The sequence below is a fragment of the Pseudoxanthomonas sp. UC19_8 genome (assembly GCF_042700505.1).
GTDB lineage: Bacteria > Pseudomonadota > Gammaproteobacteria > Xanthomonadales > Xanthomonadaceae > Pseudoxanthomonas_A > Pseudoxanthomonas_A winnipegensis.
Genome location: NZ_CP170559.1, coordinates 1,095,296 through 1,152,067, shown reverse-complemented (window position 1 = coordinate 1,152,067; position 56,772 = coordinate 1,095,296). Strand labels below are relative to the sequence as shown.

Here is a 56,772-nt window from a genome sequence, read left to right as displayed (position 1 = left end):
GCATGTCCGTTGTCCTGACCGCCGCCCAGAACCGTTTCCTGCGCGGGCAGGCGCATGGGCTGAAGGCCTTGCTGCAGACCGGCGGAAAGGGGCTGACCGAGGCGTTCTACGCCGAGCTGGACGAGGTGCTCGAGCGCCACGAGCTGGTCAAGGTGAAGATCGCCGCCGCGGACCGCGAGGTGCGCGATGCGATGATCGACAGCGTCGTCCAGCGCACCGGCGCCGCCCTGGTCCAGCGCATCGGCCACGTGGCCGTGCTGTACCGCCCCAGCCGCGACAAGCGCACGATCGTCCTGCCGCGGGCCTGAAGACCCCCTTTCGGCGCGCGGTTCCCCGCCGGTCCCGCGCCCAGCCCAGACGGGAGCCGCCATGCAACTGAGCCACGAACGTCCCGATTACGCCTACAGCCTGCGCGCGGCCGACGGCGCCAGCGCCACGGTCAACGACCAGGTGCTGCGGGCCAGCTTCATCCTCACCCCGGACTCCCTGCAGACCGATTGGCCGGTGGCCGACGCCGCCGCGCTGGAGGTGGCCGCGCTGCAGCCGCTGCTGGCGCTGAACCCGGAGATCGTCCTGCTGGGCACCGGCAGCCGGCAGATCTTCCCCTCGGCCGAGGTCATGGCCGCGTGCCTGACCCGCGGCATCGGCCTGGAAGTCATGGCCAACGCCGCCGCGGCGCGCACCTACCACATCCTGGCCGGCGAAGGCCGGCGCGTGGCGGCCGGGTTCATCCTCGGCGGTTGAGGCGCGCTCCCGTGGCGGACATGAAGAAGGCCGGCAATGCCGGCCTTTTCTTTTGGCTTTCCGACGCAGTGCGGAGCCGGAGCGCGGACGTCGCCGACCACGCCCGACCCGACCGGGCGCAGCCGTCTGTAGAGCGGAGCTTGCTCCGCTGGGGCCTTCCCCAAGAACCGAACGAAGAGCAGCGGAGCAAGCTCCGCTCTACAGGCAGGCCGCGAGGTTTGAGGAGACAGGCCGACATGGAGCCTCACCGGCAAAGAGTCTCAACTGCCCCGGTGTGGTCCCGCGCGACTATTTGGGCGGCAGATAGCCCAGCGGGTCGACCGGCTTGCCGTTGTAGCGGATCTCGAAGTGCAGCATGTCGCGCGAGGCGCCGCTGCGGCCCATTTCGGCGATCTGCTGGCCGGACTTCACCCGCTGCCCCTCGTTGACCAGGCGCTTGCGGTTGTGGCCATAGGCCGACAGCCAGGCCTCGGAGTGCTTGACGATGATCAGCTCGCCGTAACCGACCAGGCCGGCGCCGGAGTACACGACCACGCCATCGGCGGTGGCCCGCACCGCATCGCCCGCGTTGCCGGCGATGTCCACGCCCTGGTTGGAGGCATCGCCGGGCACGAAGCGCCCGACGATCTGGCCATCGGCCGGCCAGCGCCAGGCGATATCGCTCTTGACCGGCGGCGGCGCGGCGACCGGCGTGGGCGTGGCACCGGCGGGCGCGGACGTGGCGGGACGCCCGGTGGCCACCGTGGTGCCCGGACGCGCGCCATTGGAGGGGAACAGCCGCAGCGACTGGCCCGGATAGATGGTGTAAGGCGCGGACAGGCCGTTCCACGCGGCCAGATCGGCCGGGGCGATGCCGTTGTCGGTGGCGATGCGGTACAGCGTCTGGCCGCGCTGCACGGTGACGCTCTTGCCGTACTGCGGCTTGGAGACGACCGCGCGCGGCGCGCTGGTCCCGCCGCCGACGCCAGGGCGCGAAGCAGGGCCGGAGGTGCGGGTGACGGTGCTGCTGCACGCGGCCAGCGCCAGCGCCGTGCCCATCAGCAGCGCCAGCGGCGCCACGCGTCGTGTCGGGCCAAGCCCCAGGTCCATGCCGAATCTCATCCGTTCTTTGCCCTCCACGCCAGCCAAGCCAAGACACCGAGCAGCAGCACGCTGGCGATCCAGCCGACCGGTTCGATCCAGCGGCGCAGGGCCGCTTCGGCCCGTGCCCCGCCCAGACGCAATGCCAAGGCGATGAGGAACACGCGCTTGCCGCGTCCGACCACCATGCTGGCAATGAACGGTAGCAGCGGCACTCCGACGATGCCTGAGGCCCACGTAAATATCTTCAGCGGGATCGGCGTGAACCCGGCCAGCACCAGCAGCCAGAACGCGCGCCACGGCGACTGCGCCACCAGTTCGCGCAGATGCGCGACCTGGCCATCGACCGCCGCGCGCCAGCCCAGCGCATCGATCAGCGGCTGCACCGCCGCGTAGGCGAAATGCCCCAGCGCGTAGCCCACCAGCGCGCCCAGCAGCGAGCCGCCCAGGCTGACGCCGGCGAAGGAGAACGCACGCTTGGGCTGGGCCAGCGCCATCGGCGCCAGCATCACTTCCGGCGGCACCGGGAAGAAGATCGCCTCGATGAAGCTCAGGCCGAACAGCAGCCGCGGCGCGTGCCGGTTCCGCGACCAGGCGATGGCGCGGGCGTAGAGCGGACCGAACAGCTGCATCAGTCGAGGGTTCCAGACAGCAGGGGGACGAACATCACCGGCGCCAGCGTGGCCTGCCGCAGCTGGCCGTCCGCATCGCGGGTGACCTGCACCAGCGACTGCGAGGCGCTGCCGCCCACCGGGGCCACCAGCACGCCGCCGGGCGCGAGCTGATCGATCAGCGCGTCCACCAGCGCCGGGCCGGCGGCGGTGACGATGATGGCATCGAAGGGACCCTGCTCGGGCCAGCCGACGCGGCCATCGTCGTGCTTGCTGCGCACGTTCATGCCGAGCTGGCGCAGGCGCTTGCGCGCCAGGCGCAGCAGATCGCCGATGCGCTCGACGGTGTAGACCTCCAGCCCCAGCGCCGCCAGCACCGCGGCCTGGTAGCCCGAGCCGGTGCCTACTTCGAGCACGGTCCTGGGGCTACGCCCGGTCAGCAGCAGCTCGGTCATGCGCGCCACCACCCAGGGCTGGGAGATGGTCTGGCTGTGGCCGATCGGCAGCGCGGTGTCCTCGTAGGCGCGCGTAGCCAACGCCTCGTCGACGAACAGGTGGCGCGGCACGGTCCCGATCGCGTTGAGCACGCGCTCGTCGACGATGCCGCCCTCGCGCAGGCGCTGGACCAGGCGGTCGCGCACGCGCTGCGAGGTCATGCCGGAGCCGGCCGCCTCGGCCGCCGGCACGCGCAGGCGTGGGGTCATGCCGCCGGCTCCAGGCCCGCGCTGAGCCCGCTGACCCAGCCGGACACGGTCTCCAGGGCCTGGTAGCGGGTCAGATCGACGTGGATCGGCGTGATCGAGATGGCGCCGCTGCGCACGGCGTGGAAGTCGGTGCCTACGCCGGCGTCCTGTTCCGGACCGGCCGGGCCGATCCAGTAGACCGTGCCGCCGCGCGGGTCGTTCTGCGGCAGGCAGGCCTCCGAGCGGTGGCGGTTGCCCAGGCGCGTGACCTCGTAGCCGCGGACGCGCTCCCAGGGCAGGTCCGGCACGTTGACGTTGAGGATGGTGTTGGCCGGCAGCGGATCGGCCGCCAGCCGCGCCACGATGTCCACCGCGGCGCGCGCGGCGGTCTCGAAGTGGCGAGCCTGATGATCCTGCGTGACCAGCGAGACGGCGACCGCCGGTAGGCCGAGGAAGCGCCCTTCCATCGCCGCCGACACGGTGCCCGAATAGATCACATCGTCGCCCAGGTTGGCGGCGTTGTTGATACCCGACACGACGATGTCCGGATCGAAGTCCAGCATGCCGGTCAGCGCCAGATGCACGCAGTCGGTGGGCGTGCCGTTGACACGGATGGTGTGCGCGTCCAGCTGGCGCACGCGGATGGGCAGGTCCAGCGTCAGCGAGTTGCTGGCGCCGGAACGGTCGCGATCGGGCGCCACCACCCAGACTTCATGACCGGCGTCACGCAGGCCCTCGGCGAGAATGCGGATTCCGGGGGCGTCGACACCGTCGTCGTTTGAGACCAATACGCGCATGGGGTTCCTTCTTGATGCGCATCGGATGATACCGGATCGATCCGCGCGCTTCGCCCTTGCGCGACGCGCCCGGCCACGTACCCTGCCTGCATGAGCGACGCGCGCGACGACGACGACAGCGACCTGTTCCGCACGGCCATCGGCCCGGTGCGGCGCCTGGACGACGCGCCGACGCCGCCGCGCGGGCCGCGCCCACGCCCGGCCGCGCGCATGGCCCAGGCCGACGAGCGCGCGGCGATGAGCGAATTCCGCCAGGCGCTGGAGGCCATGCCCATCGGCGCGGGCGATGTGCTGGCGCATCGCGTCGAGGCGCTGCCGGTGACCGTGTTCAACCGGCTCAAGCGCGGCCAGTTCTCCGTCCAGGACGAGCTGGATCTGCATGGCGCCACCGCCGGCCAGGCCGAGACGGCGCTGCGCCTGTTCCTGCGCAACGCCCAGCGCAGCGGCAGCGCCTGCGTGCGCATCATCCACGGCAAGGGCCTGGGCTCGGACGCGGAGATCCCGGTGCTGAAGAACGTGGTGGACCGCGTGCTGCGCCAGCGCAGCGACGTGCTGGCCTTCCACTCCGCGCCGCCCGCGCAGGGCGGCACCGGCGCGGTGCTGGTGCTGCTGGCGGCGCGCTGAAGCGCCAAACGCAAGCCTGACGTGTCGATCTGCCGCCCGCCCGCACGTCGTGCGGGATGGACCGGCAACACAGACCGACGCCGCGAGGAATCGCCCCACCCCAAAGCGGCAAAGCGAAGCGCGTCGTGCCCGCGAAGGCAGAAACCCGCGGTCTTCGACTTGCCACGCACGAGTCGCCGGGTCCGCGCTTTGGCGGGAACGACCGATGGGGGCGCCAGCCACTTCACATCGAGGATTTCCCATGCTTCCGACGATCACCGCCTTCGAACGCTCGCCCGACCGCGGGCGCGGCCTGGCCCGCGACATGCGCGTGCGCTGGGCGCTGGAGGAAGTCGGCCAGCCCTACGCGGTGCGCCTGCTGTCCTTCGAGGCCATGCAGCAGCCGGCCCACCGGGCGCGCCATCCCTTCGGCCAGATCCCCACCTATGAACAGGACGGGCTGGTGCTGTTCGAATCCGGCGCGATCGTGCTGCACATCGCCCAGACCCATCCCGGCCTGCTGCCCGAGGCTCCCGACGCCAGGCTGCGCGCGGTGTCGTGGATGTTCGCTGCGCTCAACACGATCGAGCCGCCGGTGTTCGAGCGCGCGCTGTGCGTGGTCCTGGAGCGGCAGACGCCGTGGTTCGCCGAACGTCTGGAGACGCTGGACAAGCGCGTGCGCCAGCGCCTGGGCGAGCTGTCCCTCCATCTTGGCCAAAGCCCGTGGCTCGACGGCGAGTTCAGCGCCGGCGATCTGCTGATGCTCAGCGTGCTGCTGCGACTGCAGGGCTCGACGTTGCTGGAGGAACATCCCAACCTGCTCGACTACCTGGCGCGCGGCATCGCGCGGCCGGCGTTCCAGCGCGCCTTCCAGGCGCAGGCGGAGGTCTTCCTGCAGGCGCAGCAGGCCGATGCGCAGGCCAGCCCGGGACCGCCGGGCGACGCGTGATGCGCCGCACGGCCGCTTCGCTCAGACGATGCGGTTCGCCTCGCGCACGGCGCCCAGCTCGTGCAGCAGCGCGGTGGCGTAGCTGCCGGGCGCCAGGGCGAAGCGCAGTTCGAGCGTGTCGGCGTCGTGCCAACGCCACTGCAGCGCATCGGCGCGTTGGCGCAGAGCGCGGCGCTCCTGCTTCAGGCGCGCGTCCTCCAGGCCGGCGCGCAGCGCGGGGCCGTCGCCTTCGCCGAGCGCCTGCGCCTCCAGCGCGGCGCAGGCGCCTTCCACGCGCGGCGCGCCCTCGCCCCACAGCGGGCCGCTGGGATGGATGTCGAACGCCGCCAGGCGCTCGGCCAGCACCGCGCTCCACGGCTCCGGCCCGAACACGCTGCGGCTGCCGGCCAGCATCCAGACCTCGCCGTCCAGGCCGCGCTCCCAGCTGCCATCGAGCACACGCGCGGTCAGCACGCGGTTGAACAGCTCCGAGCGCGCCGCCGACAGCAGCAGCGAGCGCTGCTCGCGCCTGATGGGCCTCCTCGCAGCGCGCGCGCCGGCAGCGGCGAATTCGGGCGAGGAGCGGGCATGCCCGAACATTTCCAAGGCCTGGGCGACATTGCCGCCGCCACGGCCGAAGCGCTGCTCGCCGAACCAGTTGGGCAGCCCACGCGCGGCGATCTCGCCCAGGCGTTGCTCGATCGCCTCGCGCTCGCCGCGCACCTGGCGCAGCACCAGCGTGAAGCGATTGCCCTCCAGCGCGCCGCGCGGCAGCTTGCGGTTGTGCCAGGCCGAGGCGACGACCTCCAGGTTGGGCGTGGCCAGCGTGGCCAGATCGGGCGCCACGCGCTTGGGCAGGTGCACGCTGAAGCGCTGGGTGGTGACGGCGTGGCGGTCCTTCAGCCCGGCGTAGCCGATGCCAACCTCGCCGATGCCGGCCCAGCGCGCCAGCGTGCGCGCCACCTCGGCCGTGTTGAGGCCGCGCTTGCGCAGCGTCAGCAGCAGGTGCTCGCCCTCGCCGTGCGGCGCGAAGGCGTCGCATTCGTCGACCTGGAAATCCTCCGGCTGGGTGCGGAAGACCGCCTCCAGCACCGGCGGCCCGAAGGCAAGGGGAAGCGAAGATGTCTCGGTCATGGGGCCTTGCATTCTCGTAGCGCCGAGCTTGCTCGGCTGGGGCTCGCTCGCCCGATTCCGTAGAGCCGAGCTTGCTCGGCTGAGGCCTTCCCGGGAAAGCTTCAGCCGAGCAAGCTCGGCTCTACAACCCGTCGGTCGAATTAGGACTGCACCAGCAGCACCACGGCCTGCGCGGCGATGCCTTCGCCGCGCCCGGTGAAGCCCAGCTTCTCGGTCGTGGTGGCCTTGACGCTGACCGCGTCGGCGGCCACGCCCAGCACCTGCGCCAGATGCGTGCACATGGCCAGCGCGTGCGGGCCGACCTTGGGCCGCTCGCACATCACGGTCACATCGGCGTTGCCCACCTGCCAGCCGCGCGCGCGCGCCAGGCCGGCGCAGTGCTCGAGGAACTGCGTGCTGTCGGCGCCTTCCCAGCGCGGATCGGTCGGCGGGAAGTGGCGGCCGATGTCGCCCAGCGCCAGCGCGCCGAGGATGGCGTCGCACAGCGCATGGATCACCACATCGCCATCGCTGTGCGCGAGCACGCCGCGACTGTGCTCCACGCGCACGCCGCCCAGCATCACGTGATCGCCATCGGGCGCGAAGGCGTGGACGTCGAAGCCCTGGCCGATGCGGATGGGGAAGGCGGGACCGGGGACCGGGGACCGGGGACCGGGGGAAGCAGAAGCCTGCTCCGTTCGATGATCCTGCTGTTGCTGTTGCTGTGGCATCTGCACCCGCTCCTCCCGGGTCACCGGTCCCCGGTCTCCCGTCCCGGCTCCCACGATGTAGGCGAACCGGTCCAGATCCCCCGGCGTGGTGATCTTGAAGTTGGTGTCGTTGCCCTCGACCAGCAGCGGGCGCAGGCCCTGGCGCTCCATGGCCATCGATTCGTCGGTGACCTCGATGCCGGCGCCAGCGGCCTCGTCCAGGGCGCGGGTCAGCTGCAGGCGGCGGAACATCTGCGGGGTCAGCGCGCGCCACAGGCGCTCGCGCGGCTCGGTGGCGTCCACGCCACCGTCATCGCCCGCGCGCTTGAGCGTATCGCGCACCGGCGCGGCCAGCAGCGCGCCGACCGGGTCCTCGCGACCGCGTTCGATCAGCCGCTCCAGATCGGCATCGGCCAGATTGGGCCTTGCCGCGTCGTGGACCAGCACGAAGTCGTCGGCGCGCACGTGTTCAGGCAGCGCCTGCAGCGCGGCCAGCACCGAGGCCGCGCGCGTGCCGCCGCCGACGCAGGCCAGCACCGGCTTGCCGCCGAAGGCGGTCCAGCCCGGCCACCATGGGTCATCGGCCGACACGGCCACCACCGCACCCTCGACCAGCGGATGGCCCAGCAGCGCGGCCAGGGTCCAGGCCAGCACCGACTGCCCGCCGACTTCCAGATACTGCTTGGGCACTTCGCCGCCGAAGCGCGTGCCGCGGCCGGCCGCGGGAATCACCACCCAGATCCCACGCATCAATTGCCCTCTGCCTGCACGGCGTCTTCTTCGGAGATCGGCGCCGGCTCGCTGGCGGCAGGCGCCGACGGCGGCGCGGGCAACGTATCGCCCTGCGCCGGCGCGGTGTCGACCACGCGGTAGAACTTCTCGCCAGGCTTGATCATGCCCAGCTCGCTGCGCGCGCGTTCCTCGACCGCGGCCTCGCCGGACTTGAGATCCTCGACCTCGGCGGCCAGCGCCGCGTTGCGCTCGCGCAGGCCCTCGTTCTCGCGGGTCTGGCTGGCCACCTGCGCCTTCATGGCGATCACCTCGCCCGAACTGCCGCGCCCGAACCACAGGTGATACTGCAGGAAGGCCAGCAGTCCCACCAGCACCAGCAGCAGCCAGCGCCACTTGGCCATGTCAGCCCCCGCGGACGGGGTGGAAGCGGCGCCGGCCCATCACGCGCACCCTCAGCGCTTGAGCGACACGAACGCGTTGCGACCGGCGTAGCGCGCGGCCGAACCCAGCGCCTCTTCGATGCGCAGCAGCTGGTTGTACTTGGCCACGCGGTCCGAGCGGGACAGCGAGCCGGTCTTGATCTGCGTGGCGGTGGTGGCCACGGCGATGTCGGCGATGGTGGTGTCCTCGGTCTCGCCCGAGCGGTGCGAGACGATCGCCGCATAGCCGGCGTGGTGGGCCATGGCGATGGCTTCCAGCGTCTCGGTCAGCGTGCCGATCTGGTTGACCTTGATCAGGATGGCGTTGGCCGTGTGCGACTCGATGCCTTCCTTGAAGATCTTCGGATTGGTGACGAACAGATCGTCGCCGACCAGTTGGACCGTCTTGCCCAGGCGCTCGGTCAGCTGCTTCCAGCCGGTCCAGTCGTCCTCGGCCATGCCGTCCTCGATGGTGATGATCGGGTATTGGGCGACCCAGTCGGCGAGGAAATCGACGAACTGCTCGGAAGTCAGGCGCTTGTTCTCGCCCACCAGGTTGTACTTGCCGTTGTCGTGGAACTCGCTGGAGGCCACGTCCAGACCCAGCAGGATGTCCTCGCCAGCCGTGTAGCCGGCCTTGCCGATGGCCTCCAGGATGGTGTCCAGCGCCTCGACGTTGCTGCGGAAGTCCGGGGCGAAGCCGCCCTCGTCGCCCACCGCGGTGCTCAGGCCGTGGCCCTTGAGCACGCTCTTGAGGGCGTGGAAGATCTCGGTGCCGGCGCGCAGCGACTCGGAGAACGAGGCGAAGCCGACGGGCAGGACCATGAACTCCTGGAAGTCCACGTTGTTGTCGGCATGGGCGCCGCCGTTGATGATGTTCATCATCGGCAGCGGCAGGGTCGGCTGCCAGTCGGCCGGATGCTCGCTGGTGTCGGCCAGGTAGCGCCACAGCGGCTTGCCTTCGGAGGCGGCCACGGCATGGGCGTTGGCCAGCGACACGCCCAACAGCGCGTTGGCGCCCAGGCGGCCCTTGTTCTCGGTACCGTCCAGATCGATCAGGCGGCGGTCCAGGCCTTCCTGGTCGACCGCATCGAAGCCGGTCAGCGCATTGGCGATGGCGGTGTTGACGTGCTCGACCGCCTTGCGCACGCCCTTGCCCAGGTAGCGGGTCTTGTCGCCATCGCGCAGTTCCACCGCCTCCCTGGCGCCGGTCGAGGCGCCGGAGGGCACGGCCGCACGGCCAAAGGAACCATCGGTGAGCGTGACTTCCGCCTCCAGCGTGGGGTTGCCACGGGAGTCGAGGATTTCGCGGGCGTGGATCTTGGCGATGTTGGTCATGGGATCTGGTTGGGCTCTATCGATCGGATGAGGGACGAGGGGAGTGGCCTGGGGCCTAGGGCCGCAGACCCGGCATGGCCACGCACGTCGGCCAGGCGGCGACGCGCGCGTTCGAGCTAGGGGCGATTGTAGAAGCTGCCGCCGCGCGGCGGTGGATCGGCCGACGCGCCTCGGCGGCGAGCGTTCGACTGACGCTGCGGTGGCGGGTGACGGCGGCGGCACGCGCGCCGCAGGCCAGGCGGCTCAGGCCGGCGAACTCGCGCGACGGGGGCGCACCGGGCGGCATCAGGCCTTGACGCCGTCTTCCAGGAAGCCGTTCTTCTTGGTGATCGAATCCAGCGCCAGCAGGGTCTCCAGCAGCGCTTCCATCTTGTCCAGCGGCCAGGCGTTGGGGCCGTCGGACAGCGCGTGGGCCGGGTCGGGATGAGTCTCGGCGAACAGGCCGGACACGCCCACGGCCACTGCCGCGCGCGCTAGCACCGGCACGAACTCGCGCTGGCCGCCCGAACTGGTGCCCTGCCCGCCCGGCAGCTGCACCGAATGGGTCGCATCGAACACCACCGGACAGCCGGTATCGCGCATCACCGACAGCGAGCGCATGTCGCTGACCAGGTTGTTGTAGCCGAAGGACGCGCCGCGCTCGCACACCAGGATGTCCTGGTTGCCGGTCGACTTGGCCTTCTCCACCACCGGCTTCATGTCCCAGGGCGAGAGGAACTGGCCCTTCTTGATGTTCACCGGACGGCCGGCGGCGCAGACGTTGCGGATGAAGTCGGTCTGGCGCACCAGGAAGGCCGGGGTCTGCAGCACGTCGACGACCGCGGCGACCTCGTTCATCGGCGTGTACTCGTGCACGTCGGTCAGCACCGGCACGCCGATCTGCCGCTTCACGGCCTCGAGCACCTTGAGGCCCTCTTCCAGACCGGGGCCGCGGAAGGACGTGCCCGAGGTGCGGTTGGCCTTGTCGAAGCTGGACTTGAAGATGAAGTTCATCCCCAGCTTGCCGGTGATCTCCTTCAGCTTGCCGGCCACGTCCAGCTGCAGCTGCATCGACTCGATCACGCAGGGGCCGGCGATCAGGAACAGCGGCTGGTCCAGGCCAACCTCGAATCCACAGAGTTTCATTGGGTGCCTCGTTGGGAGGAGTGAGCGCAGAGGTGCGAGACGTGAGCGAGAGGCGGAAGCGAGCAAGGCGACGGCCTTGGCTCACTCCTCACTGCTCCGCGCTCACTTCTTGCCTTCACGCCCTGGCTTCTTTGAGCAGCTTGCCGCCGGCCTTGCGCTCGCGCGCGGCGCGGATGAAGCCGACGAACAGCGGATGGCCATCGCGCGGAGTGGACAGGAACTCCGGGTGCGCCTGGCAGGCCAGGTACCACGGGTGCTTGTCGCGCGGCAGCTCGACCATTTCCACCAGCGTGTCGTCCATCGACTTGGCGCTGATCACCAGGCCAGCGTCCTCGAGCTGGGTGCGATAGCGGTTGTTGAACTCGTAGCGGTGGCGATGACGCTCGGCGACCACGTCGCTGCCGTACAACTCGCGGGCGAGCGTGCCGGGCTTGAGTCGCTGCTCCTGCAGCCCCAGGCGCATGGTGCCGCCCAGGTCGGAGCGCTCGTCGCGCTTTTCCACATCGCCCGAGGCGGTGCGCCACTCGGTGATCAGGCCGATCACCGGATGCGGGGACTGCTTGTCGTTCTCGGTGCTGTTGGCGCCGGCCAGGCCGCAGACATGGCGCGCGTAGTCCACCACCGCCGCCTGCATGCCGTAGCAGATGCCGAAATACGGCACGCCGTGTTCGCGCGCGTACTGCGCGGTCAGCACCTTGCCCTCGAAGCCACGATCGCCGAAGCCGCCCGGCACCAGGATGCCGTCCACGCCGTCCAGGTCGGCGGTGCCGGCCTCGATGTCCTGCGATTCGAGCCACTTGAGGTTCACGCGCGTGCGCTGGCGCAGGCCGCCGTGCTTGAGCGCCTCGCCGACCGACTTGTAGGCGTCCTTGTGGTCCACGTACTTGCCGACCACCGCGATGGTGACCTCGTCCAACGGATTGACCGTCGCATCGACCGCGGCCTCCCACTCGCGCAGGTCGGCCTCCTGCTTGGCCGGCAGCTTCAGGCGGTCGACCACGAACTGGTCCAGCCCCTGCTCCTTCAGCCCCAGCGGGATCTTGTAGAGCACATCGACGTCGCGCAGGCTGATCACCGCGCGCTCGGAGACGTTGGTGAACAGCGCGATCTTGCGGCGCTCGCCGTCCGGGATCTCCTGCTCGGAGCGGCACAGCAGCACGTCGGGCTGGATGCCGATCGAGCGCAGCTCCTTGACAGAGTGCTGGGTCGGCTTGGTCTTCAGCTCGCCGGCGGCGGCGATGTAGGGCACCAGGGTCAGGTGCATGAAGACGGCCTTCTCCTGGCCGCGCTCGGTGCGGATCTGGCGGATGGCCTCTAGGAACGGCAGCGACTCGATGTCGCCCACCGTGCCGCCGATCTCGATCAGGCCCACGTCGAAGCCGGCCACGGCCTCGTCGATGCTGCGCTTGATCTCGTCGGTGATGTGCGGGATGACCTGCACGGTCGCGCCCAGGTAGTCGCCGCGGCGCTCCTTGCGGATGACGTTCTCGTAGATGCGCCCGGTGGTGACCGAGTTCTTGCGGCTCAGGCGCGTGCGCACGAAGCGCTCGTAGTGGCCCAGGTCCAGGTCGGTCTCGGCGCCGTCGTCGGTGACGTAGACCTCACCGTGCTGGAACGGGCTCATCGTGCCCGGGTCGACGTTGATGTAGGGGTCCAGCTTCATCATCGTGACCTTCAGGCCACGCGCTTCGAGAATGGACGCGAGCGAGGCGGCAGCGATGCCCTTGCCAAGCGAGGACACCACGCCGCCGGTCACGAAAATCAGGGGAGTCATGGATCTGAGGGCTCCAGGAAAGCCATAGTCTACCGGCACCGAACCGGACGGCCAAACCTCGCGAGCGAAAAAGGCCTTTCCGATCCGCGTGCGCGGTTGCAAAACGCCCGCGCCCCGACGAGCGGGGCGCGGGCGGACGGCGGAAGGGGAAGGATCAGCGCTTGCGGGCTTCCTCTTCCTCTTCTTCGCTCTGGGCCGGGGCGTGCTGGTCCTGGCCCTTCATGCGGGCCTCGTTGGCGGCACGGCGCGCGGCGCGCTTCTCGGCCTCGCTGCGGGTGTCCTCGGGCTTGGCCGCGGCGCTGGCCTTGCCTTCGACCTGGGGCGCGGCGGACTGGGCCAGCGCCACGGCGGCGGAGGACAGCGCGGCGACGGCGCCGGCGAGCAACAGGACGGTGCGGGTTTTCATGGGGCCTCCTGTGAGGTTCCTTCAAGGTGCGTCGCCGCGCGAAGGCGCAGCTGGACGACGCGACAAGGCTACGCCGGGCTTGTTCAGCCGGGCCTGAATGCGGCGGACGGCCGGCTAGGCCTGGTTTGCGGCGATTTCGTCCAGGCGCGCGCGCAGCGCGCGCACCTGATCGGCGTCGGTGCGCCAGTAGCCGCCCTCGAGCCCGGGCAGATCGCTATGTCCCTGCCCGGCCTGGAAGGCCTTGGCCGAGGCGTGGACCTCACCCACCCCGGTGCGGCGCACCAGCTCGGCCACGTTGTCCACGGTCAGGCCGGCGCCGGCCATCACCGACAGCCGCCCGGCCGCCTGCGCGCGGGCGGCGGCGATGGCCGCCGCGCCCTGCGGGGCGCCGGCGGCCTGGCCCGAGGTCAGCACCCGCTCGCAGCCCAGGGCGATGATCTGCTCCAGGGCGCGCTGCGGGTCGCGCACGCTGTCGAAGGCGCGGTGGAAGGTCACGCCCAGCGGCCCGGCCGCGGCGACCAGGGAGGCGCAGACCTCCGCATCGATCTCGCCCCCGGCGGTCAGCGCGCCGATCACCACGCCGTCGCAGCCCAGGCGCACGCACAGGGCGACATCGCGACGCATCGCTTCCCACTCGGCCGGCGAATAGACGAAATCGCCGCCGCGCGGGCGGACCAGCACATACAGCGGAATCGACAGCCGCTCGCGCGCCAGCGCCAGGGTGCCGTAGGACGGCGTGCAGCCGCCCTCGCCCAGGTTCTCGCACAGTTCGACCCGGTCCGCGCCGCCGGCCTGGGCGGCCAGGGCCGATTCCAGCGCGTTGGCCGCGATCTCCAGCTTCACCCGCTGCGCCATGCCGCTCAGGTCTGCTCGGTGCTGTAGATCGACGGCGACGGCAGCAGCGCGTCCTGCTTGGCCGCATCGCAGACCGCGTAGACGAAGCCCTTGTGCAGCGCGAACGCGCCGACCTCGCCGTGCTTGTTCAGCGCCAGGAAGCACACCTGCAGCGTCTTGCTGGCCTCCGGGCGCTTGGCGACCACCCGCTCGATGGCTTCGCGGCAGGCCTCGGCCGGGCTGCGCCCCTGGCGCATCAGTTCGACCACCAGGAAGCTGGCGGCGTTGCGGATCATCTCCTCGCCCACGCCCGAGGCGGTGGCGCCGCCGACGTCGTTGTCCACGTACAGGCCGGCGCCGATGATCGGGCTGTCGCCGACCCGGCCGCGCATCTTCCAGGCCATGCCGCTGGTGGTGCAGGCACCGGCCAGCTTGCCGCTGGCGTCGATGGCCAGCATGCCGATGGTGTCGTGATTTTCCTTGTTGCCGGGCAGGCCGCGGCGTTCGACGTTGATCTCCGGCGCGTACTTGGAGGTCTTGAGCCATTCCTTCCAGGCCTTCTCGGCCTCGGGCGTACGCAGGTCGCGCACGGTGAAGCCCTGCTCGACCGCGAACTGCTGCGCGCCGGCGCCAACCAGCATCACGTGCGGGGTCTTTTCCATGACCAGGCGCGCCACCGAGATGGGATGGTCGATGCCTTCGATCGCCGCGACCGAGCCGCAGCTGCCGTCGCCCTTCATGATGCTGGCGTCCAGGGTCACGTGGCCGTCGCGGTCGGGATAGCCGCAGCGCCCGACCGTGGAATTGCACTGCCCGGTCTCGGCCCAGCGCGCGCCGGCCTCGACCGCGTCGATCGCGCTGCCGCCCTTGCCCAGCACCGCCCAGGCGGCCTGGTTGGCCGGCACGCCGAAGTCCCAGGTCGACACCACTTTGGCGCCGCTGGCGCCGGTCTGGGCCAGGCCGCGCGGCAGCGCCGCCGCGCCGGCAACCAGAAGCGAGGACTGCAGGAAGGTGCGGCGGGTGGACATGGCAGGGCTCCGTCGTGGGGTCGGTGGGGGTCAGAAGAGGTCGGGCTGGGCCGCGCACCAGGCGGCGGCACCGATGATGCCCAGTTGTCCGTGCGCGATGCACGCCACCGGCACCTGCCGCAGCGCGCTGGACAGCACGCCCTTGTCGTGGAAGCGGCGCATGAAGCCGCCGGCCTCCAGGTGTCGGCCCAGATGGCCGGCCAGTCCGCCGGCCAGATAGACCGAGCGCGCGCAGAAGGTGATCGCCAGGTCCCCGGCCAGGCTGCCCAGCCACTGGCAGAACAGGTCCAGGCACTCGACCGCCAGCGCGTCGCGCCGGTCCTCGGCCGCGGCCACCAGCTCGGCGGGCGTGGCGAACGCCGGCGTGGCGCCGCGCAGTTCGCACAGGGCGGTGTAGAGGTGCAGCAAACCGGTACCGGACAGCGCGCGCTCGTTGTCCACGTGGCCGAACCGGCGCTGCAGCACGCGCACCACGTCCAGCTCCAGGTCCGTGGTCGCGGCCAGCGCGGCATGCCCGGCCTCGCTGGGCCAGACGACAAAGCCCTGCGGGCCCTGCATCGCCAGCGCCGCGCCCAGCCCGGTGCCGGGCCCCAGCAGCAGCGCGGGAAACTGCACGCCGGTGGCCGGCTCGCCGGTCAGCGGCCGGATCTGGTCGAGGGCCACGTGCGGCAAGGCCCAGGCCAGGGCCTGGAAGTCGTTGATCAGGTGCAGCCGCTGCAGGCCGGCCTGGCGCCGGGTGTCGGCCAGCGACACCGGCCAGGGCAGGTTGGCGTTGAGCAGCGTATCGCCCTGCAGCAGCCCGGCGATGGCGACCACGGCGGCTGTCGGGCAGGCTTCGCCGGCGGCACGCAGTTCGTCGGCGAAGCGCAGCAGCACGGCGGCCAGACTGGGGAAATCGGCGCCGGCATAGCGCCGGTGCAGCCGCAGCCGCGGCGCGTGCCCGGGCGCAAGCTCGACCAGGCCCAGACGGGCGTAGGTGCCGCCGACGTCGGCGGCGATCAGCTGTTGGATTCCGGCCTGGCCGGGGGCGCCCGCTGTCTCACGGGCGGCGACTTGCACCACTGACAATCTCCTCACCGATGGCGCGCGTCGCACCCGCTGGCGGGCGATTGTATCGGCAAGCGCGGCCCGCCCACGCCTCCGCGGCGGCCACAGCCGGGGCAAAGCCGCGCGAACGTGCAAATCCAGACCCCAGACCGCACACTTGCCGCCCTTCGTGGCACCCACACGACCTGATCGAGTTCAATGAATACCCGCTACAACGCTGCCGATATCGAAGTCCTCTCCGGCCTGGACCCGGTCAAGCGCCGGCCCGGCATGTACACCGACACCTCGCGCCCCAATCACCTGGCGCAGGAAGTCATCGACAACTCGGTGGACGAGGCGCTGGGCGGCCATGCCAGGACCGTGGAGGTCACCCTCTACAAGGACGGCAGCGTCGAGGTGGCCGACGACGGCCGCGGCATGCCGGTGGACATCCACCCGGAGGAGAAGATCCCCGGCGTCGAACTGATCCTCACCCGCCTGCATGCCGGCGGCAAGTTCAGCAACAAGAACTACACCTTCTCCGGGGGCCTGCACGGCGTGGGCGTCAGCGTGGTCAACGCGCTGTCCACGCTGGTGGAGATCCACATCAAGCGCGAGGGCGCCGAGCACCGCATCACCTTCCGCGACGGCGACCGAGCCAGCCCGCTGGAGGTGGTCGGCACGGTCGGCAAGAAGAACACCGGCACGCGCCTGCGCTTCTGGCCCGATCCGAAGTACTTCGACACGCCCAAGATCAACGTGCGCGCCCTGCGCCACCTGCTGCGTGCCAAGGCGGTGCTGTGCCCGGGCCTGACGGTCAAGCTGTTCGACGAGGCCACCGGCGAGCAGGACAGCTGGCACTACGAGGACGGCCTGCGCGACTACCTCAAGGGCGAACTGGCCGGGCGCGAGCTGCTGCCGGCCGAGCTGTTCGTCGGTGTGCTGAAGAAGGACACCGAGGTGGTGGACTGGGCCGTGGCCTGGGTGCCGGAAGGCGAGCTGGTGCAGGAGAGCTACGTCAACCTGATCCCCACCGCCCAGCACGGCACCCACGTCAACGGCCTGCGCTCAGGCCTGACCGATGCGCTGCGCGAGTTCTGCGACTTCCGCAACCTGCTGCCGCGCGGGATCAAGCTGGCGCCCGAGGACGTGTGGGACCGGGTCGCCTTCGTGCTCAGCCTGAAGATGACCGATCCGCAGTTCTCCGGCCAGACCAAGGAACGCCTGTCCTCGCGGCAGGCCGCCGGCTTCATCGAGGGCGCCGCGCACGACGCCTTCAGCCTGTGGCTCAACCAGCATGTCGAGACCGGTCTGCAGATCGCCCAGATCGCCATCGACCGCGCCAGCGCGCGGCTGAAGACCGAAAAGCAGATCGTCCGCAAGAAGGTCACCTCCGGCCCGGCCCTGCCCGGCAAGCTGGCCGACTGCATCAGCCAGGACCTCTCGCGCACCGAGCTGTTCCTGGTGGAAGGCGACTCGGCCGGCGGCAGCGCCAAGCAGGCGCGCGACAAGGACTTCCAGGCGATCATGCCGCTGCGCGGCAAGATCCTGAACACCTGGGAAGTGGCCTCCGGCAGCGTGCTGGCCTCCGAGGAAGTGCACAACCTGGCCATCGCCATCGGCTGCGACCCGGGCAAGGACGACATCTCCGGCCTGCGCTACGGCAAGGTGGTGATCCTGGCCGACGCCGACTCCGACGGCCTGCACATCGCCACGCTGCTGTCGGCGCTGTTCCTCAAGCATTTCCCGGCGCTGGTCGCCGCCGGCCACGTGTTCGTGGCGATGCCGCCGCTGTTCCGCGTGGACGTGGGCAAGCAGGTGTTCTACGCGCTGGACGAGGAGGAAAAGCGCCTGCTGCTGGAGAAGATCGCGCGCGAGAAGCTCAAGGGCCAGGTCAACGTGACCCGCTTCAAGGGTCTGGGTGAAATGAATCCCTCGCAGCTGCGCGAATCGACCATCCACCCCGACACCCGCCGCCTGGTCCAGCTGACCGTGGACGACGCCGAGCAGACCACCGGCCTGATGGACATGCTGCTGGCCAAGAAGCGCGCCGGCGACCGCAAGGCGTGGCTGGAGACGAAGGGAGACCTTGCCTCGCTGGAAGTCTGAGCGCAGGAGTACGCGTGGAGAAGTGAGGCGTGAGCCAAAGCGGACGCTCCCGCAGCCAAAGCGGACGCTCCCGCTCACTGCTCTCCACGCACGCCTCGCTTCTCGCCCCGGCCGGCGTCGGCTAGACTGGCCGACGTTTGTCCAAGCCAAGGTTTCCCCCCGATGACCGCGCCCCTCGCCTATCGCCGCATCCTGTTGAAACTCTCCGGGGAGGCGCTGATGGGATCTGAGGACTACGGCATCGATCCAAAGGTGATCGGCCGCATCGCCCGCGAGATCATCGAGGCGCGCGATGCCGGCGCCGAGGTGGCGCTGGTGATCGGCGGCGGCAACATCTTCCGCGGCGCCGGCCTGGCCGCCGGCGGCATGGACCGGGTCACCGGCGACCAGATGGGCATGCTGGCCACGGTCATCAACGCGCTGGCCATGCAGGACGCGCTGGAGAAGCTCGGCGCCAAGGTGCGCGTGATGAGCGCGCTGAAGATCAACGACGTGTGCGAGGACTACATCCGCCGCCGCGCCGTGCGCCACCTGGAGAAGGGCCGCATCGCGATCTTCGCCGCCGGCACCGGCAACCCCTTCTTCACCACCGACTCGGGCGCGGCGCTGCGCGCGATCGAGATCGAGGCCGACCTGCTGCTCAAGGCGACCAAGGTCGACGGCGTCTACGACAAGGACCCGCGCAAGTTCCCCGACGCCAAGCGTTTCGACACGCTGACCTACGATGAGGTGATCCGCCGCGGCCTGGAGGTGATGGACACCGCCGCCTTCGCCCTGTGCCGCGACAGCGCCGTGCCGCTGCGCATCTACGACCTGTCGGTGCCGGGCAACCTGATGAACATCCTGCGCGGCGAGAACATCGGCACGCTGGTGGAAGGCCGGGGCTGAGGCGAGTGGAGATGAGTAGCGCAGATGAGTGAGTGGGAGTCGAAAGCCCGCCGCCCTTGCTCACTCCTCACTCCCCCCCTCTACGCGCACTCCTCTGCTCTTGCGCGGTCACTCCGTGATCCTGTAATTGTGTCCGCGCCCCGCCGGCCTCACCCTGCCGCCCCATGGCGCACTCCCACTCCCACGATCACGCAGACCACGGCCACGACCACGCCGGTCATGACCATGGCCACGCGCACCGCGCCGCAAGTGGCCACGCGCACGGCGCCGCCGTTGGCGCGCACGACCACGACAGCGGCACCCGCGGCTACGCGGTGGCGATGCTGGTCAACCTGGCCTATACCGCCCTGGAGGCCGGCTACGGTTTCCACACCAATTCGCTGGCGCTGCTGAGCGACGCGCTGCACAACCTCGGCGATGTCCTCGGCCTGGCCCTGGCCTCGGGCGGCGGCGGCCATGGCGCGCCGTCAGCCCACCGCCAGCCACACCTACGGCTGGGGCAAGGCCACCCTGCTGGCGCCGCTGGCCAACGCGATCGTGCTGATGGTGTTCTCCGGCGGCCTGGCCTGGGAGGCGATCCGCCGCTTCAGCGAGCCGCCCTCGATCCCCGCCATCCCGGTGATGGTGGTGGCCGCGATCGGCATCGCCGTCAACCTGGGCGCGGGCTGGCTGCTGCACAGCGGGCATGGCCATAGCCACGGCGGCAGCGACCTCAATCGCCGCGGCGCGGTGCTGCACCTGATGGCCGATGCGGCGGTGTCGCTGGCCGCGGTCCTGGCGGGCCTGGGCATGTGGTGGCTGGGCTGGGAATGGCTGGACCCGACCACCGCCCTGGTGATCAGTGTGGTGATCGCGATCGGCACCTACGGCCTGCTGCGCGAGAGCTTCGCCGCGGCCATGGACGCGGTGCCCGGGCACATCGACCAGGCCGCCGTGGAGACCTTCCTGGCCTCGCGCCCCGGCGTTACCGCGGTGCACCACCTGCATATCTGGCCGCTGGGCGCGGGCCAGACCGCGCTGACCGCGCACGTGGTGCGGCCCGAGGTGCAGGACGAGGACGCCTTCATCGAGGCCACCGCCAGCGCGCTGGCCGAGCGCTTCGGCATCGGCCACGCCACCTTGCAGCTCGAACGCGGCCAGGCCTGCCAGCAGCCCTGCCGTCCCGCAGGCGGCGAAGCGGCATCGGCGCCGCATCACCACTGAGCCCAAGTCCGGCCAGTGCCGGCTTTGACCTATAATCCCGGGTTTGACGAATCCCAGGACCCGACGATGCTGAACGACATCAAGAACGACGCGCAGGCGCGCATGAACAAGAGCGTCGAGTCGCTGCGCCAGGCCCTGACCAAGCTGCGCACCGGTCGCGCCACCCCGGCCCTGGTCGATCATCTGAAGGTCAACTACTACGGCTCGGACATGCCGCTCTCGCAAGTGGCCACCGTGTCGGTGGCCGATGCGCGCTCGCTGACCATCACCCCGTGGGAGAAGCAGATGGTCTCGGCCGTGGAGAAGGCCATCCTGGCCTCCGACCTGGGCCTGACGCCCAACACCGCCGGCACGGTCATCCGCATCAACATCCCGGCCCTGACCGAGGAACGCCGCCGCGACCTGTCCAAGGTCGTGCACAGCGAGGGCGAGGACACCAAGGTCGCCATCCGCAACGTGCGCCGCGACGCCAACCAGCAGGTCAAGGACCTGCTCAAGGACAAGCAGATCACCGAGGACGAGGTGCGTCGCAGCGAGGACGAGATCCAGAAGCTCACCGACAAGGCGATCAAGGACGTCGACGAGGTGGTCAAGGCCAAGGAACAGGAACTGATGGCCGTCTGAGCGGGTCACACCGCCCTCATGACCGCCATGCCGCCCGCCCTGCCCCGCGCCCAGCCGCGCCACCTGGCCATCATCATGGATGGCAACGGCCGCTGGGCGCAGCGCCGCCATCGCCCGCGCATGATCGGCCACCGCGCCGGCGCGCGCGCGGTCAACCTGTGCATCGACTTCTGCCTGGAGCGCGGCATCGAGGCGCTGACCCTGTTCGCCTTCTCCAGCGAGAACTGGGGCCGCCCGGCCGACGAGGTGAGCGCGCTGATGAAGCTGTTCATGGGCGCGCTGGAGCGCGAGGTCGATGAGCTGCACCGCCGCGGCGTGCGCATCCGCTTCATCGGCCAGCGCGCGCGGTTCGCCCCGGCGATCGTGGCGCGCATGGCCGCCGCCGAGGCGCAGACCGCCGCCAACACCGCGCTGACCTTGGTGATCGCCGCCAGCTACGGCGGCCGCCAGGACCTCACCGACGCGGCGCGCGCCCTGGCCGTGGAGGTCGCGGCCGGCCGGCTGCGGCCGGAAGACATCGACGAGGCCAGCCTGGACGCGCGCGTGGCGCTGGCCGACCTGCCGCCGCCGGACCTGTTCATCCGCACCGGCGGCGACCACCGCATCAGCAACTTCCTGCTGTGGCAGCTGGCCTACACCGAACTGTGGTTCACCGAGACCCTATGGCCCGACCTGGATGCCGGCGTGCTGCAAGCCGCGCTGGACGATTTCGCCCAGCGCGAGCGCCGCTTCGGCCTGACCGGTGAGCAGGTCGCCACGCAGGGAGCTCCCGCATGACCCGCGTCCGCGTGATCGCCGCGCTGGTGATGGCGCCGCTGGCGATCGCCGCCATCGTGCTGCTGCCCACGCCATGGCTGGCCGCGCTGGCCGCCGCGCTGTTCCTGATCGGCCTGTGGGAATGGCTGAAGCTGGCCGAGGTGGACGACACCCTGGCGCGCACCGTGCTGGTCCTGCTCAACCTGGCGCTGATGGTGCTGCTGACCTGGGCCAGCCGCGCGCCGAGCGGGCTTTCGCCGGCGCTATTCCAGCTGGTGTCGCTGGTCGGCGTGGTCTGGTGGGTCTTGGCGCTGGTGTGGCTGCGCTTCTACGCCTTCGCCTCGGACCACCAGACCTGGGCGCGGCTGTTCAAGCTGGCCGCCGGCACGCTGGCGGTGGTGCCGGCCTGGTGCGCGCTGTGCCTGATCCACTCCAACAGCTTCGACCCGAAGGCCGGCATGAGCGGCCATCTGTGGCTGCTGACCGCCCTGGCGCTGGTCTGGGCCGCCGACAGCGGCGCGTACTTCGCCGGGCGCGCCTTCGGCAAGCACAAGCTGGCCCCGCGCATCAGCCCCAACAAGACCATCGAGGGCCTGGCCGGCGGGCTGATCGGCGGCGTGGTCATCGGCCTGCTCGGCGGCTGGCTGGCGGGCGTGTCGCTGGCGCAGATGCCGGCGCTGGCCCTGGTGTGCGTGGTGACCGTGCTGTTCTCGGTGGCCGGCGACCTGTTCGAAAGCCTGCTCAAGCGGCACGTCGGGGCCAAGGATTCCGGCCACCTGATCCCCGGCCACGGTGGCGTGCTGGACCGCATCGACGGCGTGATCGCCGCGCTGCCGGTGTTCCTGATCGGCCGCGAGCTGCTGGGGTTCTAAGCCGATGGATGCGCCTGTTCCCTTCTCGCGTCGCGTCGCCGTGCTCGGCGCCACCGGCTCGATCGGCAGTTCCGCGCTGGACGTGATCGCCCGGCACCCGGACCAGCTGCGCGCGACCGTGCTGGCCGCCGGCAGCAATGTGCTGGCGCTGGTCGCGCTGTGCCGCAGCCACCGTCCCGACCATGCCGTGATCGCCGATCCGGCCCGCTACACCGAGCTGCGCGACGCGCTGGCCGACGCCGGCCTGTCCGCCATCCAGGCGCATGCCGGCGAGGCGGCGCTGGACGCGCTGGTGGCCGGCCAGGCCTGCGACACGGTCGTGGCCGCCATCGTCGGCGCCGCCGGGCTGTCCTCCACCCTGGCCGCCGCACGCGCCGGCAAGCGCCTGCTGCTGGCCAACAAGGAATCGCTGGTGCTGGCCGGCGCCCTGGTGATCGCCGCGGCGCAGGCCTCCGGCGCGGACATCGTGCCGATCGACAGCGAACACAACGCCATCTTCCAGTGTCTGGGCTCGCGCCAGGCCGGGGCGCAGGTGCGCCGGATCATCCTGACCGCCTCGGGCGGGCCGTTCCGCGGGCGCAGTCGCGCCTCGCTGGAGACGGTCACCGTGGCCCAGGCCGTGGCCCATCCCAAGTGGTCGATGGGGCCGAAGATCTCGGTCGATTCGGCCACGCTGATGAACAAGGGCCTGGAGCTGATCGAGGCCGCGCATCTGTTCGACGTCGGCCGCGAGCGGCTGGACGTGCTGGTGCACCCGCAGAGCCTGGTGCATTCGCTGGTGGACTTCATCGACGGCTCCACCCTGGCCCAGCTGGGCCTGCCGGACATGCGCACCGCCCTGTCGGTCGGCCTGGGCTGGCCGCAGCGGCTGGAATCGGGCGTGGGCGGGCTGGACCTGCTGGCCCACGGCCGGCTGGACTTCGAGGCGCCGGACATGGAGGCCTTTCCCTGCCTGCGGCTGGCCTGGGAGGCCCTGGCGGCCGGCGGCGCGGCGCCGGCGGTGCTCAACGCGGCCAACGAATCGGCCGTTTCAGCCTTTCTTCAGGGCCGGATCGGTTTCCTAGCGATCCCTGCATTGGTCGAGGATGCCCTCGCCGCCCATGCGCATGCCCCGGCCGAGACGCTGGAGGCGCTGCTGGCGGCCGATGGCCTCGCGCGGCGCTTCAGCCAGGACTGGATCCACCGCACCACAGGCCACGCCGTTTCCGCATGAGTGATATCGCAGGCTCCATCTGGTGGCTGATCGTCGCACTCGGCGTGCTGGTCACCTTCCATGAATTCGGCCATTACTGGGTCGCGCGCCGTTGCGGCGTGGGCGTGCTGCGCTTCTCGGTGGGCTTCGGCAAGCCGCTGTGGTCGCGCCGCGACCGCCACGGCACCGAGTTCGCCATCGCGCCGATCCCGCTGGGCGGCTACGTCAAGATGCTGGACGAGCGCGAGGCCGACGTCCCCCCCGAGCGCCTGCACGAGGCCTTCAACCGCAAGCCGGTCGGCCAGCGCATCGCCATCGTCGCGGCCGGTCCGATCGCCAACCTGATCCTGTGCGTGGCCCTGCTGTGGGCCATGTTCGTGATCGGCAAGGAGGATTTCGCCCCGGTCGTCGGCCACGTGGCCGGCATCGCCCAGCAGTCCGGCCTGCGCCCGGGCGACCGCATCCTGGACGTGGACGGGCGCAGCACCCCGACCGCGACCGAGGCCACGATCGAGCTGACCGGCGCGGCGATGGATGGGCGCGACGCGCGCGCCCGGGTCGAGGACGCGGCGGGCAATACGCTGGAGCGCACGGTCTACACTTCGCGCGTGCCGGCCGGCTTCAACGAGCAGGACGTGGCCGGGACGCTGGGCCTGCGCTGGCAGTTCCTGGTCGATCCGGCGCAGGTGCGCGCGGTCGCGGCCGATTCGCCCGCCGCCGGCGTGCTGCAGGTCGGCGACCTGATCACCGCCATCGACGGCGAGCCGGTGCAGCAGGCCGCCGACCTGCGTCCGCTGGTGCAGACCCTGGGCGCGCGCGGCGGCGAGGTCATGATCGAGGTCGAACGCGAGGGCAGCCGCCTGGCCCTGCCGCTGCGGCCGCGGCAGATGACCGACCCGGCCAGCGGCGCGCATTACTGGGGTCTGGGCATCTCGCTGGGCCGCGACACCGCCCCGGCCTACGACGCGCTGCAGCGCTACGGGCCGCTGCAGGCGATTCCCGCCGCCCTGCGCCAGACCTGGCAGCTGGCCTCCGATTCGCTGGGCATGATCCGGCGCATGGTGACCGGCCACGCCTCGCTGCAGGGCGTTTCCGGGCCGATCACCATCGCCAAGGTGGCCAATGCCTCGGCCGAACGCGGCCTGACCTGGTTCCTGCAGTTCCTGGCGCTGCTCTCGCTGAGCCTGGCCATCGTCAACCTGCTGCCGATCCCGGTCTTGGACGGCGGACACCTGCTGTATTACCTTATCGAGTTGGTCAAGGGCAGCCCGCTCAGCGAGCGGGCCATGGCTGCGGGCCAGTTCGTGGGCCTGGCCTTCCTGGCTGGCCTGATGGGGCTGGCGCTGTACAACGATATCCTGCGCCCGGTGATCTGATGCCCTCCACTACCTCTTCCATGGCCGCGTCGCGGCCCGGCCCCGCACGGGGTCACTCCAAAACCAGTTTTTCGACGGATGTGATGATGACGCGACTCCCGACCCGCCGCCTGCTCGCCCTTGCCCTGGCTTCGGCCATCGCGGCACCGGCCTGGGCCCAGTCGACCGGCACGGTGCCGCCGTTCGGCTCGCAGCAGCAGCCGTCCGCGCCGGCCTTCGGCACGCAGCCGGCCGCCCCGGCCTCGGCCTCGGACTTCGTGGCCAGCGACATCCGCGTGGACGGGGTGCAGCGCATCTCCAGCGGTACGGTGCTGACCTACCTGCCGATCGAGCGCGGCGACACGGTGACCCAGGCCAAGATCGGCGAGGCGATCCGCGCGCTGTACAAGACCGGCTTCTTCGAGAACGTGCAGCTCTCGCGCCAGGGCTCGATCCTGGTGGTGACGCTGAAGGAGCGTCCGGCGATCAACAAGCTGACGCTGACCGGCAACAAGGACATCAAGACCGAGGACCTGACCAAGGGCCTGAACGACATCGGCCTGTCCGAGGGCGGCACCTTCGACCGCCTGGCGCTGGACCGCGTCACCCAGGAGCTGGTGCGCCAGTACAACAACCGCGGCAAGTACAACGTCCAGATCACCCCGACGGTCAGCCCGCTGGATCGCAACCGCGTGGACGTGACCATCGCGATCAAGGAAGGCAAGGCGGCCAAGATCCGCCACATCAACCTGATCGGCACCGAGAAGTTCCCGCAGGAAGACATCCGCGAGGGCTGGGAGTCGCAGGAGCACAACTGGCTGTCCTGGTACAAGCGCGACGACCAGTACTCCAAGGAAAAGCTCTCCGGCGACATCGAGAAGCTCAACTCCTGGTACCTGGACCGCGGCTACGTGGATTTCAGCCTGGATTCGACCCAGGTCGCGATCAGCCCGGACAAGAAGGACATGTTCATCACCGGCGGGGTGACCGAGGGCGAGCAGTACACCGTCTCGGACGTCAAGGTCAGCGGCGACACGATCCTGCCGCAGGAGCGCGTGGAGAAGATGGTGCTGGTGCGCAAGGGCCAGATCTTCTCGCGCCGCCTGCTGGAGATGACCTCCGACGGCATCACCGCCACGCTGGGCAACATCGGCTACGCCTTTGCCCAGGTCAACCCGATCCCGACCATCGATCGCGACAAGCGCACGGTCGGCATCAACTTCCAGGTCGTGCCGGGCCCGCGCGTCAACGTGCGCCGCATCGAGTTCAAGGGCAACAGCCGCACCGCCGACGAGGTGCTGCGCCGCGAGATGCGCCAGTTCGAGGGCGCCTGGTACTCGCAGGCGGCGATCGACCGTTCCAAGATCCGCCTGCAGCGCCTGGGCTACTTCGAGACCGTGGACGTGCAGACCCAGCCGGTGCCGGGCACGCGCGATCAGGTGGACGTGATCTACAACGTCAAGGAAACCACCTCGGGCAGCTTCGTGTTCGGCCTGGGCTATTCGCAGCTGTCCGGCATCACCACCTCGGTGCAGCTGTCGCAGAACAACTTCCTGGGCGGCGGCAACCGCGTGTCGGTCGAGGCCTCGCGCAGCGACTACCTGAGCCGCTACTCGTTCTCCTTCACCAACCCGTACTTCACCGACGACGGCGTGTCGCTGGGCTACAACCTGTCCTACAGCGACCTGGACTACTCGGACTACAACACCGCCGCGTACTCCTCGCGTAACGTCGCCGCGCAGACGATCCTGGGCATCCCGCTGAGCGAGAGCGATAGCATCTCGGTCATGTTCGGCGTCGACTCGACCCAGGTCAGCACCTACGACAACTACACCCCGCAGGCCATCGTCGACTACGTCAAGGCGCTGGGCAGCCGCACCTTCCACGCCTGGCGCACCCAGGTCGGCTGGGCGCGCGACACGCGCAACGACTACTGGATGCCCACCCGCGGCACCTACCAGCGCGTCTCGGCGGAAATCACCCTGCCCGGCTCGACCGTGGAGTACTACAAGCTCAACTACGAGTTCTCCAAGTACTGGCCGCTCAGCCCGGCGTTCGTGCTGCGCACCGGTGGTGAGATCGGCTACGGCAATAGCTACGGCAGCGACACCTCGCGCGTGATCTGCAAGGACCCGGCCACCGACGTCGCCGTGGCATGCGGCACGGCCGGCGCGGTCGCACAGACCTTCACCGCCACCGGCCTGCCGTTCTACGAGAACTTCTACGCTGGCGGCGTGCGCTCGGTGCGCGGCTTCGAGGACAACACCCTGGGCCCGCGTTCGGAACCCACCGCCTACTACAACCGCGGCCAGCCGCTGGGTGGTTCGCTCAAGACGATCGGCCAGATCGAGATGCTGTTCCCGAAGCTGTTCGATTCCAACGCCGCGCGCATCTCGGCCTTCATCGACGTGGGCAACGTGTTCAACGGCTACGACAACTTCCACGCCAACGACCTGCGCGCCTCCACGGGCGTGGCGCTGCTGTGGCGCGCGCCGGTGGGCCCGATCTCGATCAGCTACGCCTTCCCGCTCAAGACCCAGCCGGGCGATGAAATCGAGCGCCTGCAGTTCACCTTCGGCGGCTCGTTCTAAGCGCCACGCGTCGACCCTCGCTGGCACAGGCAAAGGCCCGGCTCGACCGGGCCTTCGCTTGTGCGGTGCGGGTCCGGGGTAAAATGCCGCCGATGACCACTCCTTCTTCCCAGACGGCTGGCGCCCTGGCCGAGCGCTTCGGCCTGGAACTGCATGGCGATGGCGACACCGTCGTGACCGGCGTGGCGACGCTGGCCGGCGCGCAGCCCGGGCAGCTGGCCTTCCTGGCCAATCCGCGCTACGCCGACCTGCTGGCCTCCACGCAGGCCTCTGTGGTGATCGTCGGCCGCGATCACGTCGAGGGCGTGCGCGGCGTGGCGCTGGTGGCCAAGGATCCGCATGCGGCCTTCGCCAAGGTCTCCGAGCTGTTCGAGCCGACGTATCCGCGCGCGCCCGGCATTCACCCCAGCGCGGTGATCGAGCCTTCCGCGCGCATCGCCGCTAGCGCCAGCATCGGCGCGCATGTCTACATCGGCGCCAACAGCGTGGTCGGCGAGCGCTGCATCGTCGGCCCGGGTTGCGTGATCGGCGAGGACTGCAGCCTGGAAGAAGGCTGCGAGCTCGTCGCCCGCGTCACCCTGGTGGTGCGCGTGCGCCTGGGTCGGCGCGTGCGCGTGCATCCCGGCGCCGTGCTCGGCGCGCAGGGCTTCGGCCTGGCGATGGAGGCCGGGCGCTGGCTCAACGTGCCGCAGCTGGGCGGCGTGGTGATCGGCGACGATTGCGAGATCGGCGCCAACACCTGCATCGATCGCGGCGCGCTGGAAGACACCGTGCTGGCCGAGGATGTGCGGGTGGACAACCTCATCCAGATCGCCCACAACGTGCAGGTCGGTGCGCACACCGCCATGGCCGCGCAGGTGGGTATCGCAGGGAGCGCGAAGATCGGCCAGTACTGCATGCTGGCCGGCAAGGTCGGCGTGGCCGGCCACCTGGAGATCGGCGACAAGGTCACCGTGCTGGCCATGTCCATGGTCGCAGGTCCCGTCACCGAGCCGGGCACCTACGCCTCTTCCCTTCCCATCACCGATGTCCGCACCTGGCGCAAGAACGCGGCGCGTTTCCGCCAGCTCGATGCGCTCGCCCGCCGGATTCCCTCCGGCAAGGACACCCAAGAAGCACCATGACGATGAACCTGGAACTGCCGCTCACCATCGAAACCATCCAGCGCCTGCTGCCGCATCGCTATCCGTTCCTGCTGGTGGACCGGGTGACCGAACTCGAGCCGGACACGCGCATCAAGGCCTACAAGAACGTCACCTTCAACGAGCCGTTCTTCATGGGGCACTTCCCCGAGCGCTCGGTGATGCCGGGCGTGTTGATCATCGAGGCGCTGGCCCAGGCCGGCGGCCTGATCACCCAGATCGCCAACGGCGAGGCCGCCGCGTGCAAGCTGTTCTACCTGGTCAAGGTGGAGAACGTGAAGTTCAGCGCGCCGGTGGTCCCGGGCGATCGCCTGGAGATGGAGGTCACCATCAAGCGCAAGATCCGCAACATGGCCGTGTACGAAGGCATCGCGCGCGTGGACGGCAAGCAGGTCGCCTGCGCCGAGATGCTGTGCGCCGAGGTCGACAAGGGCAAGGGAGATTGAGCCGATGGCGCAGACCCTGATCCACCCTTCGGCCGTGGTCGACCCGGGCGCCAGGCTCGGCGTCGGCGTGCAGGTCGGTGCGTTCAGCCTGATCGGCGCCGACGTGGAAGTGGGCGATGGCAGCATCGTCGGCCCGCACTGCTCGATCACCGGCCCGACCCGCATCGGCCGCGAGAACCATTTCGTCGGCCATGTCGCCGTGGGCGGACCGCCGCAGGACAAGAAGTTCGCCGGCGAGCGCACCGAGCTGGTGATTGGCGACCGCAACGTGTTCCGCGAGTTCGTCACGCTCAACCGCGGCACCGTCACCGGCACCACCGTCACCCGCATCGGCGATGACAACTGGATGCTGGCCTATACCCACGTGGCACACGACTGCCATGTCGGCAACCACTGCGTGTTCTCCAACAACACCACCCTGGCCGGGCATGTGACGGTCGAGGACTGGGTGATCTTCAGCGGCTTCTCCGGCGCGCATCAGTTCTGCCGCGTCGGCGCGCACGCCTTCATCGGCATGGGCGCACTGGTCGGCGGCGATGTCGCCCCGTTCACCATGTTCGCCGCCGACGATCATGGCCGCCCGCGCGGCATCAACAGCGAAGGCCTCAAGCGCCGCGGCTTCGATGCCGAGCGCATCGCCGCGATCAAGCGCGCCTACCGCACGCTGTACGTGGCCGGCCTGCCGCTGGCCGAGGCCCAGGCGCAGCTGGCCGAGCAGGCCAAGGACAGCAGCGATGTGCAGGCCATGCTCGACTTCATCGCCCACGGCGAGCGCCGCCTGGTGCGTTGAGCGGTGCACGCCTGATGCCTACGACGGCCGGCTCCTCGCGCACCCTGGCCGAGCTGACGGCAGGTCCGCAGGGCGCACGCGCGCCGCGCATCGCGCTGGTGGCCGGCGAGGCCTCCGGCGATGCGCTCGGCGCCGGGTTGATCGCACAGCTGCGCCAGCGCCATCCCGAGGCCCGCTTCGCCGGCATCGGCGGTCCGGGCATGCGCGCGGCCGGGCTGGATGCGTGGTTCGACGCCAGCGAACTGGCGGTGATGGGCCTGACCGAGGTCCTGCGCCATCTGCCGCGCCTGCTGCGCCTGCGCAAGTCGCTGCGCCAGCAGCTGCTGGACTGGCAGCCGGACGTGTTCATCGGCATCGATGCGCCGGATTTCAATCTGGGCATGGAGCGCTGGCTCAAGCAGCGCGGCGTGCCCACCGTGCATTACGTCAGCCCCTCGGTCTGGGCCTGGCGCGAGAAGCGCGCCGACGGGATCGGCCGCAGTGCCGACCTGGTGCTGTGCCTGTTCCCGATGGAACCGGACATCTACGCGCGCCATGGCGTGGATGCGCGCTATGTCGGCCATCCCATGGCCGATGCGCTGCCGCTGCAGCCCGATCGCGAGGCCGCGCGCGCGGCGCTGGGCCTGGGCACGCGGCCGGTGCTGGCGGTGCTGCCCGGCAGCCGCATGGGCGAGGTCGGCCGCCTGGCGCAGGACTTCATCGATGCCGCCCTGCGCGTGGCCGAGCAGGTGCCTGGCCTGCAGGTGCTGATTCCGGCCGCCAACCCGGCCGTGCACGCCGTGCTGGAGCCGCTGCTGGCCGCCACGCCCTTCCCCTCGCCGCGTCCGCGCCTGCTCGATGGCCAGGCGCGCGAGGCGATGGTCGCCAGCGACGTGGTGCTGCTGGCCTCGGGCACGGCCACGCTGGAGGCGATGCTGGCCAAGCGCGCGATGGTGGTGGGCTACAAGGTCGCCCCGGCCTCGGCCTGGCTGGCGCGCAGGCTGCGGCTGCTGAAGGTCAAGCGCTTCGCCCTGCCCAACATCCTGGCCGGTGAGGACCTCGCGCCCGAGCTGATGCAGGAAGACTGCACGCCCGAGCGGCTGGCCGCGGCCGTGCTGGCGTGGTTCGCGCATCCCGAGGCGGTCGCCGCGCTGCAGGGACGCTATCTGGAGCTGCATGCCCTGCTGCGTCAGGACGCCTCGGCGCGCGCGGCAGATGCGGTGGATGAACTGCTGGAAAGCAGGGGCCAGGGGCCGGGGGCCCGGGACCAGGCCTCGACATCGACATGAACGACCCGATGCCCGGCTGCCAGCCTTCTGCCTTGCCTCCGGCCCCTGGTCCCCGGCCCCTGCTCGTCGCCGGCGTCGACGAGGCCGGGCGCGGGCCGCTGGCCGGGCCGCTGACGGTGGCGGCGGTGGTGTTCGACCCGGCGCGCCCGCGCATCAACGGGCTGGACGACTCCAAGCAGCTCACCGCCGCCAAGCGCGAGCTGTTCTACGGCCGCATCACCGAGCGTGCGCTGGCCTGGCACGTGGTGGTGCTGGAGGTGCCCGACATCGACCGGCTCAACATCTACCAGGCCACGATGCTCGGCATGCGCCTGGCGGTGGAAGCGGTGGCGCACGTGGCCGGCGTGGCCCATATCGACGGCAACCGGGTGCCCGCCGGCCTGCCCTGCCCCGGGCATGCGCTGATCGGCGGCGACGGCCGCGACCGGGCGATCATGGCCGCCTCGATCCTGGCCAAGGTCACCCGCGACCGGATGATGCGCGAGCTGCACCAGACCCATCCCGAATACGGGTTCGCCGTGCACAAGGGCTATGGCACGCCCGCGCACCTGGCCGCGCTCGACGCGCACGGCCCCTGCCCGCAGCACCGTCACAGCTTCGCGCCGGTGCGCGAGGCCGCCGCGCGCCGGGCCGGGCTGGGACAGGTCGCGCTGTTCTAGGCCTTTGGGCCTGAACGCGTAGCGGCCGGCCCGTGCCGGTCCGGGAGGCTGTCAAGCCTGCCCCGCGCAGGCCGGCTTGCGTACACTGACCCTGATGTCTTCCCGCTTCATCCACCTGCACCTGCACACCGAATTCTCGCTGGCGGATTCGACCATCCGCGTGCCCGAGAAACCGGACGAGGGCCTGCCGTCCAAGGCCAAGCGGCCCAACCTGGTCAGCCGCGCGGTCGAACTGCAGGCCCCGGCGCTGGCGGTGACCGACCGCAACAACCTGTTCGCGCTGGTGAAGTTCTACAACGCCTGCGAAAAGGTCGGCATGAAGGCCATTGCCGGCGCCGACGTCAGCGTGATCGAGGAAGACGGCACGCCGTGGCCGATCACCCTGCTGTGCCGCGACCACGGCGGCTACCTGACCCTGTCGCGCCTGCTCACGCGCGCCTGGCTGGAGGGCCATCGCACCGACGGGGTGGCAATCGATCCGGCCTGGCTGCGCGAGGACACCTCGGGCCTGTTCGGCATCATCGGCCGCAACAGCCAGGCCGGGCGCCTGGCCGCCAGCGGCCGCCACGACCTGGCCGAGCAGCACATCGCCGACTGGCAGCGCGCCTTCGACGACAGCCTGCACCTGGAGCTGACCCGTACCCAGCGCGAGGGCGAGGAGGCGTTCAACGCCTTCGCCCTGCACGCGGCCGCCGCGCGCGGGCTGCCGGTGATCGCCAGCAACGACGTGCGCTTCCTCACGCCCGAGGGCTTCGATGCGCACGAGGCGCGCGTGTGCATCGCCTCCGGGCGCGTGCTGGACGATCCCAAACGCCCGCGCGAGTACAGCCGCGAGCAGTACCTCAAGTCCGCCGAGCAGATGGCCGAGCTGTTCGCCGACGTGCCCGACGCGATCGACAACACCTCGGGCGCTGGCGCAACGCTGCAACATCGAGCTCAAGCTCGGCACCTACTTCCTGCCGGCCTACCCGGTGCCGGACGAGGAGACGCTGGACAGCTGGATCCGCAGCGAGTCGCGCCGCGGCCTGGACGCGCGCCTGGAGAAGAATCCGCTGGCGCCGGGCAAGACGCGCCAAGACTACGTGGACCGGCTCGAATTCGAGCTGGACACCATCATCAAGATGGGCTTCCCCGGCTACTTCCTGATCGTGGCCGACTTCATCCAGTGGGGCAAGAACCAGGGCATCCCGATCGGCCCGGGTCGCGGTTCGGGCGCCGGTTCGCTGGTGGCCTGGGCGCTGCAGATCACCGATCTGGATCCGCTGCCGTACAACCTGCTGTTCGAGCGCTTCCTCAATCCCGAACGCGTGTCGATGCCCGACTTCGACATCGACTTCTGCATGGACCGGCGCGACGAGGTGATCGACTACGTCGCGCGCAAGTACGGCCGCGACCGCGTCAGCCAGATCATCACCTACGGCACCATGGCGGCCAAGGCGGTGGTGCGCGACTGCGGGCGCGTGCTGGGCTTCCCGTACGGCTTCGTCGACGGCGTGGCCAAGCTGATTCCCAACATCCTGGGCATCACGCTCAAGGACGCGATGGGCGAAGGCAAGGACAGCGAGATGGCCTCGGCCGAGCTGATCCAGCGCTACGGCAGCGAAGACGACGTGCGCGACCTGATCGATCTGGCGCGCCAGCTCGAAGACCTCACCCGCAACGCCGGCAAGCACGCCGGCGGCGTGGTCATCGCGCCCTCTCCGCTGAGCGATTTCAGCCCGCTGTTCGCCGAACACGACGAGGGCACGCGCGGCAAGAACCCGGTCACCCAGTTCGACAAGAACGACGTGGAAGCCGTGGGCCTGGTGAAGTTCGACTTCCTCGGCCTGCGCACGCTGACCATCATCGACTGGGCGGTCAAGGCGATCAACGCGCGCCATGCGCGCGCCGGGATCGAGCCGGTGGACATCGCCGCGCTGCCGCTGGACGACGTGCCGACCTACCGCGACATCTTCGCCGCGGCCAACACCGGCGCGGTGTTCCAGTTCGAATCCTCGGGCATGCGGCGCATGCTCAAGGACGCCCGGCCGGACCGCTTCGAGGACCTGATCGCGCTGGTGTCGCTGTACCGCCCCGGCCCGATGGACCTGATCCCGGACTTCATCGCGCGCAAGCACGGCCAGCAGGAGTTCGAGTACCCCGATCCGCGCACGGTGGACATGCTGCAGGACACCTACGGGATCATGGTGTACCAGGAGCAGGTCATGCAGATGGCGCAGATCGTCGGCGGCTACTCGCTGGGCGGCGCCGACCTGCTGCGCCGCGCGATGGGCAAGAAGGTGCCGGCCGAGATGGCCAAGCACCGCGAGATCTTCCGCGAGGGCGCCGCCAAGGGCGGCGTGAATCAGGCCAAGGCCGACGAGATCTTCGACTTGATGGAGAAGTTCGCCGGCTACGGCTTCAACAAGTCGCACGCGGCGGCCTATGCGCTGGTCAGCTACCAGACCGCCTGGCTCAAGCGGCACTACCCGGCCGAGTTCATGGCCGCCACGCTGTCCTCGGACATGGACAACACCGACAAGGTGGTGGGCTTCCTGGCCGACGCGCGCGGGCTGTCGCTGGAGATCCTGCCGCCGGAGGTGAACCACTCGGACTTCATGTTCGTGGCCACCGATGCGACCACCATCCGCTACGGCCTGGGCGCGATCAAGGGCGTGGGCCAGGGCGCGTGCGAGGCGATCGTGGCCGAGCGCCAGCGCGGCGGCCCGTACCGCGACCTGCTGGATTTCTGCAAGCGCACCGAGGCCGCGCGCCTGAACCGCCGCACGCTGGAGGCGATGATCAACGCCGGCGCGCTGGACGAGCTGGGCAAGAACCGCGCCTCGCTGATGCTGCAGGTGCCCGAGGTGATGAAGGCCATCGACCAGCTGGCGCGCAACCGCAACGCCGGCATCGTGGACATGTTCGGCTCCAGCGCCGGCGGCGACGACATCCACATCGAGCTGCCCGAATGCGACGAGGCGCCGCTGGCGCACAAGCTTGCGGCCGAGCGCGACACGCTGGGCTTCTACCTGTCCGGCCACCCGATGGATCCCTACCGCGAGGATCTGCGCGCCCTGGTCGGCAACGACCTGGGCAGTCTGGACACGATCTGGTCCAGCCAGTCCGGCGGCGGTGGCGGCGGCGAGCGCAAGTGGCGCCCCGGCGTGGTCGCGGTGCTGGCCGGCAAGGTGGTCGCCGTGCGGCAGAAGGGCGACAGCCAGAGCTTCATCACCCTGGAGGACGGTCGCGGCCGCCTGGAGTGCAGCGCCTTCTCCGATGCGATGGCCGAGTTCGGCCAGCTGCTGACCCGCGACCGCATCCTGGTGGTCAAGGGCGAGCTGCGCGAGGACGAGTTCAACGGCGGCTACAGCCTGCGCCTGCGCCAGGTCTGGGACTACGCCCAGCTGGTCCAGGCCACGCAGAAGCTGTCGGTGCGCCTGGACCTGCGCGTGCCCGGCGTGCTGCAGCGCATCGAGGCCCTGCTCGACCAGCATCGCCCGGGGCGTACCTCGCTGCGCCTGGACCTGCTGCTGCCGGGCGGGGTGGCCGGCATGGTCGAGATCAACGGCAGCCAGTCGGTGAGCGTCGATGCCGACCTGATGGGCACCCTGCGCGAGCTGCCCGGCGTGCGCACCGTGAAGATGGCCGTCGGCCACCGCCCCTGGGCGCACTAGGCCCGCGCGCCGCACCACACCCCCCGGTACGGGGCCTTGTGCCCGCATCGGCTAAACTCCCCCGCTTTACGGCTCACCGCTTGCCGATGAATCCCAACTACCTCGATTTCGAACAGCCCATCGCCGATCTGGAAGCCAAGATCCAGGAGCTGCGCAGCGCCAGCGCCGGTCCGGCGGTCAATGTCGATGCCGAAGTGCGCGCCCTGCAGACCAAGCTGCGCACGCGCACCGCGCAGATCTTCCGCGACCTGACCCCGTGGCAGGTCAGCCAGCTCTCGCGCCATCCGGCCCGGCCCTACACGCTGGACTACATCAAGGTGTTCTGCGACGAGTTCCAGGAACTGGCCGGCGATCGCGCCTTCGCCGACGACAAGGCCATCGTCGGCGGCCTGGCCCGCATCGACGGGCGCCCGGTGATGCTGATCGGCCACCAGAAGGGCCGCGCCACCAAGGAAAAGATCATGCGCAACTTCGGCATGCCCAAGCCGGAGGGGTATCGCAAGGCGCTGCGCCTGATGAAGATGGCCGAACGCTTCGGCCTGCCGGTCCTCACCCTGATCGACACCGCCGGCGCCTGGCCCGGCATCGACGCCGAGGAGCGCGGCCAGTCCGAGGCCATCGCCCGCAATCTGATGGAGATGGCCGAGCTGAAGGTGCCGATCGTGTGCACGGTGATCGGCGAAGGCGGCTCGGGCGGCGCGCTGGCCATCGGCGTGGGCGATCGCACGATCATGCTCGAGTACAGCACCTATTCGGTCATCACCCCGGAAGGCTGCGCCTCGATCCTGTGGAAGGACGCGGGCAAGGCCAAGGACGCGGCCGAGCAGCTGGGCCTGACCGCCAGGCGCCTGCGCGAGCTGGGCCTGGTGGACAAGGTCGTGCGCGAACCCACCGGCGGCGCCCACCGCAACCCGCGCGCCATGGCCACGCGCCTGAAGGCCGTGCTGCTGGGCGAACTGGATGCCCTGGCCGACGTGCCGGTGGACACCCTGCTGCAGCGCCGCTACGAGCGCCTGCGCGGCTACGGCGCCTACGAGGCGGCCTGAGCAGCGCGGCGCGCGCCGCACGATCGACGCAAACGAAGACGCCGGGCACTGCCCGGCGTCTTGCGTTGCGGCCCTGGCGGGCCCTGGGCAGGGCTTTCAGTGCTGCGCGGTCGCGCTGCCGTCGCCGATCTTGGAGGTCTGGTACAGCGCCAGGCCGATGCGCTTGATCAGGCCCAGCTGCTGTTCCAGCCACCAGGCGTGGTCTTCCTCGGTATCGCGCAGCTGCGCCAGCAGCATGTCGCGGCTGACGTAGTCGCCCTTCTCCTCGCACAGCTTCATGCCGGCGGCCAGGTCGGCGCGCACCTTGTACTCGGTCTGCAGGTCGGCCTCGAGCATCTCCACCACGGTCTTGCCGGGGGTGAACGGATGCGGGCGCATGTCCGGGTCGCCTTCCAGGAACAGGATGCGGCGCAGGATCGCGTCGGCGTGCTCGGTCTCCTCTTCCATCTCGTGGCCGATGCGCTCGTACAGCCGCTGCAGGCCCTGGTCCTCGTAGCGGCGCGAATGCAGGAAGTACTGATCGCGGGCGGCAAGCTCGCCGCGCAGCAGGTCGATCAGGCAGGCGATGACCTCGGGATGGCCTTTCATGGCGGAACCTCGTGACTGGAACGGCCGCCATGGTCGCGCATCGGCGCGGACAATGTTTTAAACGGAATCACTTTCACTCGCAGCCCGCGCCGGAGACGTCCCGGCTTCACACAATCCGGGCATGCTGTGCGCGGGCCAGCCTCCCCCCTGCTGGCCGGAACCGTCCCGAATGGTCCGCTGGCTGCGTCGTGTCCTGCTGTCCCTGCTGGTGCTGTGCCTGCTGCTGGCGCTGGTCGCCTGGCTATTGCTGCGCGGCAGCCTGGCCACGCTGGACGGACAGCGCCAGATCGCCGGCCTGTCGGGCCCGGTGAGCATCAGCCGCGATGCGCTGGGCACGGTGACCATCGAGGCCGGCAACCCGGCCGATGCGGCACGCGCGCTCGGCTACGTCCACGCGCAGGAGCGCTATTTCGAGATGGACCTGATGCGCCGGACCTCGGCCGGCGAGCTGGCCGCGCTGTTCGGCGCCCGCGCCCTGCCGCTGGACCGGCGCCATCGCCTGCACCGCATGCGCGCCCGCGCCGAGGCCGGCCTGGATGCCTTCGCCGGCGACCATCGCGCCGAACTGGACGCCTACACCGCCGGGGTCAATGCCGGCCTGGCCGCGCTGCGCGTGCGGCCCTGGCCCTACCTGCTGCTGCGCCAGCGGCCGCAGCCGTGGACCGCGGCCGATGCGGTGCTCACCGGTGATGCGATGTACTTCGACCTGCAGGACGCCGACGACGCCCGCGCGCTGTCGCTGTGGAAGCTGCAGCAGCGCCTGCCGCCGGCCCTGTTCGCCCTGCTCGGCCACGACGGCAGCCACTGGGACGCGCCCCTGCAGGGTGCGCCGCGCGAGGATGCGGTGCTGCCCGGCGCCGATGTCGTGGACCTGCGCACCCTGCCGGCAGCCGCATCGGCCGGCGCCGGCGGCGAAGCGCTGGCCCCGGGCAGCAACAACTTCGCTGTCGCCGCCGCCCACACCGCCGATGGCCGCGCCATCGTCGCCGACGACATGCACCTGGCCCTGCGCGCGCCCAACCTCTGGTTCCGCGTGCGCCTGCGCTACGCCGATCCGCGCGCGCCGGGCGGCCGCGTGGACGTGACCGGCTTCAGCCTGCCGGGGCTGCCGGCGGTGATCGTGGGCAGCAACACGCACGTGGCCTGGGGCTTCACCAACGGCTTCGCCGACACCGCCGACCTGTTCCGCATCAGGCCCTGCGCCGCCACGCCCGCGCCGGGCTGCGCGCCGGTGCGTCTGTACCGCGAGACGCTCGCCGTGGCCGGCGCCGCGGCGCAGACGCTCGAAGTGCGCCAGAGCGCCTACGGCCCGCTGGTCGAGGACCTGCCCGGCGGCCAGGCGCTGGCGCTGCGCTGGGTCGGGCACCTGCCCGGCGCGCTCAACCTGGGCTTGGACGACTTCGCCCGCGCCGGCGATCTGGACGACGCGCTGCGCATGGCCGGGCACGTCGCCGTGCCCGCGCAGAACCTGCTGCTCGCCGACGCCAAGGGCCGCATCGCCTGGCGCCTGCTCGGGCCGCTGCCGCAGCGCACGCCCGGCTGCGAGGCCAGCGCCCTGGTGCTGCCCAGCGCCTCGGCCGCGTTCGATGCGCAGGGCCGGCCGGCCGCGCCCTGCCCGGCCTGGCCGATCTCCACCCGGTTGGTCGAGCCGCTCGTCGACCCGGCCGATGGCCGGCTGTGGACGGCCAACAATCGCGTCGCCGACGGCCCCCTGCTGGCCGTGCTGGGCGATGGCGGCTATGTGCTCGGCGCCCGCGCGCGGCAGATCCGCAACGACCTGCAGCGGCTCGAACGCGCCGACGAGCGCAGCCTGCTGGCCGTGCAACTGGACGACCGCGCCGTGTTCCTGCAGCGCTGGTGGGCGCTGCTGCAGCGCGAAGCCCAGGGCGCGCCGCCCTCGTCGGCGCTGGCGGCGCTGGCCAAGGCGTCCGGTCACTGGGACGGCCGGGCGAGCGCGGATTCGGTCAGCTTCCGCCTGGTGCGGCGCTGGCGCCTGGCCGTGCAGGACCGCATTGCCGAGGGGCTGGTGGCGCCGGCCGGCGTGACGCTCGACCGGCCGCCGGCCGCGCTGGTCCCGCAGCTGGAAGGCGTGGTCTGGCCGCTGCTGGAGCAGCGACCCGCACACCTGCTCCCGCGCCGCTACGCCTGCGCGGCGGACCAGCAAGGGGCTGCCTGCGAGGACGCCGCCGGCTGGTCGCGTCTGCTGGAGGACGCCGCCGACGAGACGCGCCGCGAACTGAGCGCCATCGGCCCCCTGGCCAAGCGCACCTGGGGCGAGCAGAACACGGCGGCGATCTGCCACCCGCTGGCGGCGGCGCTGCCCGCGCGCTTCAAGTCCTGGCTGTGCATGCCGCCGGACCACCTGCCCGGCGCCGGGGACATGCCGCGCGTGCAGGCGCCGGCCTTCGGCGCGTCCGAGCGCATGGTCGTCTCGCCGGGCCACGAGGCCGACGGCCTCATGCACATGCCCGGCGGGCAGAGCGGCCATCCGCTGTCGCCGTTCTGGGGCTCAGGCCATGCCGACTGGGTCCAGGGGCGGGCCACGCCGTTCCTGCCCGGTCCGACGCAGCACACGCTGCAACTGGTCCCGGCGCGCTGACGCAGGCTCAGTGCAGGCTGACTTCCTCGTTCAGCGCCGCCATCAGGCCGCTGAACTGATAGGGCTTGGGCAAGAAGCGCACGCCTCGCGGCATCTCCGGCAGGCTGGCCTGCGGATAGCCCGAGGTCAGCACCACCGCGATCTGCGGGTACTCGCGTGCCACCATCTCCACCAGCTGCACGCCGGACATGCCCAGCGGCATCAGCACATCGCTCATCACCACATCGAAGCCGCCGTCGCGAATCAGCAGGTCCAGCGCCTCGCCGGCGCTGCCGGCCGTCACCACGTCCACCTGGTACATCGACAGCCCGTCCTGCACCACGCGCAGCAGTTCGGCGTTGTCGTCCACCATCAGTACTCGCAGGCGCTTGCCCATCCGGTCGAGTCCTCTCGGTTGCAGACGGCGCGCTGTCCGGGTTGCCGCGCCGCCTCGTGGCTGTCGGGGCGGATCATGGCGAGACCGATGCCAAGACCGCGTGTGCGTGCCGTGCACACGATGCATACGCAAAAGCCGTCGGAGAAGGGCCGTCGCACACACATGGCTTCGACCATGCTGACCGCCGGGACAGCCCGGTGAAGCATCGCCTGCCGGGCGTTCAGCGGCGATCCTTAGGCTCTTGAAGGCCGATCCCCTTGCCTTCTCCCCCATGAAGATCCATCGCTCGACCCCATTGCGACTGACCGCGGCTGCGCTACTCGGCGCGCTCGCCCTGCCCGCGCTGGCCGATGAACCGTCCAGCTGCACGGCGCGCACCAAGCCCGGTGACAACCTGCAGCAGGCCATCGACGCGCTGCCGGCCGGCGACGCGCCGGTGACGCTGTGCCTGGCCGTGGGCGAGTATCCGCTCAAGGGCCTGGTCTCGATCCAGCGCGACCACCTCACCCTGCGCGGCGCCGGCCCGACCACCGTCCTGCGCATGGCGCCCGACGTGCAACAGCCCCTGCTGGTCGTCGGCGACTATCAGCAGCAGGTGCCGCGCCGCCCGATCACCGGCGTCACCATCGCCGACCTGAGCCTGATCGGCGCCAAGGACGTCGAGCACGAGTTCATGCCCGAGCGTCCCTACTTGAGCAACAGCGCGGTGGTGGTGCGCAACGGCCACGACGTGCGCCTGACCGGCCTGCATGCCAGCCAGTGCCGCAGCGCCTGCCTGCTGACCGAACAGGGCAGTCGCGACATCACCCTGGACCACAACGACGTCTCCGGCGCGGTCTGGGACGGGGTGTCCTTCAACAGCACCTCCAAGGTCACCATGACCGACAACCGCGTGCACGACAACGTCGCCGCCGGGATCACCGCCGAGGAGCTGCGCGACAGCCAGATCCGCGACAACGTGCTGTCGAACAACGGCAGCCAGGGCGCCTACCTGTCCAATTCCTCGGGCAACCTGTTCGCCGGCAACACCTTCAGCGGCAACCACGGCGCGGGCGTGTTCCTGACCTGCGCGATCCGCTTCCGCAACGCCGATGGCAGCACGCAGTGCTGGGACAACAGCGTCAGCCAGGACAACGTCTTCGACGCCAACCACTTCGACAAGGACCCGTTCACCTACACCATCGGCGTGGACAAGTCGGCCAACTGCACCAGCGCGACCTTCAAGCCCAACATCTGGAAGGCCAGCAACCAGGCCAGCGCCTCGGGCGTGGACATGGACCCGCAGCGCTACGGCTATTGCGTGCGGCACGAGCCGTAAGGCGGATCTGCTTGCCGAAGCGGCGGCCGCGTTCGCTTCGCAAACCCACCACTCGTCATCCCCGCGAAAGCGGGGATCCAGGGACTTTCGTGCAGGTCGCGCGACGTCCATGGGTTCCCGCGTGCGCGGGAACGACGGTTTCTAGGACTCCCTCAACGGCTGTGGAAGAGGCACTGCATGCGGCTCGACCTGCCCATGTCACAGCGCCTGCGCATGCACTCCCGCAATCGCGCGACCGGACGGGTCGGCGGCCGCGGCGAAGCTCGCGTCCCAGGCGATCGCCGCCGGCGAGGAGCAGGCGATCGACTTGCCGCCCGGCACGGTCTCGGCCGCCGCGGTGGATGGGAAAGCCTGCTCGAACAGCGTGCGGTAGTAGTAGGCCTCCTTGGTCTGCGGCGGGTTCACCGGGAAGCGCTTGTCGGCCGCGGCCAGCTCGCGGTCGGTGACCTGGGCCTCGGCATGCGCCTTGAGCCCGTCGATCCAGCCATAGCCCACGCCATCGCTGAACTGCTCCTTCTGCCGCCACAGGATGGAATCGGGCAGATAGCCGGCGAAGGCCTCGCGCAGCACCGACTTCTCGATGCGCTTCTTCCCGTCCGCGCCAACGGTGATCATCTTGTGCGCGGCATCCATGCGCATGGCCACGTCCATGAACTCGCGGTCCAGGAACGGCACGCGCGGCTCCACGCCCCAGGCCATCATCGACTTGTTGGCGCGCAGGCAGTCGTAGTTGTACAGCGCGTCGAGCTTGCGGATGAGTTCTTCATGGAACTCGCGCGCGTTGGGCGCCTTGTGGAAGTACAGATAGCCGCCGAAGATCTCGTCGCTGCCCTCGCCCGAGAGCACCATCTTGACCCCCATCGCCTTGATCCGCCGCGCCAGCAGGAACATCGGCGTGGACGCGCGGATGGTGGTGACGTCGTAGGTCTCGATGTGGCGGATCACCTCGGGCAGCGCGTCCAGGCCTTCCTCGAAGGTGTACTCGAAGCCGTGGTGCACCGTGCCCAGCGATTCGGCGGCGACCTTGGCCGCGGCCAGGTCGGGCGAACCGCTCAGGCCGATGGCGAAGGAATGCAGGCGCGGCCACCACGCCTCCGTCCGGTCGCCGTCCTCGATGCGGTGACGCGCGTAGCGCGCGGCCACCGCGGCCACCAGCGAGGAATCCAGGCCGCCGGAGAGCAGCACGCCGTAGGGCACGTCGGTCATCAGCTGGCGATGCACGGCGCGTTCGAACGCCTCGCGCAGCTCGGTCGGCGTGACCTCGACGCCCTCCACGGCGTCGTAGTCGCGCCAGGGGCGCTTGTAGTACTGCTTGAGCTCGCCGGTGGCGCTGTCGTACCAGTGGCCCGGCGGGAACTGCGCCACATCGGCGCACTGCTCGGACAGCGACTTCATCTCCGAGGCCACGCGCAGGCGGCCCTGGCTGTCGTGGCCCCAGTACAGCGGGCACACGCCGATGGTGTCGCGGGCGATGATCACCCGGCCGGCGGCGCGGTCCCACAGCGCGAAGGCGAAGATGCCGTTGAGGCGGTTGAGGAAGGATTCGACGTCGTCCTCGCGGTAGAGGGCGTTGATGACCTCGCAGTCCGAGCCGGTCTGGAAGGCGTAGGGCTGCTGAAGCTCGGCCTTGAGTTCGCGGTGGTTGTAGATCTCGCCGTTGACCGCCAGGGCCAGCTCGCCGTCCTCGCTCAGCAGCGGCTGCGAGCCGCCGGCCGGATCGACGATGGCCAGGCGCTCGTGCACCAGGATCGCGCCGTCGTCGACGTAGACGCCGCTCCAGTCCGGGCCGCGATGGCGCTGACGCTGCGAGCACTCCAGCGCTTGCCGGCGCAGCGCGCCAAGATCATCGCCGGGTTGCAGACCGAAGATGCCGAAGATCGAACACATGGGAAAACTCCTGAAAAACCTGACGTGGGGTAAGTGGCGCTTCTATTTGGATCCCCGGCCACGGAGGGCCAGGCCTTTCGCAGAGGGACCTGCACATGCATAAAAAAACCCGCATCGGCCGATGCGGGTTTTCTGGTTCCTCAGGCGTTCGTCGTTGTTGCTTTGCCTAGTCGCAGACCCGCATCGGTCGCGCACGATGATTCGCGCGCAGATTGCGGTTGTTGTTGTTCGCGACGTTGGCCAGGACGGACGGCATGGGGCGACGTTAACCCGGCTTCCGCGCGCGGCGCAACCCTTTCAGCGGCAACGAAACCGGCATCCGACAGGCGCCGATGGCGCGCGGCCGACGCGTCGCCCGCAACACCCGGGACCGCATGACCCCCTACTCCTGCCCCATCAGCAGCCGCTCGACCAGGGCCAGGTACAGCGCCGGCAGCCGCTCCAGATCGGCCACGCGCACGTGCTCGTCGACCTGGTGGATGGTGGCATTGACCGGGCCGACCTCGATGCACTGCGCGCCCAGCGGCGCGATGAAGCGCGCATCCGAGGTGCCGCCGCCGGTGCTTTCCTCCGGCGGCGCCCCGGCGAATTCGCCCAGCACCTCGCACGCGATGCGCCGCAGGCGGCCCTCCGGTGTGTAGAACGGCTCGCCGCTGCGATGCCAGCTCAGCGTGTACTCCAGGCCGTGGCGGTCTAGCAGCGCGGTGATCTCGGCCTCCAGCCTGGGCGCATCCCAGTGCGGGGTATAGCGCAGGTTGAACTGCATCCGCAGCTCGCCCGGGATCACGTTGCTGGCGCCGGTGCCGGCATGCAGGTTGGAGACCTGCAGGCTGGTCGGCGGGAAGCTTTCGTAGCCATCGTCCCAGTGCCGCGCGGTCAGCTCGGCCAGCGCCGCTGCGGCCTGGTGGATCGGGTTGCGCGCCTTGTGCGGATAGGCCACATGGCCCTGCACGCCCTTGACCACCAGCGTGCCGGTCAGGCTGCCGCGACGGCCCACGCGCAGCAGATCGCCCAGGATCTCGGTCGAGGACGGCTCGCCGGTGATGCACCAGTCGATGCGCTGGCCACGCTCGGCGAACAGCCTGGCGACATGGCGCACGCCATCGATGGCATCGCCCTCCTCGTCGCTGGTCACCAGCACGGCCAGGGTGCCGACATGGTCGGGGTGCGCGGCCACGTACTGCTCGGCGGCGACCACGAACGCGGCCACGCTGCCCTTCATGTCGGCGGTGCCCCGACCGTAAAGATTGCCTTCGCGCACCTGCGGGGCGAAGGGATCGCTGGTCCACGCCTCCAGCGGGCCCGGAGGCACCACGTCGGTATGGCCCAGCAGCACCAGCACCGGCGCGCCGCTGCCGTGGGTGGCCCACAGGTTGTCGACCTGGCCCAGGCGCAGATGTTCGCAGGTGAATCCCGCCGCCTGCAGGCGCGCGGCGATCAAGGCCTGGCAGCCTGCATCCTCGGGCGTGACCGAGGCGCGCGAGACCAGTTCGCAGGTCAGCGCTAGGACATCATTCATGGAAAAGCGGATCGGCTGAGCGGGCGACAAGGATACGACGACCCCCGCCCCCGTAGAGCGGAGCTTGCTCCGCTGCTCTTCGGTCAGGATCCCCGCAAGAGTTCCAGCGGCCAGATCAGCGGGAAAGCCCTAGCGGAGCAAGCTCCGCTCTACGCGATCCCGAAGCGCGCCTTGAAGCCGTTGTCGGAGAAGCCCTGGCTCAGCGTGCCATCGTCGGTGATCACCACCGGCCGCCGGATCAGCTGCGGATGCTCGCGCAGCAGCAGCTTCCATTCGGCCTCGCTGCCGGGCGACTTGCGGTTCTCGGGCAGCTGCCGCCAGGTGGTCGAGGACTTGTTGACCAGCGCGTCGAAGCCACCGGCCTTGCCCGCCCATTCCACCAGCGTCTCGGGCGAAGGCTTGTGCTCGCGATAGTCGACGAAGGTGTAGGCCACCCCGAAGCGATCCAGCCACTTGCTGGCCTTCTTGCAGGTGTCGCAGTTCTTCAGTCCGTAGAGCGTGGTAGTCATGCAGGCGTGTCTCACAAGTCCTGGGGGCTTGCGAGGACGCCGCGTCAGCGCAACGGGTGCGGCGCGACGCCCTCGTTGGTCATCTTCACCGGCAGGATGTGGCCCTGGGCATCGAAGACCATGCGGTCGATGGCGACCTGACGATGATTGCCATCGTGGTCGCCCAGCGGATGACGATGGTAGACGATGTACCAGGTGTCGTCCTGGCCGCGGAAGATGGAATTGTGGCCCGCGCCCGTGCCGATCTTCGGATCCTGCTGCAGGATCTTGCCGATGCGCTTGAACGGGCCCAGCGGCGAGTCGCCGATGGCATAGGCCACCGCGTAGTCCGGCCCGGTCCAGCCGCCCTCGGACCACAGGAAGTAGTACTTGCCGTCGCGCTTGAACATCAGCGGACCTTCGACGTACTCCGGCGCCGGGGTGATCTCCTTGAACACCGTGCCGTCGTCCATCGGCCGCACGCCGGTGAAGTCGTCCTTCAGGCGGACGATGTTGGCGTGCTTCCAGCCGCCGTAGATCATGTACCAGGTGCCGTCGTCGTCCTTGAACACGAACTGGTCGATCGGCTGGGCGCCGTTGTGGAACTGCCCGATGAGCGGCTTGCCGATCAGGTCGCGGTACGGGCCCGCGGGCGCGTCGGCCACGGCCACGCCGATGCCGCCGACTTCGGCATCGCTCTTGATGTCGTTGGCGGCAAAGAAGAAGTAATAGCGCCCGCGGTTCTCCACCACGGCCGGCGCCCACATCGCCTCGCGCGCCCAGGACACCGCATCTTTCTTCAACACACCCGGATGCCGGGTCCAGGTCACCAGGTCCGGCGAGGAGAACGCATCGAAATAAGTCTGCTGCGCGTACGGCAGCGAACTGGTCGGATAGATCCAGTAGGTCTTGTCGAAGACCGCCGCCTCGGGGTCCGCGTACCAACCCGGGAAGATGGGATTACCGGCACGCGCCTTGGCGGCCGGCTCCGCGGCCCAGGCGCCAGACATGCCCGCGACCATCACCAACCCCAGCGCCGCCGCCTTCCAGCCCCGATCCCGCATGCCCCGCTCCCGCCGCAATAGACCAGCACCGAGTCTAGGCGCCGCTGGATCGATCCAAAACAGGACTAAAGTCAAAGGTGAACCGCTGGCCAAACCGGCATGGCGTTGTCATTCAGCAGCCTCGCGTCAAGGCAGTGCAGACCCACGCGGGCTCACAGCAGGCGTTCGGACACCACCCGGAACGCCACGCGCGGCAACCGGAACGCCAGCCCCTCCTCCAGCCTGACGCCCAGGTCCTGCAGCCGCGGGCACGCCAGCGTGCCGGTCAGCCGCAGCGGTTGCAGCGTGGCCAGATCCACCGGCAGCGCGATGCGGGTGCTGGCCCAGCGCCCGTCGCAGGTGCGAGCGATCGCCTCGTCCTGGCAGGTGAGAAACCGCAGCAGCGTCTCGCGCGTGCCGAACGCTGGCTGCCACTGGGCATCGTCCCACTGATGGGCGGGCTGCCACTGCACCCGCAGCGCGGGCGCAGTGCCCTGCCCTGGATCGATCCGCGTGCTGCCGCCTCCATCGCCTTGCAGCGCATGGAGGAAGCGGGCGGCCAGGTGCGGCTGCATGGCATCGCTCCAGGCGCGCGCGCCCGCGACGTAGGCGATCTGGTCCATCGTGTTGCGATCGAACAGCACCACCGGCGTCGCGGCCGGGTCGCCTTCGCGCCGCAGGTACCAGCGCCAGTTGCTCTGCAGCGGCGAGGGCAGCAGCGTGCGCAGCGGCCCGGCCAGCGCGGGACCGAAATGGCCGTGGCGATAGCTGAGGATGGTGTACGGCGTACGCCCCTGATGGACGACATAGGTGTGCCCGGGCGGCGCCGGCGGCGCGGCGCGCACGTCGACCCACCAGCTCAGATAGATCACCTCGCGCACATCGCTGACCAGCGCCGGCAGCGGCCAGCGGCGCGTCAGCGCGCGCCGCCATCGGGTCCAGCCGGGGGCGTGCAGCAGACGCGGCAGCGCGCGCCCGTAGCAGGCGGCGGACGGATGCCGGTATGCCGCGGCCTGCGCGAGATCCGGCACCGCGGCGCTCAGTCCGCCAGTCCGCGCAGCAGGTCGTTGACGCTGGTCTTGGCGCGGGTCTTCTCGTCGACCTGCTTGACGATCACCGCCGCGTACAGCGAATGCGTGCCGTCCTTGGCCGGCAGGGAGCCGGAGACCACCACGCTGCCCGGCGGCACGTAGCCGTAGCTCACCTCGCCGGTGGCGCGGTTGTAGATGCGGGTGGACTGGCTGAGGAACACGCCCATGCCGATCACGCTGTGATGGCCGACCACCACGCCTTCGACCACCTCGGCGCGGGCGCCGATGAAGCAGTGGTCCTCGATGATGGTGGGCGAGGCCTGCAGCGGTTCGAGCACGCCGCCGATGCCGGCGCCGCCGGACAGATGGCAGTGCTTGCCGATCTGCGCGCACGAGCCCACCGTGGCCCAGGTGTCGACCATGGTGCCCTCGCCCACGTAGGCGCCGATGTTGGTGAAGCTGGGCATCAGCACCACGTCCTTGCCGAAGTAGGTGCCACGGCGCGCCACCGCGCCCGGCACCACGCGCACGCCGCCGGCCTTGAACTGCGCCGCGTCGTAGCCGGCGAAGCGCGCCTCGACCTTGTCCCAGAACGGCGCCGGCTCGGCCTCGATCACGCGCATGTCGTTGACGCGGAAGTACAGCAGCACCGCCTTCTTCAGCCACTCGTTGACCTGCCAGCCGCCCTCGGCCAGCGGCTCGGCCACGCGCAGCGCGCCGGATTCCAGCCCGTCGATGGCCGCGTACACGGCCGGGCGCACCTGCGCCTGGATCTCGTCGGCGGTGAGTTCGGCGCGGCGCGCGAAGGCGTCTTCCAGGGTGGACTTGAGGGATTCGAGATCGACGGCGGACATGGGGTGTGGGGTTCCTGCAGACAGAGGGTGAGGGAGATCAGGCGGCCGCTTCCAGGCAGCTGGCCAAGGCCTGGCGCAGGGATTCGCGCTCGGCGTCGGTCAGCGGCTGGTCGCCTTCGTCGCTGAGGTGGAACAGGTCTTCGGCGCGCTCGCCGAAGGTGGCGATGCGCGCATCGTGCACGCGCAGATGCTGGCGGCGCAGCACCTGCGCGACTTGGGCCAGCAGCCCGGGCCGGTCGGGCGCGACCAGGTCCAGCACCGTGTAGCGGCCATCGAGCGTGTTGCCGAACTCGAAGCGCGGCGGGAAGCGAAAATGCCGCAGCTGGCGCGGCACGGTGCGCTGGGCCACGCGCACCTGGTCCAGCGCGCCGGCCAGCGCGCGACGCAGCGCATCGGCCAGGTGCCCGGGATCGTCGCTGGCATAGGTGTCGGCCGGCAGGACCTCGAAGGAGTCGAACACCGTCCCGTGCGGCCCCACCAGCACGCGCGCCTGGTGGATGGCGAAGCCCTGCTTGTCCAGCGTGGCCAGGATCGCGGCGAACAGGCCGTCGCGGTCGGGCGAGTGCACGAACACCTCCATCGCCCGGGTGTTGTCGTCGATCAGGCGCACCTGCACCAGCGTCTGGCCGTGGCGCACGTCCACCAGCGCCGCCGCCTGCCAGGCCAGCTGTTCGGGGCGGAAGCGCAGGAAGCTCTCATCGGGCATCTCGGCGAACTGGCGCGCGATGGTGTCCGCATCGAAGCCCTGCGCCAGCAGCAGCGCGCGGGTCGCCTCGCGGCCTTCCTCCACGCGCTGGCCGGCGGCCATCGGCTGTTCCAGGCCCTCGCGCAGCACGCGGCGCGTGGCGAAGTACAGGTCGGCCAGCAGCCGGTCCTTCCACGCGTTCCACAGCTTGGGGCTGGTGCCGGCGATGTCGGCGCAGGTCAGCAGGTAGAGATAGTCCAGGTGCTCGCGGTCGCCGACCAATGTGGCGAAGCGGTGGATCACCTCCGGATCGGCGATGTCCTGCTTCTGCGCGGTCACCGACATGCGCAGGTGCTGCTCGACCAGCCAGGCCACCAGGTCGGTATCGGCCTCGCTGAGCCCGTGCGCCGCGCAGAAGTCGCGCGCATCGGCCGAGCCCAGCTCGGAATGATCGCCGCCGCGGCCCTTGCCGATGTCATGGAACAGCCCGGCCAGCAGCAGCAGCTCGGGCTTGCGCAGGCGCGGCCAGACTTCGTGGGCGATGGAGAAGCGCTCGTCGGCGCGGCCGTTGGCGAACGCCGCCAGATTGCGCAACACCATCAGCGTGTGCTGATCGACCGTGTACACGTGGAACAGGTCGAACTGCATGCGCCCGGACACCTGGGCGAAGGCCGGCAGCCACTGCCCCAGCACGCCCAGGCGGGCCATGCGCGCCAGCGTGTCGACCGCGCGCGGGCCACGCAGCAGCGCCATGAACTGCGCCCGCTGCTCGGCGCTGGCGCGCGCATAGGCCGGCAGCGTCGGCAGCGCCTCGGCCAGCGCGCGCGCGGTCTGCGAATGCAGGCCGCGGACCTCGGCCTGCGCGGCCCAGGTGGCGAACAGCGCGAACACCGCGCCGACGTCGGCCGGCCAGTGCGGATCGCGCGCGGCCAGGTAGTTGCGGCGCAGCTCGAAGTCCGCATCCAGCGCCTGCGGCGTGCCTTCGCCCTCGAACTGCTCCTCGAAGCGCTGCAGCAGGCGGTCGCCGATGCGGCGCACGATCGCCGCGCTGCGGTAGAAGGCCTGCATCATCTGCTCCACGCCCAGGCTGCCGGGCGCGTCCCGGTAGCCCAGGCGCGTGGCCAGCGCCTTCTGGTAGTCGAAGCGCAGGCGCTCCTCCGGCCGGCCGGCGACCAGGTGCAGCCCGTAGCGCAGCCGGCCCAGGACGCGGCGCTCGCGCGCCAGCGCGGCGGCCTCGTCCGGGCCCAGCTGATCCATGCCCACCAGCGACTCCAGGTCGCGCACGCCGAAGGTGCGCAGCGCCATCCAGCCCAGCGTGTGCAGGTCGCGCAGGCCGCCCGGGCCGTCCTTGATGTCCGGCTCCAGATTGTCCGAGGTGTCGCCGAAGCGCGCGTGGCGCTGGGCCATCTCCTGGCGCTTGACCTGGAAGAACTCGCGCGGCGGCCACACCTGCCGCGGCGACACGGCCTCGGCCAGGGCCTTGCGCGCGGCCTCGTCGGCGATCAGCGGGCGCGCCTCGAGCAGCGCGGTGGCCACGGTCTGATCCTGCGCCGCCTCGCTGCACTGCGCCGGCGAGCGCACGGCATGGCTGAGCTTCAGGCCGGTGTCCCAGACCAGCGCCAGGCAGCGGGCGAGCGCGTCGTGGTGCAGCTGCTGGGCCTCCGGTTCGCCCAGCACCAGCACGTCCACGTCCGACTGCGGAAACAGTTCGCCGCGCCCGTAGCCGCCGACCGCGAACAGCGACAGCCCGCTCTCGGCCGGCAGGCAGCGCCGCCAGGCCTCGCGCAGCAGGTGGTCGACCGCGCGCGCGCGCAGCGCCAGCACGTGGTCGATGCGGTCAAGATCCTCGTAGCGGCGCGCCAGCTTATCGTCGGTGGCCGCCAGCGCGGCGCGGGCCTGTTGCGACCAGACGCCATCGGTGGCCGGATCGGCCTGCGCCGGCGCGCGCGCCGCGCCGCTGGCAACCGGCGGGGCGGTCACAGGTCGTTGTCGTCGCCTGGCAGGCGGGTGAGGATCTCCACGCCGTCCTCGGTCACCGCCACGGTGTGCTCCCACTGCGCCGACAGCTTGCGGTCCTTGGTCACCACGGTCCAGCCGTCCGGCAGGGTCTTGGTGTAGCGCGTGCCCTCGTTGATCATCGGCTCGATGGTGAAGGTCATGCCGGGCTTGAGCACCACGCCATCGCCGGGACGGCCGTAATGCAGCACCTGCGGCTCGTCGTGGTAGACCTGCCCGATGCCGTGGCCGCAGTACTCGCGCACCACGCTGAAGCGCTCGGACTCGGCGTACTGCTGGATCGCATGGCCCACATCGCCCAGCGTCGCGCCCGGCTTGACCGCGCGGATGCCGCGGAACATCGCCTCGCGGGTGGTCTCGACCAGGCGCTTGGCCATCACCGACGGGGTGCCGACGTAGTACATGCGGCTGGTATCGCCGTGCCAGCCATCCTTGATGACGGTCACGTCGATATTGACGATGTCGCCTTCCTTGAGGACCTTGCCCTCGCTCGGGATGCCGTGGCAGATCACGTTGTTGACCGAGGTGCACACCGTGGCCGGGAAGCCGCGGTAGCCGACATTGGCCGGGATCGCGCCCTGCACGTGGACGATGTGGTCGTGGCAGATGCGGTCCAGCTCGGCGGTGGTCACGCCCGGCTTCACGTGCGGGGCGACCACTTGCAGCACTTCGGCGGCCAGGCGGCCGGCCACGCGCATCTTCTCCAGGTCGGCGGCGGATTTCAGTTGGATGCTCATGCGCCCATTATCGCCGATTGCGCCCGCATCTGAACGGGCAGGTCCGGTCTCGCGGCCGGGAAACGGCGCCCGACCGCAGTGGGGCCAGGCCCTCGCATCCACCGCCCGGGAGGCTCCGACCGCGCATCTCGATGACGGTCACGCGCCGCCACCGAAGGCCCCGCCCCCGTTAGTAACGGACCACAAGACGCCGCCTACTAGGACGCAAGTCTCAGATTTGCATGAATAATTTTTTGTATTCAGCGCAGGTCAGCACTGTTCGTAAGGTCACTTTCTTTAAACCCGAGCCGGCCAAGGCGCCGGTACTTGTGGTCCCAAGGACCGGGAGAGACTCCATGCGTTACCTGCTTTCCAACACCCTCGCCGTTGCCCTGCTGGCCGCCTGCGGCATCGCCCAGGCGGCAGATACCACCACCTTCAACGTCAAGCTGGTGGTGACCAAGTCCTGCACCATCACGGCCGCCGCCGCGACCGACGTGGACTTCGGCACGCAGGCCTCCACGGTGACCGCCAACGTCGACAACGCCGGCAGCCTGACGGTCCGCTGCACGCCGCTGACTCCGTACGCCATCGCGCTCAATGCGGGCGCCAACGCCGCCACGGCCGGGGATGTGACCACGCGCCGGATGAAGCATACCGACGCCACCGTCACCACCAACAACTATGTCGGCTACCAGCTCTACGCCGACCTGAGCCGCACGACCGTGTGGGGCGGCACCACCGGCACCAACACGCTGGCCAGCACGGGCCTGGGCATCAATCAGGTCTATCCGGTCTACGGCCGGATCAACAACCTGGCGGCCAACAATCCCGCCCCGGGCTCGTATCAGGACACCGTGACCGCCACGATCATCTACTGAAGGAGCGATATGGGGAAAACCCAGGATGCGCGTGCAAAACACAGGAGAGGGCTCATCAGATGGACCTGGATAGCGTTGATCACCACGCTGGGCAACACGGCCTTTGCCACGAGTCTGCAGGTTTCTCCCACCTCGATCACCCTCACCCCGGCACGCAATGCCGACGCGCTGTGGCTGAGCAACACCGGGACCGAGCCGGTCCATGTCCAGCTGCGCGTGTTCCGCTGGACCCAGTCCGGCGGCACTGAGTCGCTGGATGCCACCCAGGAGGTGATCGCCAGCCCGCCGATGCAGACCATCGCCCCCGGCGCGCGCCAGTTGGTCCGGCTGATCCGTCCGGACCGCTCGCCCGTCGCCGCTCAGGCCAGCTACCGCGTCCTCGTCGACGAATTGCCCAGCGGCAATGCGCGACAGGGGCTGCAGCTGGTGCTGCGCTACTCGGTGCCGGTATTCGTGCAGCCGGGCGATGCGGCGCCGCAGCCGGTCCTGGCCGCCACGGTGGTGGCCGCCGCCGATGGCGCCAGCGCGCTGGAAGTGCGCAACACCGGCACCGGCCACGCGCAACTGGCCGACCTGGGCATGGTCCAGGCAAGCGGGCCGGACACCGTGCTGCTGCCCGGCCTGGTGGGCTATGTGCTGCCAGGTCAGACGATGCGCTGGACGCTCCCGGGCGCCGCCGGCCGCTACGTCGGCGCGCATTTCAAAGCCAGGATCAACGGTGAAGCCGAGAAGCGTCCACTGCCGCTCGTGCCGCCCTCCCGCTGAAGGCTGGTCTGCCGCACTGGCGCGGGCTGCGCTGCTGGCCCTGCTGATCGCTCCGCCGGTCGCGGCCTTCGACCTGGCTCCGCCGCCCGCCGCGCCGATGGCCGACCCGCGCTACGACCAGGTGCTGTACCTGCAGGTGAGCCTCAACCAGACCGACACGGGCAAGATCGAGCGCTTCGAACTGCGCCGCGGGCGCCTGCATGGATCCGTGCAGACCCTGCGCGCGATCGGCTTCCGCCTGGACGGGCGCGCGCCCGAGGAGGTGCTCGCCCTGGATGCGCTGCCCGAGGTCGCGGTGCGCTACGAGCCCGAGGTCCAGCGCCTGTTCTTCGATGCGCCGCTGTCCGCGCTGAAGCTGGACACCACCGTGCTCGCGCCCGAGCAGGAGCCCGCCCCGCAGGCCACCTCCTCGCCGGGGGCGCTGCTCAACTACGACCTCTACGCCAATCGCACTGCCGACCAGACCAATCTGGCCGCCACCGTGGAACTGCGCGCCTTCGGCATCGGCCAGGGCGTGCTCAGCAACACCTCGGTCATGCGCCTCTACGAGGGCCAGGGCACCCACGGCTGGCGGGTCGAACCGACGCGCCTGGACACCCACTGGCAGCTGGACCTGCCGGACCGGGCGCTGACCCTGCAGCTGGGAGATTTCTACAGCGACGCCCTGGACTGGACGCGCTCGATCCGCATGGCCGGCGTCCAGCTCGGGCGCAACTATGGGCTGCAGCCGTATCGCGTGACCACGCCCCTGCCGGCCTTCCTCGGCGACGCCGCGGTGCCCTCGCAGGTGGAGCTGTATGTCGATGGCCTGCGCCAGTACAGCGGCCAGGTCGCCGCCGGGCCGTTCCAGCTCTCCACCCTGCCCGGCATCAACGGCACCGGCAACGCGCAGGTGGTGGTCACCGATGCCTTCGGCCAGGTGCGCACGCTGGATTTCTCCTTCTACGGCACCCAGGCGCTGCTGGCCAAGGGCCTGTCCGAGGGCGGCGTGGGGGTGGGCGTGCTGCGCGAGGACTACGGCCTGCGCTCGTTCCGCTATGGCAACACGGTGGTGGGCACCGGAACGTTCCGCTATGGCGTCAGCGATGGCTTCACCGTCGAGGGTCACGCCGAGCATGGCGGCAACATCAGCAACGCCGGCGCGGGCGGACTGTGGCTGCTGGGCGGCGCCGGCGTGCTGTCGGCCTCCTATGCGCGCAGCCGCCGCGGCGATGAGGCAGGCGGCCAGACCGCGATCGAGCACACCTGGAACAACGGCACCTTCAACCTGGCCATCGGCACCCAGCGCACGCATGGGCGCTATCGCGATATCGGCAGCCTGCAGGGCAGCATCCCGGTCAGCGCCAGCGACCACGCGATCTTCGGCGTCTCCCTGCCCCGCTTCGGTTCGCTCAGCGCCAGCTACGTGCGACTGCGCAACGAGGACGAACCCAGCCTGCGCTATGCGGGCCTGTTCTGGTCGCAGACCTTCGGCGAGGACTGGTCGGCCAACCTGTCGGTGAACCAGAACCTGGACGACGCCTCCGACCGCAGCCTCTATCTGTCGGCCTCGCTGGCGCTGGACGGGCTGCGCCGGGCCTCGGTCTCGACCCAGCGCAACGGCAACCTCAACACCCAGGTCGTCGAGGCCTCCCGGGCCATACCCGGCGACGGCGGCCCCAACGGGCTGGGCTGGCGCGTGCAGGCCCGCAGCGGGACCGACGGCACCGGCGGTCTGGCCGAACTGGGCTGGCAGAACGATGTCGGCCGCTACGGCCTGGGCGCGGCCAGCCAGGGCGGCACCACCTACGGCTATGCCAGCGCCAGTGGCAGCCTGGCCTGGCTGGGCGGCGGCGTGCTGGCCGCGCGTTCGGTCGACAACGCCTTCGGCGTGGTCTCGACCGGACGACCGCACATCCCGGTCCGGCTGGAGAACCGCCTGATCGGCCAGACCAACGCCGACGGTCTGCTGCTGGTGACCCCGCTGCAGCCCTGGCAGCGCAACCGGGTCTCGATCGACATCCTCGACCTGCCCGCCGACCTGCGCGTGGACGAGGTGGAACGCGTGGTCACCCCGCGCGCCGGCGCCGGCCTGAAGGTGCCCTTCGACATCACCCAGGTCCGCGCCGCCACGCTGGTCCTGCGCGATCCGGCCGGCCAGCCGCTGGCGGTGGGCAGCACGGTGACGCCGGACGGCGCGGAGGAGCCGGTCGCCGTCGTCGGCCACGACGGCGAGACCTACCTCGACAACCTGCAGCTCAGGAACCGTCTGCGGATCGGCGCCGAATCGGGCACCTGCGTGGTGGATTTCGACTATCCCGCCCGGATCGCCTCCGCCCGGATCCCACGCATCGGTCCGCTGACCTGCGTCCCGGAGACCCGCCAATGAGCCGCCGCCTGCCGTGCTGCCTGCTGCTGGCCCTGCTGGCGCTCTGGGCCTGGGCGCCGAGCGCGCGCGCGGCGACGGTGTGCACCGCCACCACGCCAACAGTGCTTGCCTTCGGCAATGTCTCGCCCACACAAGTCACCGATACCGTCACCTCCTTCACTGTGACCTGCAGCACCGCCGCGCTGGCCGTGCTGAGTAACACCAAGGTGCGGCTGTGCGTGGGTCTGGGCCCGGGCAGCGTCGATACCTCGCTGTCGCCGCGCCGGATGCGCAGCGCAGCGGGCGACACGCTCAATTACCAGCTCTATCTGGACCCGGCCCGCAGCCAGATCTGGGGCGCGCTGGGCAATGCGGTCAGCACCGTGCTGGTGCTGGATTTCGACTACGCGGTTCCGTTGATCATCGGCGGCTCGCAGGCGCAGACCGTGACGATCTATGGCCGCATTCCGGCCAACCAGGCGCTGGCGGCCGGCAGCTACGGCAGCACCTTCGCCGGCGCCAACACCGTGCTGACCTATGCGGCCAACACGCCGCTGCTAGGCGCCGCGGCGAGCTTTCCCGCCGCCTGCAATGTCTCCGGCGCGACGACGACCAACGACGCCTTCCCCTTCGTCGTGTCCGCCAACGTGCCGGGGCAGTGCTACGCCTACAGCGCCAGCGATCTGGACTTCGGCAGCGTCGCGGGCTTCATCGCCGCCAATGTCGACCAGACCTCCGCCATCGGCCTGACCTGCACGCGACGCACCGCCTGGCAGCTGGGCCTGGACAATGGCAGCAACGCCCTGCTCGGCCAGCGGCGCATGCGCCAGGGCGCGACCAGTCAGTACGTTGCCTACGACCTCTACCTCGACCCCGCGCGCAGCCAGCGCTGGGGCAACGTTCTGAACACCGACACCCTGCAGGGCACCGGGACCGGCGCCGCCCAGACCGCCACCGTCTACGGCCGCGTGCCGTCCGGGCAGAGCGCGGCCGCCGGCAGCTACAGCGACACCATCACCGTGACCATCACCTACTGACGCGCAAGGTCAGAACCGACCCGCGCAGGCGACGCCAGGGCGCGCTCCTTGTGAACGCGGTCTCATAAAACGCC

General features: G+C 70.3%; 49 protein-coding genes and 3 pseudogenes. 27 read left to right on the top strand and 25 right to left on the bottom strand.

The window, feature by feature from the left end; genetic code table 11:
• The first annotated feature begins 2 nt into the window (after positions 1-2).
• Both yhbY and ACFJIT_RS04960 read left to right on the top strand, forming a co-directional pair.
• Positions 3-308 (top strand): ribosome assembly RNA-binding protein YhbY, encoded by a 306-nt coding sequence (yhbY, locus tag ACFJIT_RS04965; RefSeq protein WP_130521413.1) that lies wholly within the window; start codon positions 3-5, stop codon positions 306-308.
• Positions 309-369: 61 nt separating this feature from the next.
• On the top strand, positions 370-744 hold the full coding sequence (locus ACFJIT_RS04960) for an Mth938-like domain-containing protein (protein ID WP_130521411.1): 375 nt from the start codon (positions 370-372) through the stop codon (positions 742-744).
• Positions 745-1,032: 288 nt separating this feature from the next.
• On the opposite strand, the gene ACFJIT_RS04955 is transcribed toward ACFJIT_RS04960, so the two are convergent.
• The 4 genes from ACFJIT_RS04955 to surE are packed head-to-tail and all read right to left on the bottom strand — an operon-like array spanning position 1,033 to position 3,915.
• Positions 1,033-1,833 carry a peptidoglycan DD-metalloendopeptidase family protein gene (locus ACFJIT_RS04955; protein ID WP_130533388.1) on the bottom strand — a complete coding sequence of 267 codons (801 nt, stop codon included), beginning with the start codon at positions 1,831-1,833 and terminating at the stop codon, positions 1,033-1,035.
• An 8-nt stretch (positions 1,834-1,841) separates the two neighbouring features.
• The gene (locus ACFJIT_RS04950) at positions 1,842-2,456 is read right to left on the bottom strand and encodes a YqaA family protein (RefSeq protein ID WP_379655212.1); all 615 of its coding nucleotides are present in this window, start codon (positions 2,454-2,456) and stop codon (positions 1,842-1,844) included.
• On the bottom strand, positions 2,456-3,139 hold the full coding sequence (locus tag ACFJIT_RS04945) for a protein-L-isoaspartate(D-aspartate) O-methyltransferase (protein WP_379655211.1): 684 nt from the start codon (positions 3,137-3,139) through the stop codon (positions 2,456-2,458). The genes ACFJIT_RS04950 and ACFJIT_RS04945 overlap by 1 nt, the downstream gene beginning before the upstream one ends.
• Positions 3,136-3,915, bottom strand: a complete 780-nt coding sequence (gene surE, locus ACFJIT_RS04940) for a 5'/3'-nucleotidase SurE (RefSeq protein ID WP_379655210.1) — start codon at positions 3,913-3,915, stop codon at positions 3,136-3,138. The genes ACFJIT_RS04945 and surE overlap by 4 nt, the downstream gene beginning before the upstream one ends.
• Before the next feature lie 90 nt (positions 3,916-4,005).
• Here surE and ACFJIT_RS04935 point away from each other — a divergent pair, with 90 nt between their 5' ends.
• Complete coding sequence (locus ACFJIT_RS04935; protein WP_130521402.1) at positions 4,006-4,539, top strand: Smr/MutS family protein; 534 nt, start codon at positions 4,006-4,008, stop codon at positions 4,537-4,539.
• Between the two features lie 241 nt (positions 4,540-4,780).
• Positions 4,781-5,467, top strand: a complete 687-nt coding sequence (locus ACFJIT_RS04930) for a glutathione S-transferase family protein (protein WP_379655209.1) — start codon at positions 4,781-4,783, stop codon at positions 5,465-5,467.
• Between the two features lie 21 nt (positions 5,468-5,488).
• On the opposite strand, the gene truD is transcribed toward ACFJIT_RS04930, so the two are convergent.
• The 11 genes and pseudogenes from truD to ACFJIT_RS04875 form a co-directional block, all read right to left on the bottom strand.
• Positions 5,489-6,580: a tRNA pseudouridine(13) synthase TruD gene (gene truD / locus ACFJIT_RS04925; RefSeq protein ID WP_379655208.1), complete on the bottom strand. Its 1,092-nt coding sequence runs from the start codon at positions 6,578-6,580 to the stop codon at positions 5,489-5,491.
• Between the two features lie 140 nt (positions 6,581-6,720).
• Entirely contained in the window at positions 6,721-7,197 is a 477-nt protein-coding gene (gene ispF, locus ACFJIT_RS04920) for a 2-C-methyl-D-erythritol 2,4-cyclodiphosphate synthase (protein ID WP_379655718.1), read from the bottom strand.
• A 150-nt stretch (positions 7,198-7,347) separates the two neighbouring features.
• Positions 7,348-8,019, bottom strand: a pseudogene (gene ispD, locus ACFJIT_RS04915) (2-C-methyl-D-erythritol 4-phosphate cytidylyltransferase); the annotation flags it as partial.
• Positions 8,019-8,402: a cell division protein FtsB gene (gene ftsB / locus ACFJIT_RS04910; protein WP_379655207.1), complete on the bottom strand. Its 384-nt coding sequence runs from the start codon at positions 8,400-8,402 to the stop codon at positions 8,019-8,021. The gene ftsB and the pseudogene ispD, both read right to left, overlap by 1 nt.
• A gap of 51 nt (positions 8,403-8,453) precedes the next feature.
• Positions 8,454-9,758: a phosphopyruvate hydratase gene (gene eno, locus ACFJIT_RS04905; RefSeq protein ID WP_130521393.1), complete on the bottom strand. Its 1,305-nt coding sequence runs from the start codon at positions 9,756-9,758 to the stop codon at positions 8,454-8,456.
• A 285-nt stretch (positions 9,759-10,043) separates the two neighbouring features.
• Complete coding sequence (kdsA, locus tag ACFJIT_RS04900; RefSeq protein ID WP_130531667.1) at positions 10,044-10,883, bottom strand: 3-deoxy-8-phosphooctulonate synthase; 840 nt, start codon at positions 10,881-10,883, stop codon at positions 10,044-10,046.
• 115 nt (positions 10,884-10,998) lie between these two features.
• A complete protein-coding gene (locus tag ACFJIT_RS04895) occupies positions 10,999-12,657 on the bottom strand; it encodes a CTP synthase (protein WP_130533394.1) in 1,659 nt (552 codons plus the stop codon).
• Positions 12,658-12,811: 154 nt separating this feature from the next.
• Complete coding sequence (locus ACFJIT_RS04890) at positions 12,812-13,063, bottom strand: hypothetical protein (RefSeq protein WP_165424262.1); 252 nt, start codon at positions 13,061-13,063, stop codon at positions 12,812-12,814.
• 114 nt (positions 13,064-13,177) lie between these two features.
• Complete coding sequence (locus tag ACFJIT_RS04885) at positions 13,178-13,918, bottom strand: copper homeostasis protein CutC (RefSeq protein WP_379655206.1); 741 nt, start codon at positions 13,916-13,918, stop codon at positions 13,178-13,180.
• Between the two features lie 5 nt (positions 13,919-13,923).
• Entirely contained in the window at positions 13,924-14,925 is a 1,002-nt protein-coding gene (locus ACFJIT_RS04880; RefSeq protein WP_130522877.1) for a N(4)-(beta-N-acetylglucosaminyl)-L-asparaginase, read from the bottom strand.
• A gap of 30 nt (positions 14,926-14,955) precedes the next feature.
• Positions 14,956-15,984, bottom strand: a complete 1,029-nt coding sequence (locus ACFJIT_RS04875) for a glucokinase (RefSeq protein ID WP_379655205.1) — start codon at positions 15,982-15,984, stop codon at positions 14,956-14,958.
• Between the two features lie 186 nt (positions 15,985-16,170).
• On the opposite strand from ACFJIT_RS04875, the gene parE reads away from it, so the two are divergent.
• The 17 genes and pseudogenes from parE to ACFJIT_RS04790 all read left to right on the top strand — a co-directional run bounded on the left by parE (position 16,171) and on the right by ACFJIT_RS04790 (position 36,548).
• Positions 16,171-18,060, top strand: coding sequence for a DNA topoisomerase IV subunit B (gene parE, locus ACFJIT_RS04870; RefSeq protein ID WP_306991421.1), 1,890 nt, complete (start codon positions 16,171-16,173; stop codon positions 18,058-18,060).
• 162 nt (positions 18,061-18,222) lie between these two features.
• Positions 18,223-18,948 carry a UMP kinase gene (gene pyrH, locus ACFJIT_RS04865; protein WP_130521376.1) on the top strand — a complete coding sequence of 242 codons (726 nt, stop codon included), beginning with the start codon at positions 18,223-18,225 and terminating at the stop codon, positions 18,946-18,948.
• Between the two features lie 164 nt (positions 18,949-19,112).
• A pseudogene (locus tag ACFJIT_RS04860) lies at positions 19,113-19,331 on the top strand (hypothetical protein); the annotation flags it as partial.
• A 73-nt stretch (positions 19,332-19,404) separates the two neighbouring features.
• The gene (locus ACFJIT_RS04855; RefSeq protein WP_379655204.1) at positions 19,405-20,151 is read left to right on the top strand and encodes a cation diffusion facilitator family transporter; all 747 of its coding nucleotides are present in this window, start codon (positions 19,405-19,407) and stop codon (positions 20,149-20,151) included.
• A 66-nt stretch (positions 20,152-20,217) separates the two neighbouring features.
• Complete coding sequence (gene frr, locus ACFJIT_RS04850; protein ID WP_130522880.1) at positions 20,218-20,775, top strand: ribosome recycling factor; 558 nt, start codon at positions 20,218-20,220, stop codon at positions 20,773-20,775.
• A gap of 18 nt (positions 20,776-20,793) precedes the next feature.
• Positions 20,794-21,552 carry a polyprenyl diphosphate synthase gene (uppS, locus tag ACFJIT_RS04845; RefSeq protein WP_379655203.1) on the top strand — a complete coding sequence of 253 codons (759 nt, stop codon included), beginning with the start codon at positions 20,794-20,796 and terminating at the stop codon, positions 21,550-21,552.
• Positions 21,549-22,403, top strand: a complete 855-nt coding sequence (locus ACFJIT_RS04840) for a phosphatidate cytidylyltransferase (protein ID WP_306991418.1) — start codon at positions 21,549-21,551, stop codon at positions 22,401-22,403. The genes uppS and ACFJIT_RS04840 overlap by 4 nt, the downstream gene beginning before the upstream one ends.
• Before the next feature lie 4 nt (positions 22,404-22,407).
• The gene (dxr, locus tag ACFJIT_RS04835) at positions 22,408-23,616 is read left to right on the top strand and encodes a 1-deoxy-D-xylulose-5-phosphate reductoisomerase (protein WP_379655202.1); all 1,209 of its coding nucleotides are present in this window, start codon (positions 22,408-22,410) and stop codon (positions 23,614-23,616) included.
• Positions 23,613-24,971 (top strand): RIP metalloprotease RseP, encoded by a 1,359-nt coding sequence (gene rseP / locus ACFJIT_RS04830; RefSeq protein ID WP_379655201.1) that lies wholly within the window; start codon positions 23,613-23,615, stop codon positions 24,969-24,971. The genes dxr and rseP overlap by 4 nt, the downstream gene beginning before the upstream one ends.
• A gap of 257 nt (positions 24,972-25,228) precedes the next feature.
• Entirely contained in the window at positions 25,229-27,541 is a 2,313-nt protein-coding gene (gene bamA, locus ACFJIT_RS04825; RefSeq protein WP_379655717.1) for an outer membrane protein assembly factor BamA, read from the top strand.
• A 92-nt stretch (positions 27,542-27,633) separates the two neighbouring features.
• Positions 27,634-28,665 (top strand): UDP-3-O-(3-hydroxymyristoyl)glucosamine N-acyltransferase, encoded by a 1,032-nt coding sequence (gene lpxD, locus ACFJIT_RS04820; RefSeq protein ID WP_130531677.1) that lies wholly within the window; start codon positions 27,634-27,636, stop codon positions 28,663-28,665.
• On the top strand, positions 28,662-29,129 hold the full coding sequence (gene fabZ, locus ACFJIT_RS04815) for a 3-hydroxyacyl-ACP dehydratase FabZ (RefSeq protein ID WP_130521358.1): 468 nt from the start codon (positions 28,662-28,664) through the stop codon (positions 29,127-29,129). Before lpxD ends, fabZ begins: the two co-directional genes overlap by 4 nt.
• 4 nt (positions 29,130-29,133) lie before the next feature.
• Entirely contained in the window at positions 29,134-29,919 is a 786-nt protein-coding gene (gene lpxA / locus ACFJIT_RS04810; protein ID WP_130531678.1) for an acyl-ACP--UDP-N-acetylglucosamine O-acyltransferase, read from the top strand.
• Positions 29,920-29,933: 14 nt separating this feature from the next.
• Complete coding sequence (gene lpxB / locus ACFJIT_RS04805) at positions 29,934-31,187, top strand: lipid-A-disaccharide synthase (protein ID WP_379655200.1); 1,254 nt, start codon at positions 29,934-29,936, stop codon at positions 31,185-31,187.
• Between the two features lie 8 nt (positions 31,188-31,195).
• Positions 31,196-31,846: a ribonuclease HII gene (locus tag ACFJIT_RS04800; RefSeq protein ID WP_379655716.1), complete on the top strand. Its 651-nt coding sequence runs from the start codon at positions 31,196-31,198 to the stop codon at positions 31,844-31,846.
• Between the two features lie 91 nt (positions 31,847-31,937).
• Positions 31,938-35,502: pseudogene (dnaE, locus tag ACFJIT_RS04795) on the top strand (DNA polymerase III subunit alpha).
• Between the two features lie 86 nt (positions 35,503-35,588).
• Positions 35,589-36,548, top strand: coding sequence for an acetyl-CoA carboxylase carboxyltransferase subunit alpha (locus ACFJIT_RS04790; protein ID WP_130521348.1), 960 nt, complete (start codon positions 35,589-35,591; stop codon positions 36,546-36,548).
• A gap of 96 nt (positions 36,549-36,644) precedes the next feature.
• On the opposite strand, the gene bfr is transcribed toward ACFJIT_RS04790, so the two are convergent.
• Positions 36,645-37,136: a bacterioferritin gene (bfr, locus tag ACFJIT_RS04785; RefSeq protein WP_130531683.1), complete on the bottom strand. Its 492-nt coding sequence runs from the start codon at positions 37,134-37,136 to the stop codon at positions 36,645-36,647.
• Positions 37,137-37,305: 169 nt separating this feature from the next.
• Between bfr and ACFJIT_RS04780 the strand changes: the two genes are divergently transcribed.
• Positions 37,306-39,735 carry a penicillin acylase family protein gene (locus ACFJIT_RS04780; RefSeq protein ID WP_379655199.1) on the top strand — a complete coding sequence of 810 codons (2,430 nt, stop codon included), beginning with the start codon at positions 37,306-37,308 and terminating at the stop codon, positions 39,733-39,735.
• Positions 39,736-39,742: 7 nt separating this feature from the next.
• Here the strand turns inward: ACFJIT_RS04780 and ACFJIT_RS04775 are convergent, their stop codons facing one another.
• Positions 39,743-40,111 carry a response regulator gene (locus tag ACFJIT_RS04775; protein WP_165394527.1) on the bottom strand — a complete coding sequence of 123 codons (369 nt, stop codon included), beginning with the start codon at positions 40,109-40,111 and terminating at the stop codon, positions 39,743-39,745.
• A gap of 271 nt (positions 40,112-40,382) precedes the next feature.
• On the opposite strand from ACFJIT_RS04775, the gene ACFJIT_RS04770 reads away from it, so the two are divergent.
• On the top strand, positions 40,383-41,429 hold the full coding sequence (locus ACFJIT_RS04770) for a nitrous oxide reductase family maturation protein NosD (protein ID WP_379655198.1): 1,047 nt from the start codon (positions 40,383-40,385) through the stop codon (positions 41,427-41,429).
• Between the two features lie 198 nt (positions 41,430-41,627).
• Here the strand turns inward: ACFJIT_RS04770 and asnB are convergent, their stop codons facing one another.
• The 8 genes from asnB to map form a co-directional block, all read right to left on the bottom strand.
• Positions 41,628-43,316, bottom strand: a complete 1,689-nt coding sequence (gene asnB, locus ACFJIT_RS04765; protein WP_379655197.1) for an asparagine synthase B — start codon at positions 43,314-43,316, stop codon at positions 41,628-41,630.
• A 382-nt stretch (positions 43,317-43,698) separates the two neighbouring features.
• Complete coding sequence (dapE, locus tag ACFJIT_RS04760; protein ID WP_379655196.1) at positions 43,699-44,835, bottom strand: succinyl-diaminopimelate desuccinylase; 1,137 nt, start codon at positions 44,833-44,835, stop codon at positions 43,699-43,701.
• Positions 44,836-44,984: 149 nt separating this feature from the next.
• On the bottom strand, positions 44,985-45,344 hold the full coding sequence (locus ACFJIT_RS04755; RefSeq protein ID WP_130522895.1) for an arsenate reductase: 360 nt from the start codon (positions 45,342-45,344) through the stop codon (positions 44,985-44,987).
• A gap of 44 nt (positions 45,345-45,388) precedes the next feature.
• Positions 45,389-46,387: a glycoside hydrolase family 43 protein gene (locus ACFJIT_RS04750; RefSeq protein WP_379655195.1), complete on the bottom strand. Its 999-nt coding sequence runs from the start codon at positions 46,385-46,387 to the stop codon at positions 45,389-45,391.
• 152 nt (positions 46,388-46,539) lie between these two features.
• Positions 46,540-47,409, bottom strand: coding sequence for a hypothetical protein (locus ACFJIT_RS04745; protein ID WP_379655715.1), 870 nt, complete (start codon positions 47,407-47,409; stop codon positions 46,540-46,542).
• Positions 47,406-48,251: a 2,3,4,5-tetrahydropyridine-2,6-dicarboxylate N-succinyltransferase gene (gene dapD / locus ACFJIT_RS04740; RefSeq protein WP_306991384.1), complete on the bottom strand. Its 846-nt coding sequence runs from the start codon at positions 48,249-48,251 to the stop codon at positions 47,406-47,408. Before dapD ends, ACFJIT_RS04745 begins: the two co-directional genes overlap by 4 nt.
• Before the next feature lie 37 nt (positions 48,252-48,288).
• Positions 48,289-50,916, bottom strand: a complete 2,628-nt coding sequence (glnD, locus tag ACFJIT_RS04735) for a [protein-PII] uridylyltransferase (RefSeq protein ID WP_379655194.1) — start codon at positions 50,914-50,916, stop codon at positions 48,289-48,291.
• On the bottom strand, positions 50,913-51,689 hold the full coding sequence (map, locus tag ACFJIT_RS04730; protein WP_130521328.1) for a type I methionyl aminopeptidase: 777 nt from the start codon (positions 51,687-51,689) through the stop codon (positions 50,913-50,915). The genes glnD and map overlap by 4 nt, the downstream gene beginning before the upstream one ends.
• Before the next feature lie 335 nt (positions 51,690-52,024).
• Between map and ACFJIT_RS04725 the strand changes: the two genes are divergently transcribed.
• The 4 genes from ACFJIT_RS04725 to ACFJIT_RS04710 all read left to right on the top strand — a co-directional run bounded on the left by ACFJIT_RS04725 (position 52,025) and on the right by ACFJIT_RS04710 (position 56,698).
• Positions 52,025-52,549, top strand: coding sequence for a spore coat U domain-containing protein (locus tag ACFJIT_RS04725; protein WP_130521326.1), 525 nt, complete (start codon positions 52,025-52,027; stop codon positions 52,547-52,549).
• 75 nt (positions 52,550-52,624) lie between these two features.
• Positions 52,625-53,314 (top strand): molecular chaperone, encoded by a 690-nt coding sequence (locus ACFJIT_RS04720; RefSeq protein WP_235871611.1) that lies wholly within the window; start codon positions 52,625-52,627, stop codon positions 53,312-53,314.
• A 16-nt stretch (positions 53,315-53,330) separates the two neighbouring features.
• The gene (locus ACFJIT_RS04715) at positions 53,331-55,682 is read left to right on the top strand and encodes a fimbria/pilus outer membrane usher protein (RefSeq protein ID WP_379655714.1); all 2,352 of its coding nucleotides are present in this window, start codon (positions 53,331-53,333) and stop codon (positions 55,680-55,682) included.
• Complete coding sequence (locus ACFJIT_RS04710; protein WP_379655193.1) at positions 55,679-56,698, top strand: spore coat protein U domain-containing protein; 1,020 nt, start codon at positions 55,679-55,681, stop codon at positions 56,696-56,698. The genes ACFJIT_RS04715 and ACFJIT_RS04710 overlap by 4 nt, the downstream gene beginning before the upstream one ends.
• Positions 56,699-56,772 lie beyond the last annotated feature (74 nt).

Excerpts from the sequence above, each read along its gene's own strand:
- frr (WP_130522880.1), top strand. The coding sequence starts at position 20,218 with ATGCTGAACGACATCAAGAACGACGCGCAGGCGCGCATGAACAAGAGC.
- eno (WP_130521393.1), bottom strand. The coding sequence starts at position 9,758 with ATGACCAACATCGCCAAGATCCACGCCCGCGAAATCCTCGACTCCCGT.
- ACFJIT_RS04885 (WP_379655206.1), bottom strand. The coding sequence starts at position 13,918 with ATGGCGCAGCGGGTGAAGCTGGAGATCGCGGCCAACGCGCTGGAATCG.
- map (WP_130521328.1), bottom strand. The coding sequence starts at position 51,689 with ATGAGCATCCAACTGAAATCCGCCGCCGACCTGGAGAAGATGCGCGTG.
- ACFJIT_RS04725 (WP_130521326.1), top strand. The coding sequence starts at position 52,025 with ATGCGTTACCTGCTTTCCAACACCCTCGCCGTTGCCCTGCTGGCCGCC.
- ACFJIT_RS04945 (WP_379655211.1), bottom strand. The coding sequence starts at position 3,139 with ATGACCCCACGCCTGCGCGTGCCGGCGGCCGAGGCGGCCGGCTCCGGC.
- lpxD (WP_130531677.1), top strand. The coding sequence starts at position 27,634 with ATGACCACTCCTTCTTCCCAGACGGCTGGCGCCCTGGCCGAGCGCTTC.
- yhbY (WP_130521413.1), top strand. The coding sequence starts at position 3 with ATGTCCGTTGTCCTGACCGCCGCCCAGAACCGTTTCCTGCGCGGGCAG.
- dapE (WP_379655196.1), bottom strand. The coding sequence starts at position 44,835 with ATGAATGATGTCCTAGCGCTGACCTGCGAACTGGTCTCGCGCGCCTCG.
- ACFJIT_RS04895 (WP_130533394.1), bottom strand. The coding sequence starts at position 12,657 with ATGACTCCCCTGATTTTCGTGACCGGCGGCGTGGTGTCCTCGCTTGGC.
- ACFJIT_RS04710 (WP_379655193.1), top strand. The coding sequence starts at position 55,679 with ATGAGCCGCCGCCTGCCGTGCTGCCTGCTGCTGGCCCTGCTGGCGCTC.
- ACFJIT_RS04960 (WP_130521411.1), top strand. The coding sequence starts at position 370 with ATGCAACTGAGCCACGAACGTCCCGATTACGCCTACAGCCTGCGCGCG.
- uppS (WP_379655203.1), top strand. The coding sequence starts at position 20,794 with ATGACCGCCATGCCGCCCGCCCTGCCCCGCGCCCAGCCGCGCCACCTG.
- ACFJIT_RS04955 (WP_130533388.1), bottom strand. The coding sequence starts at position 1,833 with ATGGACCTGGGGCTTGGCCCGACACGACGCGTGGCGCCGCTGGCGCTG.
- ACFJIT_RS04840 (WP_306991418.1), top strand. The coding sequence starts at position 21,549 with ATGACCCGCGTCCGCGTGATCGCCGCGCTGGTGATGGCGCCGCTGGCG.
- ACFJIT_RS04770 (WP_379655198.1), top strand. The coding sequence starts at position 40,383 with ATGAAGATCCATCGCTCGACCCCATTGCGACTGACCGCGGCTGCGCTA.
- fabZ (WP_130521358.1), top strand. The coding sequence starts at position 28,662 with ATGACGATGAACCTGGAACTGCCGCTCACCATCGAAACCATCCAGCGC.
- lpxA (WP_130531678.1), top strand. The coding sequence starts at position 29,134 with ATGGCGCAGACCCTGATCCACCCTTCGGCCGTGGTCGACCCGGGCGCC.
- rseP (WP_379655201.1), top strand. The coding sequence starts at position 23,613 with ATGAGTGATATCGCAGGCTCCATCTGGTGGCTGATCGTCGCACTCGGC.
- surE (WP_379655210.1), bottom strand. The coding sequence starts at position 3,915 with ATGCGCGTATTGGTCTCAAACGACGACGGTGTCGACGCCCCCGGAATC.
- ACFJIT_RS04890 (WP_165424262.1), bottom strand. The coding sequence starts at position 13,063 with ATGAAAACCCGCACCGTCCTGTTGCTCGCCGGCGCCGTCGCCGCGCTG.
- kdsA (WP_130531667.1), bottom strand. The coding sequence starts at position 10,883 with ATGAAACTCTGTGGATTCGAGGTTGGCCTGGACCAGCCGCTGTTCCTG.
- ftsB (WP_379655207.1), bottom strand. The coding sequence starts at position 8,402 with ATGGCCAAGTGGCGCTGGCTGCTGCTGGTGCTGGTGGGACTGCTGGCC.
- dxr (WP_379655202.1), top strand. The coding sequence starts at position 22,408 with ATGGATGCGCCTGTTCCCTTCTCGCGTCGCGTCGCCGTGCTCGGCGCC.
- truD (WP_379655208.1), bottom strand. The coding sequence starts at position 6,580 with ATGACCGAGACATCTTCGCTTCCCCTTGCCTTCGGGCCGCCGGTGCTG.
- ACFJIT_RS04800 (WP_379655716.1), top strand. The coding sequence starts at position 31,196 with ATGCCCGGCTGCCAGCCTTCTGCCTTGCCTCCGGCCCCTGGTCCCCGG.
- asnB (WP_379655197.1), bottom strand. The coding sequence starts at position 43,316 with ATGTGTTCGATCTTCGGCATCTTCGGTCTGCAACCCGGCGATGATCTT.
- ACFJIT_RS04750 (WP_379655195.1), bottom strand. The coding sequence starts at position 46,387 with ATGCGGGATCGGGGCTGGAAGGCGGCGGCGCTGGGGTTGGTGATGGTC.
- pyrH (WP_130521376.1), top strand. The coding sequence starts at position 18,223 with ATGACCGCGCCCCTCGCCTATCGCCGCATCCTGTTGAAACTCTCCGGG.
- ACFJIT_RS04935 (WP_130521402.1), top strand. The coding sequence starts at position 4,006 with ATGAGCGACGCGCGCGACGACGACGACAGCGACCTGTTCCGCACGGCC.
- ACFJIT_RS04790 (WP_130521348.1), top strand. The coding sequence starts at position 35,589 with ATGAATCCCAACTACCTCGATTTCGAACAGCCCATCGCCGATCTGGAA.
- lpxB (WP_379655200.1), top strand. The coding sequence starts at position 29,934 with ATGCCTACGACGGCCGGCTCCTCGCGCACCCTGGCCGAGCTGACGGCA.
- ACFJIT_RS04950 (WP_379655212.1), bottom strand. The coding sequence starts at position 2,456 with ATGCAGCTGTTCGGTCCGCTCTACGCCCGCGCCATCGCCTGGTCGCGG.
- ACFJIT_RS04930 (WP_379655209.1), top strand. The coding sequence starts at position 4,781 with ATGCTTCCGACGATCACCGCCTTCGAACGCTCGCCCGACCGCGGGCGC.
- ACFJIT_RS04775 (WP_165394527.1), bottom strand. The coding sequence starts at position 40,111 with ATGGGCAAGCGCCTGCGAGTACTGATGGTGGACGACAACGCCGAACTG.
- parE (WP_306991421.1), top strand. The coding sequence starts at position 16,171 with ATGAATACCCGCTACAACGCTGCCGATATCGAAGTCCTCTCCGGCCTG.
- dapD (WP_306991384.1), bottom strand. The coding sequence starts at position 48,251 with ATGTCCGCCGTCGATCTCGAATCCCTCAAGTCCACCCTGGAAGACGCC.
- bfr (WP_130531683.1), bottom strand. The coding sequence starts at position 37,136 with ATGAAAGGCCATCCCGAGGTCATCGCCTGCCTGATCGACCTGCTGCGC.
- ACFJIT_RS04880 (WP_130522877.1), bottom strand. The coding sequence starts at position 14,925 with ATGTCCACCCGCCGCACCTTCCTGCAGTCCTCGCTTCTGGTTGCCGGC.
- ACFJIT_RS04780 (WP_379655199.1), top strand. The coding sequence starts at position 37,306 with ATGGTCCGCTGGCTGCGTCGTGTCCTGCTGTCCCTGCTGGTGCTGTGC.
- ACFJIT_RS04755 (WP_130522895.1), bottom strand. The coding sequence starts at position 45,344 with ATGACTACCACGCTCTACGGACTGAAGAACTGCGACACCTGCAAGAAG.
- ACFJIT_RS04855 (WP_379655204.1), top strand. The coding sequence starts at position 19,405 with ATGGCGCGCCGTCAGCCCACCGCCAGCCACACCTACGGCTGGGGCAAG.